This window comes from Phenylobacterium sp. (genome assembly GCF_037189685.1).
GTDB lineage: Bacteria > Pseudomonadota > Alphaproteobacteria > Caulobacterales > Caulobacteraceae > Phenylobacterium.
This window is the reverse complement of the sequence record NZ_JBBCIT010000012.1, coordinates 1-55,002: the sequence shown is the minus strand read 5'-3', so window position 1 is coordinate 55,002 and position 55,002 is coordinate 1. Positions and strand designations below refer to the sequence as shown.

General features: G+C 70.3%; 53 protein-coding genes and 1 tRNA gene. 26 read left to right on the top strand and 28 right to left on the bottom strand.

The window, feature by feature from the left end:
• The first annotated feature begins 246 nt into the window (after window positions 1–246).
• Window positions 247–336 (top strand) — tRNA-Ser (locus WG212_RS08555).
• A gap of 185 nt (window positions 337–521) precedes the next feature.
• On the opposite strand, the gene WG212_RS08550 is transcribed toward WG212_RS08555, so the two are convergent.
• On the bottom strand, window positions 522–2,291 hold the full coding sequence (locus WG212_RS08550) for a hypothetical protein (RefSeq protein WP_337186670.1): 1,770 nt from the start codon (window positions 2,289–2,291) through the stop codon (window positions 522–524).
• Window positions 2,292–2,676: 385 nt separating this feature from the next.
• Here WG212_RS08550 and WG212_RS08545 point away from each other — a divergent pair, with 385 nt between their 5' ends.
• The 3 genes from WG212_RS08545 to WG212_RS08535 all read left to right on the top strand — a co-directional run bounded on the left by WG212_RS08545 (window position 2,677) and on the right by WG212_RS08535 (window position 5,298).
• Complete coding sequence (locus tag WG212_RS08545; protein WP_337186669.1) at window positions 2,677–3,156, top strand: VOC family protein; 480 nt, start codon at window positions 2,677–2,679, stop codon at window positions 3,154–3,156.
• 99 nt (window positions 3,157–3,255) lie between these two features.
• Window positions 3,256–4,746 carry an NAD(P)/FAD-dependent oxidoreductase gene (locus tag WG212_RS08540; RefSeq protein ID WP_337186668.1) on the top strand — a complete coding sequence of 497 codons (1,491 nt, stop codon included), beginning with the start codon at window positions 3,256–3,258 and terminating at the stop codon, window positions 4,744–4,746.
• A gap of 60 nt (window positions 4,747–4,806) precedes the next feature.
• Entirely contained in the window at window positions 4,807–5,298 is a 492-nt protein-coding gene (locus WG212_RS08535) for a hypothetical protein (RefSeq protein ID WP_337186667.1), read from the top strand.
• On the opposite strand, the gene WG212_RS08530 is transcribed toward WG212_RS08535, so the two are convergent.
• Window positions 5,295–5,522, bottom strand: a complete 228-nt coding sequence (locus tag WG212_RS08530; RefSeq protein WP_337186666.1) for a hypothetical protein — start codon at window positions 5,520–5,522, stop codon at window positions 5,295–5,297. The genes WG212_RS08535 and WG212_RS08530 overlap by 4 nt on opposite strands.
• 100 nt (window positions 5,523–5,622) lie before the next feature.
• On the opposite strand from WG212_RS08530, the gene WG212_RS08525 reads away from it, so the two are divergent.
• Entirely contained in the window at window positions 5,623–6,237 is a 615-nt protein-coding gene (locus WG212_RS08525; RefSeq protein ID WP_337186665.1) for a glutathione S-transferase family protein, read from the top strand.
• Complete coding sequence (locus tag WG212_RS08520; protein WP_337186664.1) at window positions 6,234–7,706, top strand: MFS transporter; 1,473 nt, start codon at window positions 6,234–6,236, stop codon at window positions 7,704–7,706. The genes WG212_RS08525 and WG212_RS08520 overlap by 4 nt, the downstream gene beginning before the upstream one ends.
• Here the strand turns inward: WG212_RS08520 and WG212_RS08515 are convergent.
• Together WG212_RS08515 and WG212_RS08510 are read right to left on the bottom strand one after the other, a co-directional pair.
• A complete protein-coding gene (locus WG212_RS08515; protein ID WP_337186663.1) occupies window positions 7,703–9,262 on the bottom strand; it encodes a long-chain-fatty-acid--CoA ligase in 1,560 nt (519 codons plus the stop codon). The two genes, WG212_RS08520 and WG212_RS08515, sit on opposite strands and share 4 nt — an antisense overlap.
• A gap of 155 nt (window positions 9,263–9,417) precedes the next feature.
• A complete protein-coding gene (locus WG212_RS08510) occupies window positions 9,418–9,942 on the bottom strand; it encodes a sigma-70 family RNA polymerase sigma factor (protein WP_337186662.1) in 525 nt (174 codons plus the stop codon).
• A 264-nt stretch (window positions 9,943–10,206) separates the two neighbouring features.
• Between WG212_RS08510 and egtB the strand changes: the two genes are divergently transcribed.
• Window positions 10,207–12,411, top strand: coding sequence for an ergothioneine biosynthesis protein EgtB (gene egtB, locus WG212_RS08505; protein ID WP_337186661.1), 2,205 nt, complete (start codon window positions 10,207–10,209; stop codon window positions 12,409–12,411).
• 129 nt (window positions 12,412–12,540) lie between these two features.
• On the opposite strand, the gene WG212_RS08500 is transcribed toward egtB, so the two are convergent.
• The 8 genes from WG212_RS08500 to WG212_RS08465 all read right to left on the bottom strand — a co-directional run bounded on the left by WG212_RS08500 (window position 12,541) and on the right by WG212_RS08465 (window position 20,976).
• A complete protein-coding gene (locus WG212_RS08500) occupies window positions 12,541–12,753 on the bottom strand; it encodes a general stress protein (protein WP_337186660.1) in 213 nt (70 codons plus the stop codon).
• A gap of 76 nt (window positions 12,754–12,829) precedes the next feature.
• Complete coding sequence (locus WG212_RS08495) at window positions 12,830–14,056, bottom strand: ABC transporter permease (RefSeq protein WP_337186659.1); 1,227 nt, start codon at window positions 14,054–14,056, stop codon at window positions 12,830–12,832.
• Window positions 14,053–14,736, bottom strand: coding sequence for an ABC transporter ATP-binding protein (locus WG212_RS08490; RefSeq protein ID WP_337186658.1), 684 nt, complete (start codon window positions 14,734–14,736; stop codon window positions 14,053–14,055). The genes WG212_RS08495 and WG212_RS08490 overlap by 4 nt, the downstream gene beginning before the upstream one ends.
• A 4-nt stretch (window positions 14,737–14,740) precedes the next feature.
• Window positions 14,741–16,336: an efflux RND transporter periplasmic adaptor subunit gene (locus WG212_RS08485; RefSeq protein WP_337186657.1), complete on the bottom strand. Its 1,596-nt coding sequence runs from the start codon at window positions 16,334–16,336 to the stop codon at window positions 14,741–14,743.
• Between the two features lie 117 nt (window positions 16,337–16,453).
• Window positions 16,454–17,791 (bottom strand): ATP-binding protein, encoded by a 1,338-nt coding sequence (locus tag WG212_RS08480; protein WP_337186656.1) that lies wholly within the window; start codon window positions 17,789–17,791, stop codon window positions 16,454–16,456.
• Window positions 17,788–18,525 (bottom strand): response regulator, encoded by a 738-nt coding sequence (locus tag WG212_RS08475; protein WP_337186655.1) that lies wholly within the window; start codon window positions 18,523–18,525, stop codon window positions 17,788–17,790. The genes WG212_RS08480 and WG212_RS08475 overlap by 4 nt, the downstream gene beginning before the upstream one ends.
• An 84-nt stretch (window positions 18,526–18,609) precedes the next feature.
• Window positions 18,610–19,290: an MBL fold metallo-hydrolase gene (locus WG212_RS08470; protein ID WP_337186654.1), complete on the bottom strand. Its 681-nt coding sequence runs from the start codon at window positions 19,288–19,290 to the stop codon at window positions 18,610–18,612.
• A 108-nt stretch (window positions 19,291–19,398) separates the two neighbouring features.
• Complete coding sequence (locus WG212_RS08465; protein WP_337186653.1) at window positions 19,399–20,976, bottom strand: amino acid permease; 1,578 nt, start codon at window positions 20,974–20,976, stop codon at window positions 19,399–19,401.
• Window positions 20,977–21,111: 135 nt separating this feature from the next.
• Between WG212_RS08465 and hrpB the strand changes: the two genes are divergently transcribed.
• Window positions 21,112–23,541 carry an ATP-dependent helicase HrpB gene (hrpB, locus tag WG212_RS08460; RefSeq protein ID WP_337186652.1) on the top strand — a complete coding sequence of 810 codons (2,430 nt, stop codon included), beginning with the start codon at window positions 21,112–21,114 and terminating at the stop codon, window positions 23,539–23,541.
• Window positions 23,542–23,800: 259 nt separating this feature from the next.
• On the top strand, window positions 23,801–24,481 hold the full coding sequence (locus tag WG212_RS08455; RefSeq protein WP_337186651.1) for a PEPxxWA-CTERM sorting domain-containing protein: 681 nt from the start codon (window positions 23,801–23,803) through the stop codon (window positions 24,479–24,481).
• A gap of 96 nt (window positions 24,482–24,577) precedes the next feature.
• On the opposite strand, the gene WG212_RS08450 is transcribed toward WG212_RS08455, so the two are convergent.
• Both WG212_RS08450 and WG212_RS08445 read right to left on the bottom strand, forming a co-directional pair.
• Entirely contained in the window at window positions 24,578–25,360 is a 783-nt protein-coding gene (locus WG212_RS08450; RefSeq protein ID WP_337186650.1) for a LytTR family DNA-binding domain-containing protein, read from the bottom strand.
• Entirely contained in the window at window positions 25,357–26,490 is a 1,134-nt protein-coding gene (locus WG212_RS08445) for a histidine kinase (RefSeq protein WP_337186649.1), read from the bottom strand. The genes WG212_RS08450 and WG212_RS08445 overlap by 4 nt, the downstream gene beginning before the upstream one ends.
• 255 nt (window positions 26,491–26,745) lie before the next feature.
• Between WG212_RS08445 and WG212_RS08440 the strand changes: the two genes are divergently transcribed.
• Both WG212_RS08440 and WG212_RS08435 read left to right on the top strand, forming a co-directional pair.
• Entirely contained in the window at window positions 26,746–27,231 is a 486-nt protein-coding gene (locus WG212_RS08440; protein ID WP_337186648.1) for a hypothetical protein, read from the top strand.
• A gap of 29 nt (window positions 27,232–27,260) precedes the next feature.
• On the top strand, window positions 27,261–27,863 hold the full coding sequence (locus WG212_RS08435) for a PEPxxWA-CTERM sorting domain-containing protein (RefSeq protein ID WP_337186647.1): 603 nt from the start codon (window positions 27,261–27,263) through the stop codon (window positions 27,861–27,863).
• A 73-nt stretch (window positions 27,864–27,936) separates the two neighbouring features.
• Here the strand turns inward: WG212_RS08435 and WG212_RS08430 are convergent, their stop codons facing one another.
• The 3 genes from WG212_RS08430 to WG212_RS08420 all read right to left on the bottom strand — a co-directional run bounded on the left by WG212_RS08430 (window position 27,937) and on the right by WG212_RS08420 (window position 31,220).
• Window positions 27,937–29,436 carry an MFS transporter gene (locus tag WG212_RS08430; RefSeq protein WP_337186646.1) on the bottom strand — a complete coding sequence of 500 codons (1,500 nt, stop codon included), beginning with the start codon at window positions 29,434–29,436 and terminating at the stop codon, window positions 27,937–27,939.
• Between the two features lie 99 nt (window positions 29,437–29,535).
• On the bottom strand, window positions 29,536–30,327 hold the full coding sequence (locus WG212_RS08425; RefSeq protein ID WP_337186645.1) for an RNA methyltransferase: 792 nt from the start codon (window positions 30,325–30,327) through the stop codon (window positions 29,536–29,538).
• Window positions 30,324–31,220 carry a class I SAM-dependent methyltransferase gene (locus tag WG212_RS08420; protein WP_337186644.1) on the bottom strand — a complete coding sequence of 299 codons (897 nt, stop codon included), beginning with the start codon at window positions 31,218–31,220 and terminating at the stop codon, window positions 30,324–30,326. Before WG212_RS08420 ends, WG212_RS08425 begins: the two co-directional genes overlap by 4 nt.
• Before the next feature lie 109 nt (window positions 31,221–31,329).
• On the opposite strand from WG212_RS08420, the gene WG212_RS08415 reads away from it, so the two are divergent.
• The gene (locus tag WG212_RS08415) at window positions 31,330–31,965 is read left to right on the top strand and encodes a TetR/AcrR family transcriptional regulator (protein WP_337186643.1); all 636 of its coding nucleotides are present in this window, start codon (window positions 31,330–31,332) and stop codon (window positions 31,963–31,965) included.
• A 36-nt stretch (window positions 31,966–32,001) separates the two neighbouring features.
• On the opposite strand, the gene WG212_RS08410 is transcribed toward WG212_RS08415, so the two are convergent.
• On the bottom strand, window positions 32,002–34,107 hold the full coding sequence (locus tag WG212_RS08410) for a lytic transglycosylase domain-containing protein (RefSeq protein ID WP_337186642.1): 2,106 nt from the start codon (window positions 34,105–34,107) through the stop codon (window positions 32,002–32,004).
• A gap of 135 nt (window positions 34,108–34,242) precedes the next feature.
• On the opposite strand from WG212_RS08410, the gene dapA reads away from it, so the two are divergent.
• From dapA to WG212_RS08395, 3 genes are read left to right on the top strand one after another with little or no spacing between them, the layout of a single operon-like run.
• A complete protein-coding gene (gene dapA / locus WG212_RS08405) occupies window positions 34,243–35,130 on the top strand; it encodes a 4-hydroxy-tetrahydrodipicolinate synthase (RefSeq protein WP_337186641.1) in 888 nt (295 codons plus the stop codon).
• An 18-nt stretch (window positions 35,131–35,148) separates the two neighbouring features.
• Window positions 35,149–35,607, top strand: coding sequence for an SsrA-binding protein SmpB (gene smpB, locus WG212_RS08400; RefSeq protein ID WP_337186640.1), 459 nt, complete (start codon window positions 35,149–35,151; stop codon window positions 35,605–35,607).
• A 55-nt stretch (window positions 35,608–35,662) separates the two neighbouring features.
• Window positions 35,663–36,397 carry a GNAT family N-acetyltransferase gene (locus WG212_RS08395; protein ID WP_337186639.1) on the top strand — a complete coding sequence of 245 codons (735 nt, stop codon included), beginning with the start codon at window positions 35,663–35,665 and terminating at the stop codon, window positions 36,395–36,397.
• Between the two features lie 4 nt (window positions 36,398–36,401).
• Here WG212_RS08395 and WG212_RS08390 read toward each other — a convergent pair whose 3' ends face one another.
• From WG212_RS08390 to WG212_RS08375, 4 genes are all read right to left on the bottom strand, one after another.
• Entirely contained in the window at window positions 36,402–38,162 is a 1,761-nt protein-coding gene (locus tag WG212_RS08390; RefSeq protein WP_337186638.1) for an amidohydrolase family protein, read from the bottom strand.
• Between the two features lie 136 nt (window positions 38,163–38,298).
• Window positions 38,299–39,684: a M20/M25/M40 family metallo-hydrolase gene (locus WG212_RS08385; RefSeq protein ID WP_337186637.1), complete on the bottom strand. Its 1,386-nt coding sequence runs from the start codon at window positions 39,682–39,684 to the stop codon at window positions 38,299–38,301.
• 95 nt (window positions 39,685–39,779) lie between these two features.
• Window positions 39,780–40,433: a uracil-DNA glycosylase gene (locus tag WG212_RS08380; protein ID WP_337186636.1), complete on the bottom strand. Its 654-nt coding sequence runs from the start codon at window positions 40,431–40,433 to the stop codon at window positions 39,780–39,782.
• A 261-nt stretch (window positions 40,434–40,694) separates the two neighbouring features.
• On the bottom strand, window positions 40,695–41,288 hold the full coding sequence (locus WG212_RS08375; protein WP_337186635.1) for an NYN domain-containing protein: 594 nt from the start codon (window positions 41,286–41,288) through the stop codon (window positions 40,695–40,697).
• A gap of 49 nt (window positions 41,289–41,337) precedes the next feature.
• Here WG212_RS08375 and folK point away from each other — a divergent pair, with 49 nt between their 5' ends.
• From folK to WG212_RS08355, 4 genes are all read left to right on the top strand, one after another.
• Window positions 41,338–41,817, top strand: coding sequence for a 2-amino-4-hydroxy-6-hydroxymethyldihydropteridine diphosphokinase (gene folK / locus WG212_RS08370; RefSeq protein ID WP_337186634.1), 480 nt, complete (start codon window positions 41,338–41,340; stop codon window positions 41,815–41,817).
• Window positions 41,818–41,919: 102 nt separating this feature from the next.
• Complete coding sequence (locus tag WG212_RS08365) at window positions 41,920–42,336, top strand: YciI family protein (RefSeq protein WP_337186633.1); 417 nt, start codon at window positions 41,920–41,922, stop codon at window positions 42,334–42,336.
• A 104-nt stretch (window positions 42,337–42,440) separates the two neighbouring features.
• The gene (gene rpoZ / locus WG212_RS08360; RefSeq protein WP_293379851.1) at window positions 42,441–42,800 is read left to right on the top strand and encodes a DNA-directed RNA polymerase subunit omega; all 360 of its coding nucleotides are present in this window, start codon (window positions 42,441–42,443) and stop codon (window positions 42,798–42,800) included.
• Window positions 42,801–42,901: 101 nt separating this feature from the next.
• A complete protein-coding gene (locus tag WG212_RS08355; RefSeq protein ID WP_337186632.1) occupies window positions 42,902–45,109 on the top strand; it encodes a bifunctional (p)ppGpp synthetase/guanosine-3',5'-bis(diphosphate) 3'-pyrophosphohydrolase in 2,208 nt (735 codons plus the stop codon).
• Window positions 45,110–45,173: 64 nt separating this feature from the next.
• Here WG212_RS08355 and WG212_RS08350 read toward each other — a convergent pair whose 3' ends face one another.
• Both WG212_RS08350 and WG212_RS08345 read right to left on the bottom strand, forming a co-directional pair.
• Window positions 45,174–45,578, bottom strand: coding sequence for a hypothetical protein (locus WG212_RS08350; RefSeq protein WP_337186631.1), 405 nt, complete (start codon window positions 45,576–45,578; stop codon window positions 45,174–45,176).
• A 57-nt stretch (window positions 45,579–45,635) separates the two neighbouring features.
• Window positions 45,636–46,655 carry a hypothetical protein gene (locus WG212_RS08345; protein ID WP_337186630.1) on the bottom strand — a complete coding sequence of 340 codons (1,020 nt, stop codon included), beginning with the start codon at window positions 46,653–46,655 and terminating at the stop codon, window positions 45,636–45,638.
• Between the two features lie 113 nt (window positions 46,656–46,768).
• Here WG212_RS08345 and pyrE point away from each other — a divergent pair, with 113 nt between their 5' ends.
• From pyrE to acpS, 3 genes are read left to right on the top strand one after another with little or no spacing between them, the layout of a single operon-like run.
• Complete coding sequence (pyrE, locus tag WG212_RS08340; protein ID WP_337186629.1) at window positions 46,769–47,353, top strand: orotate phosphoribosyltransferase; 585 nt, start codon at window positions 46,769–46,771, stop codon at window positions 47,351–47,353.
• Window positions 47,354–47,371: 18 nt separating this feature from the next.
• Window positions 47,372–48,130, top strand: a complete 759-nt coding sequence (locus WG212_RS08335; protein ID WP_337186628.1) for a pyridoxine 5'-phosphate synthase — start codon at window positions 47,372–47,374, stop codon at window positions 48,128–48,130.
• Between the two features lie 10 nt (window positions 48,131–48,140).
• Entirely contained in the window at window positions 48,141–48,569 is a 429-nt protein-coding gene (gene acpS / locus WG212_RS08330) for a holo-ACP synthase (protein ID WP_337186627.1), read from the top strand.
• Window positions 48,570–48,587: 18 nt separating this feature from the next.
• Here the strand turns inward: acpS and WG212_RS08325 are convergent, their stop codons facing one another.
• Window positions 48,588–49,490, bottom strand: a complete 903-nt coding sequence (locus tag WG212_RS08325; protein ID WP_337186626.1) for an EamA family transporter — start codon at window positions 49,488–49,490, stop codon at window positions 48,588–48,590.
• 195 nt (window positions 49,491–49,685) lie between these two features.
• Here WG212_RS08325 and lepB point away from each other — a divergent pair, with 195 nt between their 5' ends.
• The 4 genes from lepB to WG212_RS08305 are packed head-to-tail and all read left to right on the top strand — an operon-like array spanning window position 49,686 to window position 52,976.
• Window positions 49,686–50,468 (top strand): signal peptidase I, encoded by a 783-nt coding sequence (gene lepB / locus WG212_RS08320; protein ID WP_337186625.1) that lies wholly within the window; start codon window positions 49,686–49,688, stop codon window positions 50,466–50,468.
• The gene (gene rnc, locus WG212_RS08315; RefSeq protein ID WP_337186624.1) at window positions 50,465–51,181 is read left to right on the top strand and encodes a ribonuclease III; all 717 of its coding nucleotides are present in this window, start codon (window positions 50,465–50,467) and stop codon (window positions 51,179–51,181) included. The genes lepB and rnc overlap by 4 nt, the downstream gene beginning before the upstream one ends.
• Window positions 51,178–52,116 (top strand): GTPase Era, encoded by a 939-nt coding sequence (gene era / locus WG212_RS08310; RefSeq protein WP_337186623.1) that lies wholly within the window; start codon window positions 51,178–51,180, stop codon window positions 52,114–52,116. Before rnc ends, era begins: the two co-directional genes overlap by 4 nt.
• A 50-nt stretch (window positions 52,117–52,166) precedes the next feature.
• On the top strand, window positions 52,167–52,976 hold the full coding sequence (locus WG212_RS08305; RefSeq protein ID WP_337186622.1) for an arylamine N-acetyltransferase: 810 nt from the start codon (window positions 52,167–52,169) through the stop codon (window positions 52,974–52,976).
• 10 nt (window positions 52,977–52,986) lie between these two features.
• Here the strand turns inward: WG212_RS08305 and WG212_RS08300 are convergent, their stop codons facing one another.
• The 3 genes from WG212_RS08300 to WG212_RS08290 form a co-directional block, all read right to left on the bottom strand.
• Window positions 52,987–54,186, bottom strand: coding sequence for a TonB family protein (locus tag WG212_RS08300; protein WP_337186621.1), 1,200 nt, complete (start codon window positions 54,184–54,186; stop codon window positions 52,987–52,989).
• On the bottom strand, window positions 54,183–54,545 hold the full coding sequence (locus tag WG212_RS08295) for a BlaI/MecI/CopY family transcriptional regulator (RefSeq protein ID WP_337186620.1): 363 nt from the start codon (window positions 54,543–54,545) through the stop codon (window positions 54,183–54,185). Before WG212_RS08295 ends, WG212_RS08300 begins: the two co-directional genes overlap by 4 nt.
• 174 nt (window positions 54,546–54,719) lie before the next feature.
• Window positions 54,720–55,002 (bottom strand): hypothetical protein (locus tag WG212_RS08290; RefSeq protein WP_337186619.1); only part of this gene is annotated, 283 nt, incomplete at its 5' end.

Below are 55,002 nucleotides of genomic sequence, written 5' to 3'. Positions count from 1 at the left end.
CCCGCTTCGCCTAGTGGACACCTTCCAGTCGCACTCGAAGGTCGCTCTGCCTCCGCAGGCGCAACGCCTTACGCGCACTCCACAAGCGAAGCCGCCGCCCAGCAATCGGACGCACGGCATCTACGCGAAGCCCCTTCTCAGACGGCGGCCGCTCGGGTAGATACCGCGCTCCCGGAAGGACGCCGTTTGTAAACCGGCTGTAAACCGGGGGATGGGGCTCCGGAAATTCCGAAGCAACTTCAATGTGGTGACGTGGCCGAGTGGCTGAAGGCAACGGTTTGCTAAATCGTCATACTCGAAAGGGTATCGAGGGTTCGAATCCCTCCGTCACCGCCACTTCCCTTGGGAGAAATCACCCGGCCTTCAACGGGCGCGGGCGATTTCTGGACAGTATCGCATCCTGCTTGCGTCCGCCCGGCTCAGTCGCTCTCCGTCCGTAGACACGGCCTGACACCCGCCCATGGAATTATGGAGTCTCGGCCGCCGCTAGAAAGCGCGCCGCTCAAACCCACCATCCCGCGTCAAAGACGGTCCATGCGGAGCCAGCGGGGATTTCCCAGCCACGCCTTCGCCAGCGCCTGCTTTGCCGCGGCCGCCTCGAGCCTTCGTCCTTGCGCCGCTTCGCTGTGCATCAGGCCAAAGAGCGCCCAGCCGTTGTTTGGCGTCTGGACCAGGGCGGCGCGAAAGGCCTGGGCGGCCTCGGCGTATTGTCCATCCTGGTACAACGCCGCGCCCAGCGACTGGCTGACGGGGTGATACCAGAAGGCCGGTTCCTGGTAGGGGAGGTTGTCCTCGATGGCGATCGCGCGGCGATAGTGGGCGGCGGCCTCGCCGTGCCGCCCCCGCGCCGAGGCCATGCGGCCTTGGGCCATCGCCTCGGCGAGCGTCAGGAGATCTTTCGCGGGCATGCCCTGTTCGATCATGTCCGCGAAGACGTCCGAGTCCTTCAGGCCGGCGATTCCCGCCATCTCGCGGTCGAACCCCTTCTGGTCGCGCAACTGGGCATAGGCGACCGCACGGGCGTAGTGCCGCATCGCCACGGCGTAGGGGAGCCGGGCGTTGGCGGCGGGCATGCCCAGGATCGCCTTGGGGTCGGCGAACTGGGCGAACGCCAGATAGGGCGCGGCGTCGATGACCTGAATCCACGCGATCCTGGACGAGGTCTCCGGATCGAGCACCGTGCGGAGCCGCTGCGCCTCCCGGATGGCGGTCGCCATGTCGCCGGCCATCTGCGCCGAGGTCACGATGAAATGGATGTTGTGGGGATAGTAGCCGTACCGGAGGAGGCCCTGGTCGTCGGTGGCCTGGATGAAGGCTTCGTCGGCCCGGACGGCGGCCACATTCACGCGAATGGAATCCGCATGGCGTCCGCGCCGGGCGTAGATGTGGCCCGGCATGTGCACCAGATGGCCCGCGCTCGGCGTCCGCGGGGACGCGAGGCGGTCGGCCGCCGCCTCGGCCCGCTCGGGATCGCTGGCTTCCATGAGGTGGATGTAGAGATGCGCGGCCTGCACATGGGCGGGATCGCGCCGCAGGACGTCCTCGACGAGGCGGACGGCGTCGCCGCTCCGCCCCACGGGCGTCCGCTTGTCGGCTTCCCAGTAGTTCCAGGGGGTGGTGTCCATCGCCGCCTCGGCCGCCAGTACGGCGATGTCATGGTCGTCGGGGAACTGGCGCGCCACGGCGAGCATCGCATCGGCGTAAGCGGCGTCCAGCGTTCCCCGATCCGCCGCCGGATCGCGGGAATAGCGATGGGAGACAGCCTCGATCAGCGCCCGTTCCCTGGAACTGGCCCGGCCCCGCAACGCCATCGCCCTGTCCATCGCCGCCAGCGCGGCGTCCCGGTTGCGGTCGTCCATCGGGGCGTTGATGTTCGGGCCGAGGGCGACCGCCTCGCCCCACCAGCACATGGCGCAGTCCGGGTCCAGGCGCTGGGCCTCGCGGAACGAGCGCACGGCGCCGGCGTGGTTGAAGCCGTAGGTTAGGAGCAGGCCCTGGCTGAAGTAGCGCTGCGCCTCGGCGTTTGCGGTCGTCACGCCGAACGGCGAGGCGGCCAGATCGGGATACAGCGGAATGGGCCTGAGCTGCGCCGCGGGCGCTGCGACGGCCGCCGCGATGAGCAACTCGCGGGCGAGGGCGTTTCGCGACGTTCCCGGCGCGCACATCGATGCGGCGAGACGGCTGGGATCGAGCAACGCCAACGCGTCTGGCGAAGGGGCGGGCGGGCTGGCGGAGCCGGCAAGCATGACGCCGGTTCCGCTCAGGGCGGCGGCTTTCACGAACCATCTCATGGCGTTCTCCCGAAATGAGGGATTCAAGGAAAGAACAACTCGAAGTCCGGAGCGTGGAATGTATGCGAAAAGATCGTTCCCGACCCGATTGCGGCCTGGGGGGTGGAAGACCTGAAAACCATAGATGCGAGAACTTGTCGGTCCGCCCGGATGAATGCCTTCGCGCGCCGGCCTCGGAGTGGCCCGTCGCGCCGCCACAGTTCAGGCCCATCGCCGGTCACAATCAAGCGCCTCCTGCCCCGGAGGCCGCCGTTCCCGCGTTTCGGTCCAGCCGAAGGCGGCGGCGTGTCGGAACGCCGGATCGGCGGACGTCTTGAAGTCATCGCCGCCGGCTTCGTCTGCGACGACGACACCGGGAGGCGCTTCCGGAGCGAAAGGAAAAGCCATGTCGATCGCCAAGAACACCATCTGCATCTGGTATGACACCGACGCCGAAGCGGCGGCGCGCTTCTATGCCGGGACCTTTCCGGACAGCTTCGTGAGCGCCGTCCATCGTGCGCCTGGGGACTATCCGTCGGGCAAGGCCGGCGACGTCCTGACGGTCGATTTCACCGTGGCCGGCGTCGCGTGCCTCGGCCTGAACGGCGGGCCCGCATTCAAGCACAGCGAGGCCTTCTCGTTCCAGATCGCCACCGAGGACCAGGCGGAGACCGACCGATACTGGAACGCCATCGTCGGCAATGGCGGGGAGGAGAGCGCCTGTGGCTGGTGCAAGGACCGGTGGGGGATCTCCTGGCAGATCACGCCGCGTGTGCTGACCGAGGCGATGGCGGCGGGCGGCGAGGAGGCCAAGCGGGCGTTCGAGGCCATGATGGAGATGCGGAAGATCGACGTGGCCGCCATCGAGGCCGCGCGGCGCGGGTGAAGAGGGCGTAAGGCCGGGGTTGACGGTCCCGCCTCGGCATCCTGACAAGTGAACGTCGATCAGTTATTCAGGCGTTCACTTCGGGGACGGAAACCGGGAATGACCATCGAGCACTTCGACGTCCTGATCGTCGGCGCGGGCCTGTCGGGCGTTGGCGCGGGCTATCATCTCAAGTCGGCCTGTCCCGACCGCAGCTTCGTCATCCTCGAGGGCCGCGCCGCCATCGGCGGCACCTGGGACCTGTTCCGCTATCCCGGCATCCGCTCGGATTCGGACATGTACACCCTGGGATACGCCTTCAAGCCGTGGACCCAGGCCAAGGCCATCGCCGACGGCCCCTCGATCCTGAAGTATGTGCGCGACACCGCCGCCGAGAACGGCCTCGACCGTCATGTACGCTTCGGCCACAAGGTGACGCGCGCCGACTGGTCGAACATCGACGGCCGCTGGACCGTCGAGGCGCAGGTCGGCGGCGAGGTCCGCACCTTCTCGGCCGGCTTCCTGTTCATGTGCGGCGGCTACTACTCGTACGATGGCGGGTACATGCCGGACTATCCGGGCGTGGAGTCGTTCAAGGGCGCGTTGGTCCATCCCCAGCAATGGCCCGAGGGCCTCGACTACGCCGGCAGGAAGGTGGTGGTGATCGGTTCGGGGGCGACCGCGGTCACTCTCGTGCCGGAAATGGCCCGGACGGCCGGCCACGTCACCATGCTGCAGCGCTCGCCCACCTATGTGGTCAGCCGTCCCGCTGAGGACGCCATGGCCAACTGGCTGCGTTCGAAGCTGCCGGGCAAGCTGGCCTACGACATCGTGCGCTGGCGCAACGTGCTGTTCGGCATGTACTTCTTCAACCTCGCGAGGAAGAAGCCCGAAGCCGTAAAGGCCAACATCATCAAGATGGTGCGCGAGCAACTTGGCCCGGAATACGACGTCGAGCGCCACTTCACGCCCAGCTACAACCCCTGGGACCAGCGTCTGTGCCTCGTGCCCGACGCCGACATGTTCAACGAGATCAAGTCCGGCCGCGCCTCGGTGGTCACCGACCATATCGAGACCTTCACCGAGCGTGGCGTCCGCCTGAAGTCGGGCCAGGAGCTGGAGGCCGACGTGGTGGTCTCGGCCACCGGCCTGGTGCTGGAGGTCTGGAACGGCATCGCCGTCAGCGTGGACGGGCAGGCCGTCGACCCCAGCCGGACGCTCGCCTACAAGGGCATGATGTACGAAGGCGTGCCGAACCTCGCCTCGGCCTTCGGCTACACCAACGCCTCGTGGACGCTGAAGTGCGACCTGACGTGCGAATACGTCTGCCGCCTGCTGAACCATATGAAGAAGACGGGTGCGACCACCGTCGTCCCGGTCAACGACGACCCCTCGGTCACGTTCGAGCCGTGGCTGGACTTCTCGTCGGGCTATGTTCAGCGCGCGATGGCGAAGTTCCCGAAGCAGGGGAACAAGGTCCCCTGGAAGCTGAACCAGAACTATGCGCTCGACCTGATGAGCCTGCGCTATTCGAAGCTGGAGGACGGGGTTCTGCGGTTCTCACGCGCGGCGGGCCGTTCGTCGGCGGCGTCCGAGAAGATGGCGGCCTGAGACCGACCCGCTTGCATCGGTAACTTACAGATGTAATCTGTCGATGGGGAGGATCGACAGATGGCGAGTCCACGCACGCGTGCTTGGCGAGGCCGCCGTGGCCGAAACGTCCTGGTCGCCGTGGGCCTCGTCGCCGGCCTCGGCATGTCTGCGTTCCTCTTCGGCGGAAGCTACCTGCGCCAGCGCGACGCCGCCTTGGCGCGTGCGGCGGACGCCACGATCGAGGGACCGCCCTGCGACGCCTTGAGTCGGGCCGAATTCGAAGCTCAGGGCCTGAAGGCGCCGAAGTCCACGCTCTACGGCGACGTCGTCTTCGCCCGGCAGTTCGGCCACATGTCGTGCGACTCCCTGCGCTATGGCGCGGGCTGGGGAACCGAAACCTACCCCGTCTGCCAGTTCACGAGTCCCAACGCCCTGCGCGTGAAGACGGCCCGGGGCGAATGGTTCTTCAGGCCCGGCCCCGGCCGGCCGGCGACGGTCTCGACGGCGCAGGGGCGGGCCACCTGCGTCCTAGCCGCCCGTTTCACGATGGAGTCGCTGGTGAACCGCTAGGTGGCGTGGCAGTCGGGGAGGGGGCGATCCACCGGGATCGGGGCCTCGGCGCCGCCTGAGCCGTTCTGGGGCCGTCGGCTGGTGACGAAGTGGCCGGAGTCCGGCGGAGGATAGCGGTTGGGGCGAGCCCTGGGCCGCGAAAGCTGCGCCTTCAGGCGCGCCAGCAGATCGTTCAGGCTCTCGTCCGAACCCGTCAGATCGGGGTGGAAGCTGCGCTCTGACATAACGGCAGTATACGTCGGCGAGGCGAGGGATTCTACCCCGCGGCGAGACCGGCGTGCTAAGCCGGGGCGCGAAGATCGAGAACGGGGAAGGGAACTCGACGTGAAGCTCTACACCTCCATCGGGCCCAATCCGCGGGTCGTGAAGATGTTCCTGGCCGAGAAGGGCGTCGACGTCGAGCGCGTCGAGGTGGACCTGCGCGCCGGCGAGAACCGGCAGGCGCCCTATCTGGCGGTCAACCCGTCCGGCCAGACGCCGGCGCTGGAACTGGACGACGGCGTCCATCTCGCCGAGATCACCGCCATCTGCGAGTACCTGGAGGAGGTGACGCCCAATCCGCCCCTGATCGGGACCACCGCCGAGGAACGGGCCATCACCCGCATGTGGACGCGCCGCGTCGACCTGAAGATCTGCGAGCCGATGGCCAACGGCTTCCGGTTCGCCGAAGGCCTGCCGATGTTCGAGAGCCGCATGCGCTGTCTGCCCGAGGCGGCTCCGGGCTTGAAGGCGGTGGCGCAGGACGGCGTCGCCTGGCTCGAGGCGGGCTTCCAGGGGCCGTGGATCGCCGGCGGGCGGTTCACCCTCGCCGACATCCTGCTGTTCTGCTTCCTCGACTTCGGCGCCGCCGTCGGCCAGCCGCTCGACGCCAGGTACGCCAGGGTGAGCGACTGGTTCGCCCGCGTGAAGGCCCGTCCCAGCGCCGCCGCCAGCGCGTGAGTCGGCCTGGCCGCCAGGGGGGACCAAGCTCCGAGGTCCCGGCGGCCGACACCGACGCCTGGCCGCTGGCCGGGGGGCAGGACGGGCTGCCGATTCCACGGCGCTACTGGTCGGTGGCGGCCATCTGGCTGGCCATGGCCATGTCGGTGCTGGACGGGGCGATCGCCAACGTCGCCCTGCCCACCATCGCCGCGGACCTCGGCGCCAGCGCCGCGTCGTCCATCTGGGTGGTCAACGCCTACCAGCTTGCGATCACGGTCACCCTGTTGCCGCTGGCGGCGCTGGGCGACCGGCTGGGATACCGGCGGGTCTATATCGCGGGCCTGATGATCTTCACCCTGGGCTCCCTGGGCTGCGCCCTGGCCCATACCCTGCCCCAGCTCACCACCGCACGCGTCTTCCAGGGGCTGGGCGCAGGCGCGATCATGAGCATCAACGCCGCGCTCGTCCGGTTCACCTACCCCAAACGCCTGCTGGGCCGGGGCATCGGGCTGAACGCCCTGGTGATCTCGATGGCGGCGGCGGCGGGGCCGACGGTGGCCGCGGGCATCCTGGCCCATGCCTCATGGCCCTGGCTGTTCGCCGTCAACGTGCCGATCGGCCTCCTGGCCATCGTCCTGGGCGTGCGGGCGCTGCCGCGGACGGTAGGGTCGTCGCGCCCCTTCGACGGTGTGTCGGCGCTGCTCAACGCTCTCGCGTTCGGCTTCCTGATCCTGGGGGCCGAGAGTCTGGCGCGCGAAGGCCTGGCGTCCGGGCTGTGGAAACTGGCGGTGGGCGCGGTCGCCGCGGCGCTCCTGGTCCGGCGGGAGCTGTCGCGGGACACGCCGCTCGTGCCGTTCGACCTGATGCGGATACCGGTCTTCGGCCTGTCGATCGCCACCTCGATCGTCTCGTTCACCGCCCAGATGATGGCTTTCGTCAGCTTGCCCTTCTACTTCCAGACCGTACTGGGTCGCAGCGCCGTGGAGACGGGCCTGCTGATGACGGCCTGGCCGCTGGCCGTGGGCGTCGCCGCACCGCTTGCCGGGCGGCTGGCCGATCGTCATCGCGCGGGGATGCTGGGCGGGATCGGGCTCGGCGTGTTCGCCGCCGGGCTCGCCGCCCTGTCCCTGGTGAAGCCCGGCGCCGCCGATCTCGACATCGTCTGGCGCATGGCGCTCTGCGGCCTGGGTTTCGGCTTCTTCCAGGCGCCCAACAACCGCGCGATGGTGACCTCGGCCCCGCTGCACCGCAGCGGCGCGGCGGGCGGCGCGCTCGCGACGGCGCGGCTGCTGGGCCAGACGGCGGGGGCCGTCACCACGGCCGCCTTCTTCCATCTGGCCGGCACGACGGCGACGACGGTCATCCTCGCCCTGGCCGCGGGGCTCGCCCTTGTGGCGGCGGGGGTGAGCCTGCTGCGCCTCAAGCTCGCGCCGCGCCCGCGTCCCGAGCCGCTCGACCGGAGCCCCGACGTGGCCGCCGGGCCTTAGCCGACGTTGCGGCCCAGGCCCTCCCAATAGGGCTTGCGCAACTCGCGGCGCAGCACCTTGCCGGACGGATTGCGCGGCAGGGCGTCGATGAACTCCACGCTCTTGGGCGCCTTGTAGGCGGCGATCCGCCCGCGCGCCCACGCGATGATCTCGGCGGGGGAGGGGTCGCTCCCGGGCGCCCGCACGACGATGGCCTTCACCGCTTCGCCCCACTTGTCGTCGGGCACCCCGATCACGGCGGCGTCGGCGACACCGGGGCAGCCCAGGATCGCGTTCTCCACCTCGGCGGGATAGACGTTCTCGCCCCCCGACACGATCATGTCCTTGACCCGGTCGTGGACGAAGAAGAAGCCTTCCTCGTCCATGTATCCGGCGTCGCCGGTGCGCAGCCAGCCGTCGGGACGGATGGTCTCGGCCGTGGCCTGGTCGCGGTTCCAGTAGCCCGCCATGACGATCGGGCCGCGGATCTCGATCTCGCCGATCTCGCCAGGGCCCAGAGTCTCGCCATCGTCGCCCGCGATGCGGGTCTCCAGCGTCGTCCACGGCCGTCCGCACGAGCGCAGGAGCTGGCCGCGATGGTCGGCGGGCGCGAGCGTGGTGCCGGCGCCCGTGGTCTCGGTCATGCCATAGAACTGGATGAAGCCGCAGCCGAAGGTCTGGGTCGCCTTGGCCAGCACCGCCTCCGAGATCGGGGAGGCGCCGTACGACACCGTCTTCAGGCTGGAATAGTCGACCTGATCGACCCCCGGGGTCTGGAGCAGGGCGTTGATCATCACCGGGGCCAGGAAGACGTGCGCCACCTTCTCCTCGCCGAAGGCCTTCAGGACCGCGGGCGGGACGAAGTCGGCCTGGAGCACCAGCCGTCCGCCGGCGGCCAGGCCCGAGAAGCTGATGTTGGTCCCGGCCACATGGAACATCGGCATCAGGATGAGGACGGTGTCGTCCGCCTCATAGCTGAACCCTTCCACCTGATGGCGTAGCGCCAGGAACGCCGAGTAGTTGGCGTTGGTCAGTCGTACGCCCTTGGGCAGGCCCGTGGTGCCGGAGGTGTAGAGCTGCAGCACGTCGTCCTCGGGCTGCGGGGGCTCGATCCGGGGCGCCGGGGCCGCATCGCGCAGCGCGTGATAGGCCTGGAAGACGGGATGCTCGCCACCGACGGCGATGGTGCGGATCGGCCGGTCCATCCCCGCCAGAACCTCGCCGGCGAAGTCGAAGAACTCGGGCGTGACGAAAAAGACGTCCGCTCCGGAATCCTTCAGGATGAAGGCGACCTCCGGCACGGCCAGGCGCGAGTTGATGGGGGCGAAGCAGGCCCTGGCCTTGGCCACGCCGAAGAAGATTTCATACCAGGCCTCGGACGGACGCCCCAGCCAGGCCACGCGGTCGCCGGGTTTCACGCCCGCCTGTTGCAGCAGGCCCGCCGCCTGGCCGGATCTCCGGTCCAGTTCGGCGTAGGTCAGGTCGCGTCCTTCGAAATGCACGGCCACGCGCTCGCCGCGCTCGCGGCCGTGGACGGTGGCGATGTCGGTCAGGGTCTTGATCGGATCGTCTTGCATGCGGCGCCGTTTCGCTCCCAGCGGGCCATTCGCCCGTCGTTCCGGCGATAGCTAGCCGATGCAGGGCGTACGGCCAAACCCCACGTAGGGTCACTGTCGCAAAGCCGCGGTCGCCAGATGACGGGGCCAGATGACGGGGGGCGTGTCGGCGCAGGTCAGGCGCTGGCCGCGGTGCGGGTCTCGACGATCAGGACTTCCGCCGGATCGTCCGCGTCCATGATCCGGAGCAGGCGGGCGCGGGCGCGGTTCACCCGGCTCTTGATCGTGCCCAGGGCGCAGCCGCAGATTTCGGCCGCCTCCTCGTAGGACAGGCCCGCCGCGCCGACCAGGATGAGGGCCTCGCGATGTTCGTCCGGCAACTGCTGAAGCGCAGCCTGGAGCGAGCGCAGGGTGATGCTCCAGTCCTGGCTGGGCGGCGCCGTGAGGCTCTCGGCGTACTCCCCGTTCTCGTCGCTCACCTCGCGACGGCGGCGCGTCATGGTCGTGTAGTAGGTGTTCCGGAGGATGGTGAAGAGCCAGGCGCGCAGGTTGGTGCCCGGCTGGAATTTCTCGCGGTTGGACCAGGCCTTGATGAGGGTGTCCTGCACCAGATCGTCGGCGTCGGAACCGTTGCGGCTGAGTGACCACGCAAACGCCCGCAACGCCGGTATGAGGGCCACCACCTCGTCACGCCATTCCATCCATGCCCTCACGACCCGGTTCTGCGACCAGGGGTTAAGCAAACACTAGCAAAGGTTGAACGCAATGAAGCGCAGGGCGTTCCAGCCGGAACCGCGTTCGGGCTCTGGCGTTGTCGCGGGGCGATGAGATCGCCGATGGAGCCTTGCCCGAAATCCGGGCGGCACGGTTCGGGGCGCCGCGCTGGCCCATTGCCGTGTTCTCGTTTTGTATCCATGATGCGCGGAGTCGAAGGCTGCTGACGGCGGCCCGGAGGAGGCCGATCCATGCGCGCCATCGAGGACACCCGCCCGGCCCGGCAGATCGAGGCTCGATCGGCCCTGGGGCGCTATCGGGAGGTGCGTCGTGGCTCCGCGGCCTTGATCCGGTCGCTGACGCCCGAGGACATGGCGGCGCAGTCGATGCCCGACGCCAGCCCCACCAAATGGCACCTGGCGCATACGACGTGGTTCTTCGAGACCTTCCTGCTCGAGCCGCGGTTGCCGGGCTATCGGCCGTTCGACCCGCGCTTCGGCTACCTCTTCAATTCCTATTACGAGCAGGTGGGGCCCAGGCATCCGCGGCCGGCGCGCGGCCTGATCACCCGACCCACCGTGGCCGACGTCCTGGCCTACCGCGCCCATGTCGACGCGGCGATGGAGCGCCTGATCGCCGCGGAGGGAGAGGCGATCGCCGCCCTGCTCGATCTCGGCCTGGCCCATGAGGAGCAGCATCAGGAACTGATCCTGATGGACGTCCTGCACCTCTTCGCCCAGTCGCCGCTGGCGCCGGCCTATGCCCCTCCGCGCGGCGCGGTGGCCGCGCAGCCGGCGGCGCCGATGACCTACACGGCCTTCGCCGGCGGCCTTGTCGAGATCGGGCACGAGGGTGCGGGCTTCGCCTTCGACAACGAGGGGCCGCGGCACCGCATCTGGCTGGAGCCGTTCCGGCTCGCCGACCGCCTGGTGACCAACGGAGAGTGGCTGGCCTTCATGGCTGACGGCGGCTACCGGCGGCCCGAGCTTTGGTTGTCGGACGGTTGGGCGCGCGTGTGCGGGGAGGGCTGGGCGGCCCCGGCCTATTGGCGGCCGGACGACGACGGGCGGTGGCGGGTGATGGGGCTGCACGGCCTGCGCCCCCTGGACCCGGACCGGCCGGTCAGCCACGTCAGCTACTATGAGGCCGACGCCTATGCGACCTGGGCGGGTGGGCGCCTTCCGACCGAGGCGGAATGGGAGCACGCCGCCCGGAGCGCGGCGCCCGAGGCGGACGAGGGCCTCTGGCTCGAGCCCGCGCCGGCGCGGGCGGACGTCGGTCTTCAGCAGATGCGTCGGCGTCTGTGGCAGTGGACCCGGAGCGCCTACCTCGCCTACCCGGGCTTTCGCCCGGCCGCCGGGGCCGTCGGCGAATACAACGGCAAGTTCATGTCGGGCCAGTTCGTGCTGCGCGGCGGCGCCTGTGTGACGCCGCCCGGCCATGTGCGGGCGACCTACCGCAATTTCTTCTATCCGCATCAGCGCTGGATGTTCTCGGGCGTGCGGCTGGCCCTGGACGGCGTAGGGGAGGCGGGCCCGTCGTCGGATTTCGAGGCCGATGTCCTGGCCGGGCTCTCACGGACTCCGAAGGCGATACCGCCGAAGCATTTCTACGACGCCGCCGGCTCGGCGCTGTTCGAGGCGATCACCGAACTGCCCGAATACTATCCCACCCGCACCGAGATCGCGCTGCTGGAGGCCTCCGCCGCCGAGATCGCCGCCGGGATTCCCGAGGGCGCCGCGCTGGTCGAGTTCGGTTCGGGCGCCAGCACCAAGACGCGGATCCTGCTGGACGCCGCGCCCCAGGTGGCGACCTATGCCCCCATCGACATCAGCGCCTCGGCGCTGGAGGCGGCAGCCGCCGCCATCAGGGCCGACTATCCGAGGCTGGTGGTGGCGCCCCTTCGCGACGACTTCACCGACGCGCTCAGGCTGCCGGCCGAGGCCCAAGGGCGCCCCGTCGTGGGGTTCTTTCCAGGCTCCACCATCGGCAATTTCACGACGGACGAGGCGCAGGCCTTCCTTTCGGGCGCACGACGCCTCCTGGGGCCCGGCGCGACCTTCCTGGTGGGGATCGACCTCGTGAAGGATCCCGACGTCCTGGTGGCGGCCTACGACGACGCCCAGGGGGTCACGGCGGCGTTCAACCGCAACCTTCTGGTCCGCATCAACCGCGAACTGGAAGGGAGCTTCGATCTGGACGCCTTCGCGCACCGCGCCGTCTGGAACGCGGAGCGCAGCCGGATCGAGATGCATCTGGTGAGCCTGCGGGACCAGGTGGTGGTCGTCCGTGGCCGCGCGTTCGCCTTCGCCGCCGGAGAGACCCTCCATACCGAGAACTCGCACAAGTTCACGACCGAGGGGTTCGCCACTCTGGCCGCGGCGGCCGGCTGGAGGGTCGAGGCGCAGTGGATCAGCCCCGAACCCGCCTTCGCCCTGGTGCGGCTGCGGGGCTGATCCCGTCGAGGCCATCCCTCACGGCGTTTGGACGGGCCGCCGGCGGCCATGGGTTCGCAGACACACGAACGCGGACGCCTGGGGGAGGGCGTCCGCGCTCAGTTTCCGGTCAGGGGCGGTGCTGGTGAGTCAGCTCTCGCGATTGCGGCTGCGGCCGCCGCCACGGGAAGCTTCGCCGCCCTTGCGGCCAGCTGCGGCGGCGAGGTCGCGGTCCTTGGCGAAGCTTCGCTTCTCACCGGGCACGCTGGCGCCGCCCTTGCGGGCGATCTCGCGGCGGCGTTCGGGATTCATGGCGGCGAAGCCGCGCCGGGCGCGGGGCTTGCCGGGATCGACGGTAGGCATCGAGGGGGTCTCCTCTGGGGGGCTTGCCGTTTGAGAACCCCCGAGGCGCGGTCAAGGTTGCGTCCCGACGTGAGACTTATTCGCGTCGGAGCGCCTCGATGGGATCCAGCCGCGCCGCCCGCCAGGACGGATAGGCCCCGAACACCAGGCCGACGACCATCGAGAAGCCCAGGGCCAGGGGCCCGGCCCAGGCCGGGACGGCGGCTGGCCACTCGCCCAGCCGGGCGATGGCGAACGCGCCCAGGACGCCCAGCGCCAGGCCGATCAGCCCGCCGACCAGCGACAGGGACACGGATTCCAGGGCGAACTGGATCAGGATATGGCTCCGCTTCGCGCCGACCGCCATGCGCAGGCCGATCTCGCGGGTCCGCTCGGTCACCGCGACCAGCATGATGTTCATGATGCCCACGCCGCCGACGACCAGAGACACGCCCGCCACCGCCGCCAGCAGGACGGTGAAGGCGCCGACGGCCGCCTGGCTGGCTTCCAGGATGGACGCCATGTTCTGGGTCTGGAAGTCGTCGTCGTCGCCCGGCCGGATCTTGTGCTGCTCCCGCAGCAGGTTGGTCACGTCGTCCTGGACCTGGTTCAGGCTCCGCTCGTCGGCCGCCTTCACATAGATCGTCTGGACAGCATCGCCCCGGAAGCGCCGCCCCGTGATGCGCGAGCGCACGGCGCTGAGCGGCGCCAGGACGACGTCGTCCTGATCCTGGCCGAAGCCCGCCTGGCCCTTGGATTCCAGCACCCCGATGACCTCGAAGGGGACGCTGCGCACGCGGACCCGCCGGCCCACGGGATCGGCGTCGCCCCAGAGCTCGCGGGCGACGGTCGGTCCCACCACCAGCACCTTGCGGCCCTGCCGGCCTTCCCGCTCGTCGAACATCCGCCCGGCCGCGATCCTGAGGTCGCGGGCCAGCAGGTAGTCGGGCGTCACGCCCTGGATCTGGGTGTTCCAGTTGGCGCCGTCCGAGGCGAGCTGGGCCTGGCCGCGCACCAAGGGCGCCACCGCGGTCACGTTCTCGACCTGGCGGGCGATGGCCTCGGCGTCGCTGTCGCGCAGCGAGAAGCCGCCGCCGGCGCCCTGGCTGACCGGACCGCGCTGGAAATTGGGCGTGACGATGATGAGGTTCGAGCCCAGGCCCGAGATCGCCTCGGTCACCCGTTGCTGGGCGCCCAGGCCGATCGAGGTCATCATCACCACGGCGGCGACCCCGATCACCACGCCCAGCGAGGTCAGGACACTGCGCATGGGGTGGGCGACGATAGCGCCCAGGGCGAAACGGACCAGTTCGAGGAAACTCATGCCGCGCGCCCTCGCTCGTCCGAGACGATGCGCCCGTCGCGGAAGGCCACCCGTCGCCCCGCTTGGGCCGCCACGTCGGGGTCGTGGGTGACGATGGCGAGGGTGAGGCCGCCGGCGTTCAGTTCCTCGAACAGCCGGAGCACCTCCTCGCCGGTCTGGGTGTCGAGCGCGCCGGTGGGTTCGTCGGCCAGAAGCAGGTCGGGCCGGTTGGCGAGCGAACGGGCGATGGCCACCCGCTGTTGCTGGCCGCCGGAGAGCTGGGTGGGCCGATGGCCCATCCGGGAACCCAGGCCGACCCGCTCCAGGAGTTCCGCCGCCCGGGCCCGCCGTTCGTCGCGGGACAGGCCGGCGTAGATCATCGGCAGTTCCACGTTCTGCAGCGCCGTGAGGCGCGGCAGGAGCTGGAAGGACTGGAAGACGAAGCCGATCCGCCGCCGGCGGAAGTCGGCCAGTTCGTCGTCGGTGAAATCCCCCACGTCCTCGCCCTCGAAGGCGTAGCGGCCGCCGGTCGGGCGATCCAGGCCGCCCAGGATGTTCATGAGGGTCGACTTTCCGGATCCCGAAGGGCCGATGACCGCCATGTACTCGCCGCGGTCGATCGACAGGCTGACGCCGGCCAGGGCCGCCACCTCCTCGTCGCCCATCACATAGACCTTGGTCAGGTCGCCGATCTCGATCATCCGCCTACATCCGCACGCGCACGCCGCCGCCGGGCCCACCGGGGCCTGCGGCGCCCCCGCGGAGCTCGGCCTTGGGGCGTGGTCCGCCGCCCACGATCACCTGGTCGCCGGGCTTGAGGCCGTCGGCGACGATCTCGGTGGACGAGCCGTCGGTGGCTCCCGCGCGCACGACCACGGGCGTCGGCCTGCCGTCGCGCAGAACGTACAGCGAGCCAGGCCTGAGGGTTTCGCCGTTGCGCCCCCCGCGACCGCCTTGACCCATGTTGGCGCGCAGCGCCGCCAGCTTCGCCTTCTGGTCGGGCCGGAGCATCGGCTCCAGCTTGGCGAAGGCCTCGCCCAGGGTCTTGGACATGGCTTCCCGCATCGCCTGGGGATTGCCGGCGGCCGACGCCCGGGCCGCCTGCAGCTTTTCGCGCAGGTCGGCGCTGATGGTCTCCCACGCGGCCTTCTGCCGGCTGTCGAGGTCGAGCTGTTCGACGATGCGCGCGCCCATCATCCCGCCCGTCATCCCGCCCTGGCGATTGCCTTGCTGCGCCCCGCCCGGCGGGCCGCCGATGCCGGGCGCGCCCGTCATGACGCCGCCGCCCCGAGCAGCCCGGCCGCCTTCCGACGGGGGCGACCAGCGCAGGGCCGCCGAGGCGATCTTCATCACGTTGCGCCGGGTCTCGATCAGGATGTCGGCGTTGGCGGTCATGCCGGGCAGCAGTTTCCGCCGCGGGTTGTCTGCTTCCGCGATCACCGTGTAGGCGACGACGTTCTGCTCGGTGGTCGGCTGCATCCGCACCTGGGTGACAACGCCCTCGAAGGTGTCGTCCGGGAAGGCGTCGACGGTGAAGCGCACCTGCTGGCCTTCCTGCACCTGGCCGACGTCGGCCTCGTCGACGCTGATCTTGACCTCCACCTTCGAGAGGTCCTGGGCGATGGTGAAGAGCACCGGAGCCTGGAGGCTGGCCGCCACCGTGGCGCCGGGTTCGACCTTGCGGTCGATCACCACGCCGTCGATGGGCGAGACGATGGTGGTGCGGCCCAGGTCCGCCTGCTGGCTGCGCAGCGCGGCGCGGCTCTGGTTCACCCGCGCGCGGGCCGCGGCGACGTTGGCCTGGGCGGTGCGGAGGGCCGCGGTGGCCTGATCCAGGGTGGAAGGCGAGTACCAGCCCTGGTCCACAAGGGTCTTCTTGCGGTCGTAGTCGGCCTGGGCGTTGGCCAGCGTCGCCTGGGCCTGCCGGACCGAGGCTTCGCCCGCGGCGATGTCGGCCTGGCCTTGGGCGACGCGCGACTGGAAGGTCTGGGGGTCGATCACCGCCAGGGTCTGGCCGGCGCGCACCTGGTCGTTGAAGTCGGCCAGCACGCGGATCACCTGGCCCGAGATCTGGGAGCCGATGTCCACCGTGTTCAGGGCCTGTAGCGTGCCCGACGCCGAGACCGAGCGCGTGATGTCGCCCTGCTCGACGGTCGCGAACCGGTAGGGGTCCTTCTCGGGCTTCGGGCGCATCTGCCAGGCCACGAGGGCCGCGATCGCGAGCGCGACGAGGCCCAGTCCGATCCAGGTGTTGCGCGACAGGCGGAAGGAACGCCGACGGGAGGTCTTGTTCAGGCTCATGTCGTCTCAAGTCTACGGGGGTCGAATGAACCCCGCCTGACTAGGCCAGAGGCGCTTTTCCGGCCGATTTCATTTCCGATACCGAATTGCGGCGCCGGGCCTGAAGAGGAAGGCGGTCTAGAGAGGAAGCAGGACCCGCGCGCGCAGCCCGCCGCCCTGGCGATTGATCAGGCTCACGTCTCCGCCATGCCCGCGGGCGATGGAGCGCACGACGGCCAGGCCTAGTCCGATGCCGCCCGTCTGGCGGTTGCGCGACGGCTCGCGGCGGTAGAAGGGCTCGAAGACCTTCTCGGTGTCGGCCGCCGGTATGCCCGGTCCGTCGTCGTCGATCTCGACCACCGCATGGCCGGCCTCGCGGAACACACGGGCCCGCGCCTGTCCACCGAACTTGACGGCGTTCTCCAGCAGGTTGGCGAACAGCCGTCGGAGCGCCATGGGATCGCCCTCCAGCACCACCTTCTCGCCCGGCTCGGCTTCGGCTTTCGCTCCTGTCTCGGCCATCTCGTCGCAAAGGCTCTCGATCAGCGAAGACAGTTCGAGGGGCGTGCGCTCGCCGGGCCTTGTCGCGTCGCGCACGAATGCGAGCGTGGCCGCGATCATCGCCTCCATCTGGTCCAGGTCGGCGGCGTACTTGGCGCGCTGGTCGTCGGGCAGGCCCTCGATACGGAAGCGCAGGCGGGTGAGGGGGGTGCGCAGGTCATGGGCGATGGCGCCGACCATGGCCGTCCGGTCCTCGACATACCTCTGCAGGCGCTCCTGCATCTCGTTGAAGGCGCGCGCCGCCACGCCGATCTCGGCGGGCCCCTTCAACGCCAGCGGCGGAGCCTTGGGGTCCCGGCCCAGCCGTTCGGCCGCCTGGGCGAAGACCTGGATCGGCTTGGAGAGCCGGCGAGCGAAGATCCACGTCACCGGCGTCATCAGCAGCGCCGAAAGCGCGAACCACAGGGCGACCCGCTGTTGCCAGTCGTCCAGCCCGAAGCGTGGCTCGGAGCGGATAACGGCCCAGCGGCCGTCCGCCTGGCGTACGCCGACCTGGAAGGGGTTGATCAGGAAATGCTCGTCCTGGCGGATGCCGGCCTGGACGGCCCGGTCGCGGATGATGCGGCCCACCCGCCGATCCGACAGGGGCCCGCGCTCGCCCGCCAGCACCACATCGGCGACCGGCACGTTCAGGTCGGTGGCGATCTGGGCGCGGATGTCGGGGATCGTGCGACCCTCCAGCGGGGGCCGGGGCGGATGGTCCTGGTGAGTCAGCACGAGCTGACGCCGCTCGGTGAAGGTGGGCGGCGAGCCGCGGTAGGTCTGCTCGATCTCGCTGATCCGGTAGAAGTCGGGCGCCGGGGGCGGCAGCAGGAAGAGCAGGGCGCTGCTCATCACCCAGGCGGCCACCAGCGTCAGGCTCGTCAGCGTCAGGAGCTGGACGAACAGCGACCCGGTGGGCCGGAGTGGCGTCACGTCCGCTTCACCTTGGCGGTGAACATGTAGCCTTCGTTGCGGATCGTGCGGATCAGGTCGTGGCCGCCGCCGCCGTCGTCCAGCTTGCGGCGCAGGCGGCTGATCTGCACGTCGATGGCGCGGTCGAAGGCCTCGCTGTCGGGGCCCCGGGCGAATTCGAGGAGCTGGTCGCGGGTCAGCACCCGTTGGGGGCGCTCCACGAACGCACGCAGCAGGGAGAATTCGCCTGACGACAGGTTCACCACCACCCCGGCCGGAGAGCGCAGCTCGCGCCGCACCAGGTCCAGGCGCCAGCCGGCGAATTCGCAGCCGGCCCCCAGCGGCCCCGAAGTCGTGCGCTGTTCGGAGCGGCGCAGGACGGCCCGGACGCGGGCCAGCAACTCACGCGGGTTGCAGGGCTTGGCGAGATAGTCGTCGGCGCCAAGCTCCAGGCCGACGATCCGGTCGGTCTCCTCGCCCATCGCTGACAGCATGATGATCGGCGGCGCGGCCTCGGCGCCGGTCAGGCGGCGGCAGACGGCCAGGCCGTCCTCGCCCGGCATCATGATGTCGAGCACGATCAGGTCGACGGGCCCGCGCTCCAGGGCGCGGTCCATCTCGGCGGCGTCGGCGGCTGTCTCCACCTTGTAGCCGTGGCGGCCGAGGAAGTCGGACACCACGTCGCGGATGCCCGGATCGTCGTCGACCATCAGGATGCGGGCGCCGGCGCCGGACATGTCAGTCGCAATCTCCATGCGCGCCAGCTTCGTCGCCGGCCGTAACGTGCGAATGTCCCAACTGAAACCCAGACGTCCCCATCTGCAAGACGCCGTCCTGGCCTAATCCTCGGCGAGGACCTCGTCGGCCACGAACGGGTTGGTCTTCCGCTCCTGGCCGAACGTCGACATCGGGCCGTGGCCGGGCACGAAGCGGACGTCGTCGCCGAGGGGCCATAGCTTGCCCGTGATCGCCTGGATCAGGTCCTGGAAATTGCCGCGCGGGAAGTCGGTGCGGCCGATCGAGCCCTGGAACAGGACGTCGCCGACCTGGGCGAACCTCGCCTCGCGATGGAAGAACACGACGTGACCGGGCGTGTGGCCGGGACAGTGGACGACCTCGAACTCGGTTTCGCCCAGGCTCACCCTGTCGCCGTCCTGGAGCCAGCGGTCGGGCGTGAAGCTGCGGGCCTCGGGCATCCCCCACTTGGCGCCGGACGTTCCGATGTCGTCGATCCAGAACTGGTCGTCGGGGTGCGGCCCTTCGATCGGGCAGCCGGTGGCCTCCTTCAGCGCCGCCGTGCCGCCCGCGTGGTCCAGGTGGCCGTGGGTGATCCAGATCTTCTCGAGGGTGAGGTCCTGCTCCTTCAGCGCCGCCAGCAGGCGCGGGACCTCGCCGCCCGGATCGATGATGGCGGCCTTCCTGGTCTTCACGCACCAGACGATGGTGCAGTTCTGCTGGAGCGGCGTGACCGGGGCGATCATCGCGCGGATGGGCAGGGGCGGCGGCGTCTGTGCGTTCATGTCGTCCCTATGATCGTGTCACGGCGCGCAAATGGAAAGGCCCGGGCGTAAACCCGGGCCTTCCGCAGGTCGGTCGTCCTTCTGGACGGCTTCTGGCCGGTGGGCGGCTCAGTCGTCCCGCCCGCCGGGCGTCGGCGCGCCGGGCATGGGCGCCAGCGGCTCGGGTGGCGCGTCGGGATCCAGCTCGTGGGTCTCGATCAGGCCGCGGGCCACATGGCTGTTGCGGTAGCCGTAGAGGAAGTAGACCACCAGGCCGAGGGCGCCCCAGACGGGCAGAACCAGGATCGCCTGGATCGGCAGGCTGAGGTACAGCCCCAGCGTTCCCAGCATCGCCAGCGGCGCCACCACCCACACCAGCGGCGTGCGGAAGGGCCGATGGCGGTCGGGCTGCCTGCGGCGCAGAATCATGACGGCCAGCGCCACCATGAAGAAGGCGAACAGCGTCCCCGAGTTGGAGATGTCCGCCAGCCGGCCGACGGGCAGGAAGGCGGCGAAGATCGCCACGGCCACGCCGGTGATCGCCGTCACCACATGCGGCGTCTTCCACTTCGGATGGATGGCCGATAGGAAGTTGGGCAGCAGGCCGTCGCGGCTCATCACGAAGAAGATCCGGGTCTGGCCGAACAGCATGATCAGGATCACCGACGGAAGCGCCAGGAAGGCCGCCACGCCGATGAGGTCGCCGATCCGTTCGTGGCCGACCGCGCGGAGCACATGCGCCAGGGCCTCGCGTGAGCAGACCAGGGGTTCCTGGCCCATCGCGGTCAGCGACTGGCACTGGGCGGCGAGGGCCGCCGTGCCGGGCTCCAGAACCTCGCCGGAAAGGCCCGTCACGGGCTGCGAACCCAGGGCGCCGATCGCGCCTGCGGCCACCAGGAGGTAGAAGATGGTGCAGATGCCCAGCGAGCCGATCAGCCCGATGGGGACGTTGCGCTGCGGGTTCTTGGTCTCTTCGGCCGCGGTCGAGACCGCGTCGAAGCCGACGTAGGCGAAGAAGATCGAGGCGGCGGCGCCCACGATGCCCAGGCCGGTGCCGTTGCCGTGGCCGAACCAGCCGTTCGGGGCGAACGGCTCGAAGTTGGCGCCGTTTAGGACCGGAAGGGTGAGGGCGATGAACACCGTCAGGGCCGTGACCTTGATGGCCACCAGGATGGCGTTCACCCGGGCGCTTTCGGTGGTGCCGATCATCAGCAGGCCGGTCACGAGGAGGGCGATGGTCAGGGCCGGGAGGTTCACGATGCCGCCCGCATAGGGGCCCACCGAGAGGGCATGGGGCAGGCTGATCCCCCAGCTCTGGAGCAGGCCCACGAAGTATCCGGACCATCCCACCGACACGGCGCTGGCCGCGACCGCATATTCGAGGATGAGCGCCCACCCGACCATCCAGGCGATGAACTCGCCCATGACCGCGTAGGAATAGGTGTAGGCCGAGCCGGCCACAGGCACCATCGAGGCCAGCTCGGAGTAGCAGAGCGCGGCCACGGCGCAGACCGCGCCGGCGATGATGAACGAGATCATCATGCCGGGACCCGCCTTCTGGGCGGCCTCGGCGGTCAGGACGAAGATGCCGGTCCCGATGATGGCGCCCACGCCCAGCAGGGTGAGCTGGACGGGGCCCAGGGAGCGGGTGAGTGATTTCTTCTCAGCCGTCGCGAGGATCGCGTCGAGCGGCTTGACACGCCACATTGTCCCTCCGAACAGCGGCCCCCGAGCCGCCAAGGCAAAATTTGGCGCGACGGTGGCGTGCTTGCGGGGCGCCGGTCAAGCGCCAAGGCCCCGGGGCGTTTCCATATGCCCCCGGCGCGCGGTAGAGGCGGGCGAATGCTTCCCGTCCATGAGGCCCTGCCCGCGTTGAAGGCGGCGTTGCGCGACGGCGCGGCCGCGGTGTTGGTCGCGCCGCCCGGCGCCGGCAAGACCACCGTGGTCCCGCTGGAGCTTCTCGCCGAGCCCTGGGTGGGGGCAGGGCGGATCATCGTGCTGGAGCCTCGCCGGCTCGCCGCGCGCGCCGCCGCCGAGCGCATGGCCGCCACCTTGGGCGAGCGGGTGGGCGAGACGGTGGGCTATCGCGTGCGGATGCAGTCGCGCGTCTCGGCCCGCACCCGGATCGAGGTGGTGACCGAGGGGGTCTTCACCCGGATGATCCTGGGCGATCCCGAGCTTCCGGGCGTGGCCTGCGTGATCTTCGACGAGTTCCACGAGCGCAGCCTGGACGCCGACCTGGGCCTGGCCCTGGCGCGGGATGCGCAAGGGGTGCTGCGCGGGGACCTGCGGCTGCTGGTGATGTCGGCGACGCTGGACGGCGCGGCGGTCGCACGCCTGCTGGACGGCGCGCCGGTGGTGGAGAGCCTGGGCCGGATGTTCCCGGTCGACACCCGCCACGTCGGGCGCGACCCGGCGGCGCGGATCGAGGACCAGGTCGTCCGGGTGGTCGAGCGGGCGTTGGCCGAGGAGGGCGGCAGCCTGCTCGTCTTCCTGCCGGGCCAGGGTGAAATCCGGCGTGTGGCCGAGCGGCTGGCAGAGCGGCGGCGGCCGGGCGTGGAGATCGCGCCCCTCTATGGCGCCCTCGATCCGAAGGAGCAGGATCGCGCCATCCGGCCGGCGGCCGACGGTGTTCGCAAGGTGGTGCTGGCCACCGCCATCGCCGAGACCAGCCTGACCATCCAGGGCGTGCGGGTGGTCGTGGACTGCGGCCTGGCGCGGGTTCCGCGCTACGACCCCGCCAGCGGCCTGAGCCGCCTGGCGACCGTGCGGGTCAGCCGGGCCGCCGCCGACCAGCGCCGGGGCCGGGCAGGGCGGACCGAACCCGGCGTCTGCTACCGCCTGTGGGACGAGGCCGAAACGCGGGCGTTGCCCGCCTTCGCCGACCCCGAGATCCTGGAGGCCGACCTGTCGGGCCTGGCCCTGGACCTCGCCCGCTGGGGCGCCAGGGGGACCGAGGGCCTGGCTTTCCTCGATCCGCCGCCCGCCGCCGCGTTCGCCGAGGCCCGGTCGCTGCTGGGGCGGCTGGAGGCGCTGGACGACGAGGGCGTGCTGACCGCCCACGGCCGCGCCCTGGCTGCGTTTCCCCTCGCGCCGCGCCTCGCGCACATGATCCTGAAGGCCGCAGGCGCGGGGCAGGCCGCCCGGGCGGCGCGCATCGCGGCGCTGCTGACCGAACGTGGCCTGGGCGGACGGGAGGTCGACGTGCGCCATAGGCTGGAGATGCTGGAGCGCGACCGCAGCCCGCGCGCCCGTGACGCCCGCGCCCTGGCCGATCGCTGGGCGGGCCTCGCGCCCGGCGCCGGGCGGGGCCACCCCCTGCCGGATGGCCTGCTGCTGGCCTTCGCCTATCCCGAGCGCGTCGCCCGGGCGCGCGGGGGCCAGGGAGAGTTCCAGCTCGTCAGCGGCCGCGGGGCCTTCGTGGAGCCGACCGACGCCCTGGCGCGCGAGTCCTGGCTGGCGGCGGCCGAACTGGGCGGGGGCGAGCGTCGCGACCGCATCCTCCTGGCCGCGCCCCTCGAACCGGCCGACCTGGAGGCCTTCGCGGACCAGTTCGAGATCGAGGACCGCCTGGAGGAAAGCGGGGCCGGACGCCTGCGCGCCAAGCGCATCACGCGGCTGGGCCGCCTGACCGTGCGCGAGACGGTGGACGACAATCCCGACCCGGCGCTCGTCGCCCGCGCCCTGGCGGCGCGAGTGGCGCGCGAGGGGCTGAAGCGGCTTTCCTGGGGCGCCGCGGCCGGCAGCCTGCGCCAGCGCGCGGCCTTTCTCCACGCCCGCGATCCGGCCTGGCCCGACCTGTCGGACGCCGCCCTGCTGGCCCGCCTGGACGACTGGCTGACGCCGATCCTGGCGGGCGCGCGCCGCCTGGGCGACCTGAAGCCGGACGCGCTGGACGGCGCCCTGCGCGCGCTCATCCCCTGGGACCAGCAACGTCGCCTGGACGCCGAGGCGCCGGCGCGCTGGACGGCGCCCACCGGCAACAGCTTCACCATCGACTACGCCGCCGAAGGCGGACCGCGCGTCGAGGTGCGGGTGCAGGAGGTCTATGGCCTCGCACGGCATCCGACGGTGGCCGGCGTTCCGCTCACGCTCGCGCTGCTCTCGCCCGCGCACCGGCCGATCCAGACGACGAAGGACCTGCCGGGCTTCTGGACAGGCTCCTGGAAGGATGTCCGCACCGACATGCGGGGCCGCTACCCCAGGCATGTATGGCCCGAGGAGCCCGCCACGGCCCAGCCGACGATGCGTGCGAAGCCCCGGGGGACATAGGGGGCGGACGTTCCGTGTTCCCGATTCGGATCGGCGTTCCACGGGCCCGAAGTCTGTCGCGGCTGGACGTCGCGAAGCATCCGCCGTGCATCTCGGCGTTCCCGACAATTCCCGGACGAGGAATCTTCACTCGCCTCGGAGGCGTATTTTGCAACTCTACTGCTAAAGAGCGGCTCCCTGCGCGTTTCTACGCGCCTTGACCACGGGATTTGGGCGGCCTAACGTTTCCTCGACACGCTTTTTCATGGAATTTGAGAAGATGATCTCCCTGCGTGTCCTGGCTTTGGGCGGCGTCGCCGCCGTGGCCTCCTTGTCGCTCGGCGCTCCGGCGATGTCCGCCATCTACCTGAACAAGGACCTTATCACGGTCGCCGTCGGCCCAGGCACCTCACCCGGCACCTTCAACAATACCTTCACCAACAGCCCTGGCCTGACTATCGAAAAGGTCATCGACGCTCCTTCGGCCGACGCCGAAGAGTTTCACGACCAGAATACCCACATCTGGTTCACGGCTGACGAGGTCGGCGGCGGTCTCGAGCTGCTGTTCGACTTCCAGCAGGAGTACGACATTTCGACGCTCCATTTCTGGAACTACACGGCTGAAAGCTACGACGTCGACAATATCGTCTTCACTTTCTACAACGGCGCCAACGATCTGGTCGGGTCGCTGTCGGTGAATCCGGCCCTCGGTAGCCCGGGCGGCATCAAGGCCGAGGACATCCCCTTGGCCGCGCCTCTCAACGTCCGCTACGTCACGGCCTTCCTGACCGGGTCCAACCGAGAGGTCGACTTCCAGAACATCGGCTTCACGGCCGACGTGTCGACGCCGATCACGGGCGGCATTCCCGAACCCTCCACCTGGGGCGTCATGATCCTCGGTTTCGGAATGGCCGGAGCCGTCATCCGCGGTCGCAGGACCGTCACGCGGGTTTCCGCCTGAGGCCCCGTCAGGCGCCGGCGATCCCGCCTGTCAGGACGCCGGTCGCCGCCGGATCAGAATCGAGGGCGCAGGCTTGCCTCGCCCCGGCGCGGTCGTTCAGCCAATCCTGAGGGCCGCGGCGACCGCCTGGGTGTAGTTGGGGCCCACCGGCACCTCGGTCTTGGCCTCCAGCACCAGCGTCAGCGCGCCGCGGCCGGGTCGCTTCACGCTCTCGACCAGCGTCATGTTGACCATCGCCGAGCGGTGCACCCGCCGGATGACGCCAGGGCTGAACACCTTCTCCAGCTCGGTCAGGGTCGCCCGCAGCATGTGGCTGCGGTGGGCGGTGTGGATGATCACATAGTCCCCGGCGGCCTCGATCCAGATGATCGAGGCGGCGCTGACCCGGACGTCGCCCCCCTTCGCCGGCGCCCAGACGGCGTTGGGCAGGCCGTCGCCCGCATCGTCCTGCCGCCGGCGGTTCAGCGCCTCCACCTCGGCGGACAGGGCGGCCACGCTGGCCTCGGCCTCGCGCAGGGACAGCCGCCGCCGCACCCTCTCGATGGCCTGCCGCAACCGGTCGATGCGGACGGGCTTCAGGACGTAGTCGGCGGCCTCCACGTCGAAGGCGTCGGGGGCGTAGTGCTCGAACGCGGTGACGAAGATCACCTCCGGGCGGCTCTCGGCCGGCAGCGCGGCGGCGAGGCTCAGGCCCGTGCGGCCGGGCATCTGGATATCCAGGATCACCACGTCCGGGCTCGTCTCGGCGATCAGGGCCTCGGCCGACAGGCCGTCGCCGGCCGAGCCTACGACCTCGACGCCCGCGACGTCCTGCAACGCCATGGCCAGTCGACGCAGCGCGATCGGTTCGTCGTCGACCAGGACCACCCGCAACGTCATGCCGCCACACCGCTGCGGGCGCCGCTCCGGCGCGGGACCAGTGGCATACGGACCTCCGCCAGATAGCCGCTGTCACCGCGGCCGGCCGACAGCGTTCCACGTTCGCCGAACAGGTTCTTCAGGCGCGCCCGTGTGTTCGCGAGTCCCACACCCGCCCCCGCGAGGATCATGCCCGGATCGACGGGATCGCCGTCGTCGGCCACCCGCAGGATCAACGTTTCACCGTCCGCCTCCGCCGATACCTGGACGGTCACCGGCCGCAGGGAGGGAGCCACGGCGTACTTGATCGCGTTCTCCACGAGGGGTTGCAGCGTGAAGCCGGGGACCTGCGCCGTTCGCAGCGCCTCGGGACAGTCCAGCTCCACCGCCAGGCGGCCCTCGAAACGCACCGCCTCGATCTCGAGATAGGCCTGGGCGATGTCCATCTCTTCGCCCAGTGGAATCGTCGCTGCTGGGTCCATCGACAGCGAAGCGCGCAGGAAGTCGGACAGGCGCTCGATCATCTGGTCCGCGCGGACGACGTCGCGCTCCATCACCAGGGTGGAGATCGCGTTCAGGGTGTTGAACAGGAAGTGCGGGTTCAGTTGCAGGCGCAGCGCCGCGAGCTGAGCCCGCTGCGCCGTGAGTTCCGCCCGCTCGGCGGCCGCTTCGGCCTCGGCGGCCCGGCGGCCCTGTTCGCGGGCCTGTTCGCTCAGGCTGAGCGCCCAGTAGAGCGAGAGGTTCAGGAGGAAGGTCCAGGAGTACAGGATCCAGACGCCGCCGACCCGGCCGGATTCCATCGTCGCCCAGTCCGACCACTCGGGCAGGACCGTCTGGGCGAGCGCATAGTAGATGCTGATGTCGATGGCGGTCTGCAGCGCTGCGGCGGCAAGGCACGCACAGAGCATGACGATCCAGCGCCCCACGGGCGGCCGCACCTCCATCCGCCGCCACAAGGCATAGAGCGTCGCGGCCTGAACGACGGCGACGCACCACAGGCCGGCGCTGATGGCCACATCGACGGTCGCGGTCCGGGCGCCGAAGATGGTGATCACGGCGATCACCAGCGCATAGCCCAGCGTCCACAGCACCATCGAGGCCCGGAGCGCCGTCCGCGTGCGATCCGACAGCGATGTCCAGCCGAGGGTCATGGCGTTCCCGGGAAGCGAGGTCGGCGGGACCATAGACGCAGATCGGCGTCCACGCCTCCGTCTCCACCGCATCCAGGGCGGTGTTCGGCGCAAAACAGGCGTGTCCGTCGCGAGCCGGGCCATGTCGGGCGCATTCGACCTGACAGGCGCCGCGGGCGTCGCCAGAAGCCGCGCCTGTCGAACGGCCGGTTCCGCCCACGGAAGATGTTTTCCGGGGTCGGGGACCGGCCGCTGTCTCTCAGGGAGTTCCACAAGATGTATCCATCCAGCCGCCTCGCGTGCGGTGTCCTGGTGGCGTTGCTCGCCACCCTCTCGACCTCGGCCGGCGCTGTCGAACTGGTCCGCGCCGGCGACGCCGACATGAGCTGTCAGGCGCTCACGGACGAGATGAACGTGCTGTCGTCGGCCAAAGCTAAGGCCGCGAAGCGGGCCGAGTCGGGCCGCAAGCTTCTGGGCTTCGCCAGCACGGCGCTCCAGATCGCCAGCAGCACCGGCGCGCTTGGCAAGGGCGGCGTCGGCGGGGGCCAGAGCGGCTACATCGCCCAGCAGGCGTTCGGCTCGCTTCAGACCCAGCTTCAGACCCAGGCGCTGCAACAGCAGATGATGGCCGGCGCGCCGGGCTTCAGCGCCTTCCCGGCTTACGACGGCGCAGCGGCGCCGACCGGCCAGGCCGTCGACGCCAGCGTCGAGACCCAGCGCCTCACCCGCCTCACCGACCTGCACGCCCAGAAGGGCTGCTGAACCCGAAACCCTCACCGGAGTATCCCAGAATGATTCGTTTCCTGGCGCCCTTCGTGGCCGCCCCGCTCGCCGTCGCCGCGATCCTGGCCACGCCGGCCGCCGCCGCGACGACCGTGACCTACAGCGGCGCCGGCGCGCCGATCCCCGATAACAGCTTCACGCTCTCCACCATCGAGATCGCGGACTCGTTCCTGATCGACGACGTCAACGTCAGCATCGACGACCTGGCGCACAACTTCTCGGGCGACGTTCAGTTCTTCCTGTCGAAGGGCGACGTCGTGGTCCAGCTCTTCCGGAACCACGGCTTCAACAGCTACCTGCGCGACACGCTCACGTTCGACGACGCGGCGGCCACCCCGATCACGAGCTTCCCGCTGGTCGGCCTCTCCGTCTACCGGCCCCTCCAGGCGCTGGAGGCGTTCAACGGCCTGAACTCGGCCGGGACCTGGACCCTGAAGGCCGTCGACACCGTGAGCGGGTTGTCCGGCGTCTATGGCGGGTGGCGGCTTGAACTCACGCCGTCGGTCACGGCCGCCGTTCCCGAACCCGGCGCCTGGGCCCTGATGATCGTGGGCTTCGGCGCCGCGGGCGCTCTGCTGCGCCAGCGGCGGCGGGCGGCGGTCGCCGCCTAATCGGCCCGATCCGTGGCGCGCCCGTCGTCATCGCGCGCCGCCATGCCGGCGCCGGGGTTTCGGAGCCCCGGCGTCAGTCGCTCTTCGCGGCCTCTGTCGACTTCGCCGCGAGCTGGCGCAGATTCTCCTCGTGTCCCTCGCGGCTCAGCTTGTAGGTGGCCATCACCGCCATCATCGCCATCCAGAGGCCGAGAATGGTCGGGACGTAGTAGGTCCCGAGACGCAGGAGCGCCTCCTCCGGCACCTCGGACGGAGACGCCCCGGCCGGGAACTGCGCAGCCGTCAGCACGAAGCCCGCGGTGATCACGCCCAGGCCCTGGACCGTCTTGCGGATGAAGGTGGAGGCGGCGAAGAACACGCCCTCGGACCGCCGCCCGGTCTTGAGCTCGGCCGCCTCCACGAGGTCGGCCAGCATCGAGGCCGACAGGATCTGGAAGCAGATGATCAGGCCGGTGTCGATCATGGTGGTCGTGAGCACCAGCCCGTAGACGAACGGGTGGTCGTTGTCGGGCAGCACGCCCATCAGCCGCAGCACGATCGGCAGCGGCGCGCCCAGGAAGGCGATGACGCCGATGATCATGGCGCCGCGCTTCTTGCCCATCGTCCGCGTCGCGATCGGCGCCAGCACCGAGCCGATGATCGCCGAGACGAAGACGCTCATAGTGATCCAGCCGATCTGCTGCGGCGAGAAGCCCCAGAAATAGGTGGAGAAGTAGAAGGCCAGCGCCGCCGACAGGCCCGTGGCCACCGAGCCCAGCATGGCGGCGATGAACAGCGCCACGAACGAGCGGTTGGCCAGGGTCTCGAAGATCTCGCGGAAGATCGCCCCCAGGGTGATCCGGCGCTTGGGCGGCGCGCCCTTCAGGTGGGCGATGCGCGAATGGGTGCCGCCGGCCGAGACGAGGATGGCCACGAAGATCAGCGCCGAGGCGATGATGCCATAGAGCTCGTAGGCGTCGCGGTTGAACTGGCCGTTGGGGATCGCCGCCGTGGAGAAGGCCGGGAACAGGGCCATGAACATCAGCACCGACATGGCGTTCCCGCCGGTCCAGCCGAAGTAGTAGCGGAAGCTGAGCAGCGAGCTGCGCTGGTCGTAATCCTCCGAGAGCTCGGGCGCGAGGGCCGAGCTGGGCGTCTCGTAGAAGGTGATGAAGGTGCGGATCAGCACCGCCATGCTGAGCAGGTACCAGAACAGGCCCATCTGCGAGAGGCCCTGGGGCGGGTTCCAGAGCAGGAAGAACGTGGCTGCCACCGGGATGGCCGAGGCGTACATGAACGGGTGCCGCCGGCCCCATCGGGACCGGAAGTTGTCGGACCAGTAGCCCACGATGGGGTCGCTGACCGCATCCAGGATGAGCGCCGTGGTGATGGCCAGGCCCACCAGCCGCGCGTCCAGGCCGATCACCTGGCTGTAGAAGAGCAGCAGGAAGTAGTTGAAGCCGTTGTCCTTCACCCCGTAGGCGACCGAACCGAAACCGTAGGCCAGCTTGGTCCACAGCGAGGGTTTCGGAGGCGCCGCCGCCGGCGAGGCGGCTGGGGAAGAGGGGGTGTCAGACGAAGTGGTTTCGGCCATCCGCATTTCCGCCCTGAAATCGTTTTTGAGCTATCGGTCGGTCGATAGCCGTCGGCTTGATCTTCGGGGCGGCGCGCGCGGATGTAAACCGTCGAACGATCAGTTCGTCGCGGCGTAGATCATCACCCCCGTCGCCACCGAGAGGTTGAGGCTGTCGGCGCGGCCGCGCATGGGGATCTTCACGTTCACGTCGCAGAGCGCGGCCATCTCGGGCGGCAGGCCCTGCTGCTCGTTGCCCATCAGGACCAGCGCCGGTTTCGCATAGGTCGCCGTGCGGTGGTCGGCCGTGGCCGAGAGCAGCGTGCCCACGACCGAGCCGGTCCAGCCGGCCCGCCAGGCGGCGAACTCGGACTCGCTCGCCCTGGCCAGCGGCACGGCGAAGATCGAGCCCATCGTCGCCCGAACCGCCTCCACGGCGTGGGGGTCGCAACATTCGCCGACCAGGATCACCGCGCCGCATCCCGCCGCGTCGGCGGTCCGCACGATCGTGCCCAGGTTCCCGGGGTCGCGCACCCGGTGCAGGGCCACCACGCACTGCGCCGCTCCCGCGCTCACGGCGTCCAGCGGGACGAACGCCTGGGGGAAGACGCCCACGACAGCCTGGGGATTCTCGCGCCGCGACACCTTGGCCAGGATGTCGTGCGACACCTCGATCACCTCGCCCCGCGCCGCCAGGGTGGCCTGCACGGCCTTGCGCATCATCGGATGCGACGCCGCGTCGGGCCCGTGCATGAGGATGCGCGGCGGATGGCCGGTGTCGACGCCCTCGATGACGTTCTTCAGGCCCTCGGCGAGGAAAAGGCCCGTCTCCTCGCGTTCCTTGCGCATGTGCAGCGCGCGGACGGCCTTGACGGTCGGGTTCTGCAGGGAGGTGATCGTCCGGGCGCTCATGCCGACCACCGGGCGTAGAAGCTCATGCCGATGGCCCGGTCGCCCCGTTCCTCCTCCAGCGCGAGTTCGCCCCATTCGATGCGCCCGCCGCGCGCCGCCAGCACCTCGGCCAGCAGGCCGGCCAGAGCCGCCCCCGAGATGCGCTCGGCATAGGCGTTCAGCACCAGGAATTTCGCATTTTCCGAGAGAAGTTGGCCACATAGGTGCGCAAGTTCAGGCAGGTCCTCGAACAGCCGCCATACCTGTCCGTCCGGCCCGCGGCCGTACTTGGGCGGGTCGAGGATGATCCCCTCGTAGGTCGATCCCCGACGGACTTCGCGCTGGACGTACTTCTTGGCGTCCTCGACGATCCAGCGGACCGGCCGGTCGGAAAGGCCCGAGAGCTCCGCGTTCTCGCGCGCCCACGCCACGGCCTTCTTCGAGGCGTCCACATGGGTGACCGCGGCGCCCGCCGCGGCCATCGCCAGGCTGGCCACGCCGGTGTAGCCGAACAGGTTCAGCACCCGGGGCTGGCCCCCCGCCGCCCGCACCTTTCCGTCCAGCCAGGCCCAGTTGGCCGCTTGTTCGGGAAAGAACGCCAGATGCCGGAAAGCGGTGAAGCGGCCCTGGAACCGGACATCTCCCCAGGCCAACGGCCAGGCCTCGCGCGGCTTGTCCCGGAATCGCCAACGGCCGGCGTCCTCTTCGTCGCTGGGATCGAAGATCGCGTCCGCCGAGGACCACGCGCTCTCGGGGAGGCGCGGCGTCCAGAGGCACTGGGGTTCGGGTCGCACGACGCGGTGGGGGCCATAACGCTCCAGCTTCCGGCCGCCGCCGGAATCCAGCAACGCATAGTCCGACCAGCCGACCGTACGCATCACGGCGGGCTCGGGCGCGACGAGGGGCGGGCTCATGCCGGCCCCTTACGCGGAGTGAGCGGCATGCGTCCAGTGGGCCGACAAGGACTTGTCACAGTTGCGGAATTGGGGTCCGTTCCCCCGCTGGAGTATGCGGGGAGGTTTCATGGGTACTGTTGCGCCTGCGACGCGGAAAACCACGCGCAAGGCGAAGGGTGATGGCCACCTCCGCCGCGCCGAGATTCTGGCGGCCGCCGAGCGGATCTTCGTCGCCGAGGGCTACGAGGGCGCCACCATCCGCAAGATCGCGGACGAGGTCGGCGTATCTTCGACCGCGCTCTACATGCATTTCGCCGACAAGGCCTGCATCCTCCACGAGATCGTCGAGGGGACGCTGAACGAGCTGCTGCGCAGCAACACCGAGATCGCGGCCAAGCCGCTGGACGCGGTGGTGCGCACGCGGATGATGCTGGACGCCTACATGCGGTGGGGGTTCGAGCATCCCAACGCCTATCACCTCGTCTATTGCGCGACGCCGCCCGTCTCGACCGAGCCGTCGCCCGAACGCACGTCCGATCTCGCCCGCGAGTGCTACGAGGCCTTTTCCGGCGTGGTGAAGGAGGTCGCCGCCGCCGGCCGGCTCCGGATCGGCGACGCCGACACGGCGGCCCAGGCGATCTGGACGGCGTGCCACGGTCTGGTGGCCCTGGTCATCGGCCGGCCGACCTTCGAATGGGCGGACCGCGAGCAACTCATGCGGGTCACGCTGGACGGGATGCTGCACGGGCTGGTCATCGACTGACCCCGCCGTCCGGCGCGATTGCACTGACGACGGCGCCTAGGGCGCCGCCGGCGTCGACTGTTGCGCCACCGCGTAGCCGTAGCCGCCCCGGCGCAGGTCGGCCGAGAGCGTCGCCGGCAAGGTCCCGCCGTTCTGCTTGGCGCGGTACACCACCATGTTCTCCATCACCCGCATGACATAGTTCCGCGTCTCGTAGAACGGGATGCACTCGATGAAGTCGATGGGGTCGTTCGAGCCGGCGCGGGGGTCGCCGCAGAAGCCGGCCCACTGGGGCGGGCGGCCGGGCCCGGCGTTGTAGCCGGCCGCCGCCATGACGTACGACCCCGAGAACTGGTTCACGAGCTGGCCGAGGAAGCTGGTTCCCAGGCGCATGTTGTATTCGGGCTCGTAGAGCATGGCCGCCGAATAGCCGACGCCCATGCGGCGGGCCACGGCGGCCGCGGTCGAAGGCAGGAGCTGCATCATCCCCCGCGCATCCGCGTGCGATCGCACCTTGGGGTCGAAGCCGCTCTCCTGGCGGGTGATGCCCAGGACCAGCGCCGGCTCGGGCGCGCCGGGCACGTCCGGCGTGGCGCGCACGGGATAGCCACGGTCGATCAGCACGAGGTTCCGCGTCGCCAGGGCGCGGACCGCCTTCATCGAGGTGTCCTGGTCGCCGTAGCCGCGGATGGCGTCCACCAGCAACGCGCCCTCGGCCCGGTCGGGCAGGGTGTCGTCGAGGTGCAGGGCGAACACCCGGAACAGATCCATCTGATTCTGTTCGGCCAGCAGGCGCATGGCCCTCACGGCCGGCCGCCCCTCGAATCGCGCCCGCTCTGCGGCGGTCGGTTCCGGGTCCTTCGGCAGGGTGATGGGCAGGCGGAGCTTCTCGGCCGCGAGTTGGCCATAGAAGGCGGTCGGGTGTTCGGCCGCGCGGGCGTAGAAGTTGTCGGCCGCGGTCGCGTCGCCCCGGCCCTCGGCGGCCCGGCCCTGCCAGTAGAGCGCGCGGCTGCGGGTGATGGGCGACGATCCGATCCGTTCGATGGCCGCGAAGTGGCGGGCCGCCGACGCGGGGTCCTTCAGCCGGGTGAGCGCGATCCAGCCGGCGTAGAACTCGGCCTCGGCCGCATCGGCGCCCTGGGTCAGCCCGGTGTTGGCCGAGGCCGCATAGGCGCTGCGCCAGTCGCCCGCGCGGATCGACGACAGGGTCAGCCGGTAGCGGTCGCCCTTCCACGTGCGCGAAGCCTGCTCCGCGGTCACCACCTCGCGCGGGGCATGGGGGAGCTGGGCGATGGCCTCGGCCTCGCGGCCCTTGCGGCGCAGGAAGCCCACGCGCTCGAAGGCCACGCCCGCGCTCCGCTGGTCGGCGGCGGAAAGCGCGCCGTAGCCGGCCTCGGAATCGCCGCGCAACGCGATGCGCACCTGCGCCACGGCCTGGCGGTCGGGCGGCAGGAGGGCGATCATGTCCCGCGCGGCGGGACCTTGCGCGCCATACAGCAGGATGTCGGTCCGCCGGGCGTGGTCATCCGGCCCCAGCATGTCGCCGAACCGCGTCAGCAGGGTGCGCTGGACGTCGGCCTCGAAGCTGCGGTCGCGCCACCAGCCGCGAATCAGCGTCTGGGCCTCGGCGCCCCGGCCCAGCGTGCGCAGCGCCGACGCCAGCGCCATCGCCCCCTGGGGGCTCTCGGGGGGAAGTCCTCCGAACCACGCCACGATCTCGGCGGGCGACTTGCCCGAGGTTTCCAGCACGCGCTCGGCCGCGATCTGGCGCCGTCCGGCCCGGGGGAAGTCCGCCAGGTCGCGCCGGGCGGCGTCCAGCTCGGCGAAGCTCAGCATGTTGGCGCTGGTGTCCACCAGCGCCCAGGTCACGATCTGGCGCGCGACGGGATTGGACAGGCCCGCGATCGCATTGCGGGCGCCGGCCGTGTCGCTGCGCCGGGCGGCCGCCAGCCCCTGGGCCAGGAGCGTCTGGTCGTTGGCGCTGACCGGGCCACCGCTGGGGCGCAGGGCGGTATACGGTTGTGGGGCTGCAGGCAGCGGCGCGCCGCCCAGCAGGTCGCCGATCGGGTCGCCGGCGGGGTTGGGGGACTGGGCCCGCGCCACGGTGGTCGCCACCAGGATGGCGCAGCCGGCGAGCAGGACGTTGCGAATTCTCGTATCCAAACGAACTCCCCCCGACCGGGGATGACAGGAATCAGCGTTGCGGGCGACGCCCACGGCAACATATTGTCCGCGCAAATCTGAACGTCGCCTCACACGGCGGCATTTTCACGGCTTTTTGCTTTTCGAACCCACGACATGTCCGAACCTCTCTTCCGCGGCGTCCTTCCGGCGCTGGTGACTCCGTTCCGCGATGGCGCCGTGGACGAGGACGCTTTCGTCGCCCTCGTCGAACGCCAGATCGCCGGGGGCGTCCACGGCCTCGTGCCCGTCGGCACCACCGGCGAGGCCTCGACCCTCAGCCACGACGAGCATCGCCGGGTGATGGAGCTCTGCGTCGCCACGGCGCGCGGCCGCGTGCCGGTGATTCCCGGCACGGGCTCGAACTCCACCGCCGAGGCCATCGAGCTGACGCGGCACGCCAAGGCCATCGGCGCCGACGCGGCCCTGGTGGTGACGCCCTACTACAACCGGCCCAGCCAGGAAGGGCTGTACGCCCACTACAAGGCGATCAACGACGCCGTGCAGCTTCCCGTGCTGGTCTACAACGTGCCCGGCCGGACCAGCGTCGATATCTCGAACGACGTGGTCTACCGCCTGTCGAAGCTGCCCAACATCGTCGGCATCAAGGACGCCAGCGGCGACCTCGTCCGGGCCAGCTTCCAGCGCCTCCACTGCGGCGACGACTGGGTGATGCTGTCAGGCGACGACCCGCTGGCCCTGGGCTACATGGCCCACGGCGGCCACGGCTGCATCTCGGTGACCTGCAACGTCGCGCCGGACCTGTGCGCCCAGTTCCACAACGACGCGCTGTCGGGCGACTGGGCCGGCGCGCTCCAGCTCCAGGACCGCCTCGTCCGCCTGCACAAGGCCCTGTTCGCCGACGCCTCGCCGTCGCCCACAAAGTTCGCGCTCTCGCACCTGGGCCTCTGCAGCGAGGAGACCCGCCTTCCGGTCCTGCCGTGTTCCGAGGCCGCCCGCACCGAGGTCCTGGCCGCCATGCGCGACGCGGGCCTCGTCGACTGATCCATGTGAAGCGCTGACATGGCAGGGAAACTGATCGCCGAGAATCGCCGGGCCCGGTTCGACTACTTCCTCGAGCAGACGTTCGAGGCGGGCATCGCCCTGACCGGGTCGGAGGTGAAGTCCCTTCGCAACGGCAAGGCCAACATCGCCGAGAGCTATGCGGCGGTGGAGGGCGACGAGATCATGCTCGTCAACGCCGACATCCCGACCTACGCCCAGGCTGGCCCGCACTTCAACCACGAGCCCCGTCGCCATCGGAAGCTGCTGCTCAAGCGGCGCGAGATCGACCGGCTGATCGGCGCGGTCCAGCGCGACGGGCGCACCCTGGTGCCGACGAAGCTCTACTGGTCCGACAAGGGCCTGGCCAAGCTCGAGATCGCCCTCGCGAAGGGCAAGAAGGCGCACGACAAGCGCGAAGTCGTGGCCGAGCGGGACTGGAAGCGCGACAAGGCCCGGCTCCTGCGGGAGAAGGGCTGACGTGTCCCTGCGCGTAACCTGCAGCCTCCTCCTGTGAGGGGGAGGAAGACGTGGAATGACGAACCTTACCCCTGCTGACATCGAAAGCCTGGAACGTGCGACGGTGAGGGCGATCGCCCCGCCCGAGGTTCTCGAGATCGGGCCGTGGCTGGTCCCGCTGGAAGATGGTTCGATCAGCCGCGCCAAGAGCGCCGTGCCGCTGTCCCACGAGATCGACGCCTCGCATCTCGACGCCGTGGAGGCCGCCTATCGCCAGCGGGGCCTTCCCCCCGCGTTCCGCATCGCCGAGGCTCCGGGCCTCAAGGCCGTGACCGCCGAGATCGCGCGACGGGGCTACGCCAGCGAGCAGCCAACCCTGGTCATGACCGCGCCGGCCCGCGGCGTGGCCGAGATCGCCGCGCCCTTCGCCGATCTCCTGGACCACCCCGACGCGACGTGGGGCAAGGTGTTCCTGGGCGAAGGGTTCGATCCGGTCGACGGGGCCAGGCGGGTCGAGCGACTCACGGCGGCGCCCGACGCCCTCTACGGCGCCGTTCGCGAGGGCGGGCGCACCGTGGCCGTGGGCGTCATCAGCTTCAGCTACGGCTGGGCCAGCATCCACGGGATGCGCACGGCGGTGGAGCGTCGCGGCGCCGGCCTGGCCAGCCGGCTCCTGGCCCTGTTCGGCGCCGCCGCCCTGGCCCGCCAGGCCGAGCGTGTCTTCCTGCAGGTGGAGGAGGGCAACCCCGCCCAGAACCTCTACCGCCGCGCGGGTTTCGAGGAGGCCTGGCGGTACCGCTACTGGCGGTGACCTCCTACTCCGCCGCCAGCGGCAGGATCACCGCCTCGCGGCCGCCGCGGACCAGGCCGCCGGGCAGGGCGCCCGTGTGCCGGCCGTCCTCGAACGTCACCTGGCCCGACTTCACCGTGTAGCGGTAGCCCTCGGCCTTCTGCACCAGCCGTCGGCCGCCGGCGGGCAGGTCATGGATGGCCTCGGGCCGGTGCAGGTCCAGCTTGTCGAAGTCGATGACGTTCAGGTCCGCCAGCAGGCCGGGCTTCACCTGGCCGCGGTCGTTCAGGCCATAGGCGCGGGCCGTGTCGCTGGTCAGCTTGCGCACCAGGAACTCGAGAGGGAACCGGTCGCCCTTCACCCGGTCGCGCGCCCAGTAGCTGAGGATGAAGGTCGGCATCCCCGCGTCGGCGATGACGCCGCAGTGCGCGCCGCCGTCCGACAGGCCGAACAGCACGTTCGGGTGCTGCATGTTCTTGCGGAAGAAGTCGAAGTTGTAGGTCTGGTAGCCGCCCAGCGGCTGGTAGAACAGCTCGCGGCCCTCGTCGCGCAGCAACAGGTCGTACATCGTCTCCAGCGGGGAGGTCCCGGCCGCCGCCGCCAGGCCCGCCACGCTCTGCTCGCGGTCGGGCTCGTAGTCGGGCCGCTCGCCCAGCGGGAAGACCCGCCACAGCAGGCTGCCGCCGAACGCCACCGCGAGGTCGCCGGCGACGCCTTCGCCCACCGCCGCGCGGATCAGCGGGCTGTCCTCGGAGAGCAGGGCCGCGCGGATCTCCGGCGTCCTCATCAGCGCCAGCCGTTCGTCCAGCGAAACGTCCGCCAGCTTCGCCTTCCAGGTCGGGCTGGCCATGAAGACGTGGAAGCTGGAGGTCAGGCCGTGCAGGATGCCCGTGGGCCGCCCCGCGATCTGCGGCCGGATGTCCATGCCGTGGCGGCGGCTCTCCTCGGCGATGTTGTACATCTTGTCGCCTTCGTAGGCGCCGGCCGAGGTGGCGACCAGGGTCACCGGCAGCCCGGTCTCCTGGGCGAAGCCCTTCACCCACATCCACTCGTCGTCGTCGCCCAGGTGGTCCGAGACCATCTCGAACACGCCGTGACGCAGGCCCTTCATGCTCAGGCCCAGCGCCAGCATCTCGTCCGAGCCGGCGAAGGTGCCGGGCATGTGGACGCCCTTCAGGTCCTTGTGCAGCAGGGTGCGCGAGGTGGAGAAGCCCAGCGCCCCGGCCTCGACGCCCTCGCGCACCAGCCGCGCCATCTCGGCGATCTCCTCGGCGTCGGGTTCGTAGTCGGTGTTGCACCTGTCGCCCAGGACGTAGGCCCGGACCGAGGCGTGCGGCACATGCGTGCCCACGTCGATCGCCCGCGGCTTGGCCTCCAGCGCGTCCAGGTATTCCGGGAAGCTCTCCCACTTCCAGTCGATCCCCTCGGCCAGCGCCGAGCCGGGTATGTCCTCGACGCCCTCCATCAGTTCGATCAGGAAGTCCTCCTGGCCCGGCCGCACGGGGGCGAAGCCCACGCCGCAGTTGCCCATGATCGCCGTGGTCACCCCGTGCCAGGACGACGGCGCCATCACCGGGTCCCAGGTGGCCTGGCCGTCGTAGTGGGTGTGGATGTCCACCCAGCCGGGCGTGACGATCAGGCCCGTGGCGTCGATCTCGCGCCGCGCCGGGCCCTCGACCTTGCCGACGGCCGTGATCCGGTCGCCGTCGATGGCCACGTCGCCGGCGAACGGCGCCTCGCCCGTCCCGTCCACGAGGGTCCCGCCGCGGATGATCAGGTCGTGCATCGCTATCCTCCCCACGTTCGCATGACGTGTCTGCAGCGAGGATAGGCACGGCGCCGCCACGGAAGCGGAAGGGCTTTTTCGCCGCGCCAGCGCCACGCGGCGCAGCCGCAAGTCTCTTTCCGCGGTTCCCGAAGGCCTACTTCGCGAGGTCCTTCAGCAGCGAGACATAGTGCGCAAGCGCTCCGTCCAGCGTCGCCAGGGGCGCCTTCTCGTTCAGGCCGTGGGCGAACGATTCGCCCGGCTCGGTGAACATGCCCGAGACGCCGTAACTGGGGATGCCCACGGCGCGGAAGTGCATGCTGTCGGTGGCGCCGGCCGACTGGGCGGGCACGATCGAGATGCCCGGATAGCGCGCGTGCACGGCCTTCTTCACCGCGGCCATCACATCGGCCCGCAGCGGCGAGGCGGGGCTGTCCACCGAACCGTCCTCCAGGCGGGTCACGACCGCCGTGGGATCGCCGATCACCTTGACCAGCGTCCGCCGCACGCTCTCGGACGGCGTGCCGGGGAAGATGCGGCAGTTCACCGTCGCCTGGGCCCGCTGGGGCAGGGCGTTGGGGGCGTGCCCGGCCTGGAGCATGGTGGCCACGCAGGTGGTGCGCAGGCTGGGGTTGGTGCTCGGGTCGGCCGACAGGATCTCGACCGCCGCCGCGTCCCTCGGGTTCGCCGCGAAGCGCTTCAGCGCCGCGCCCAGTTCGCCCGGCGTGCTGTCGGCCTGCGCCGCCGCGGATTGCAGCGTGATCTCGTTCCACAAGGTGGGAAAACGGTAGGCCGCGATGCGCTCCAGCGCTTTCGACAGGCGGTAGATCGCATTGGTGTCCGTCGGCCGGCTGGAATGGCCGCCGGGATCGGTGAAGGTGACCGTGAAGTCGGCGTAGGTCTTCTCGGCGCCCTGGATGCCATAGCCGACGGCCCGGCCATCCTTGAGCAACCCGCCGCCGCCGTCGATGTTGAGCACCATCTCCGCGCCCTTCAGCCGGCGCGCGAGTTCGGCGGTCGTCGCCATCGCGGTCTCTTCGTCGCCCGACAGCGCCAGCACGATGTCGCGGCCGGGCCTCCAGCCCTCGGACCGCAGCTTCGCCAGCACCGCGATCATGGCCGAGACGTCGAACTTGTTGTCCGCGGCGCCGCGCCCGTAGACGTATCCGTTCTCCACCACCGCGGTGAACGGGTCGCGCGTCCAGTCCTCGGCCCTGGCCTCGACCACGTCCATGTGGCCCGAGATCACGACGGGCGGTTTCTTCGGGTCCCTGCCGGGATAGCGCGCGATCAGGAACGCCGAGCCGGCGAACGGCTCGATGGTCACCTCGGCGGGCGAGAAGCCGCCGGCCACCAGCTTCGACTTCAGGAACTCGGCGTAGGGGACGAACTGGTCGCTTCCCGCCACGGTGCGATAGCCGATCCCCTTGGTCAGGATCTCCAGCGCCTCGGCGTGCAGGGCCGGGTCGGGTTTCGCCGGCGCGGCGAGCGCGGAAGAGGCGAGGAACGTGGCGGCCAGGCCGGCCAGGAAGGATCGATGCACCGGGGAATCCATGCGGTCCGAAGGGGAGGGCGAACCCTATCGGCGCCACGGCGCCGGTCAATTCTCCGCCGGCCGGGCGTCCGCCGGCATGCGGACTATGCCGCCGCGCCGATCAGCGCCCGCGCCCGCTGGAACACCGCCTCGAACATCCCGGCCGTCAGCCGGCCCGTGTTCGTGTTCAGCCGCGAGCAGTGATAACTGTTCAGGACCGTATAGGGGCCGGCCGTGAACTCGCTCCCATGTCCGGGAATCCCCGCCGACGCCTTGAGGCCCAGAGCGCGGAGCACGTTGCGCCGCGAGACGTCGCCCAGGGTGACGATCACCTTCAGCCGGGGCAGGGCGTCCAGCCGGCTGGCGAGGAACGGACGGCAGTTGGCCTCTTCCTTCGTTTCCGGCTTGTTCCCCGGGGGCGCGCAGCGCACCGCATTGGTGATCATGCAGTCGACCAGTTCCAGGCCGTCGTCGGGCCGCGCCTCATAGGTTCCCCGGGCGAAGCCCGTCTTCAGCAGCGTTTCGTAGAGCATCCAGCCCGCGCCATCGCCCGTGAACGGACGCCCCGTGCGGTTGGCGCCCATCCGGCCGGGGGCCAGCCCCACCACGCACAGCCGCGCCTGGGGATCGCCGAACGAAGCCACCGCCCCGTTGAACCCGCCGGGCACGGAGACCTTGTTCGCGTCGCGATAGGCGACCAGCCGCGGGCAGAGCGGGCAGTCGGCCGGCGCCTCGGGCGGCGCCTCCTGGCCGGTCATGCGCCTCTCTCCTCACCCGCAGGGGGAGGGCCATCGCACATGCGTGCCGGGCTGGCTGGCGAGATGCGGAACGCGCCGAAGGCGCGGTCAGATGACCGCCAAGACGCCAAGACCGCCGAGAGAGGCCAAAGACGTCCTCGGACGTCTTGGCGATCTTGGCGTCTTGGCGGTTCAAAGGGACGCTGACGCGCCCCGGAGGCCAGGATCGCTACACGGCCTGCGCCATATGCAATCGCCCCGCCCTTCATGGGGAGGAGGGCCCTATTCTTCGTCATCGGACGCCCGGGCGTGCGCGGCGCGGCTTTCGGACAGGAACTTGGGCAGGCGCGCCGGGCGGCCGATCAGGTCGGACAGGTCGGTCAGGTCCACGAAGCTGTCCGCCTGGCGCCGCAGGTCGTCGCTGACCATCGGCGGCTGCGACTTCACGGTCGAGACCACCGTCACCCGGCTGCCCCGGCGCTGCACGGCCTCCACCAGCTTGCGGAAGTCGCCGTCGCCCGAGAACAGCACCATGTGGTCGACGTGCTCGGCCATCTCCATCATGTCGACGGCGATCTCGACGTCCATGTCGCCGCGGAAGCGCTTGCGGCCGTTGGCGTCCACGTACTCGCGCGCCGCCTTGGTCACCAGGCGGTAGCCGTTGTAGTCCAGCCAGTCGACCAGCGGGCGGATCGGCGAGTATTCCTCGTTCTCGACGAGGGCGGTGTAGTAGTAGGCCCGGACCAGGACGCTGCGCTTCTTGAACTCCTCCAGCAGCTTCCGATAGTCGATGTCGAAGCCCAGGTTCTTGGCCGTCGAGTAGAGGTTGGCGCCGTCGATGAACAGGGCCAGCCGGTCCGTGGGGTAGAAGGTCATCGCTACGCACATCTCCCGAAAATGTCGGGACCTGGACGAGGTCGTCGTCGTGGCGCTCGGCAGCAATCTCGCGGGAGCCTATGGCTCGTCCGAAGCCCTGCTGGAGGAGGCCCTGGCGCGCTTCCCGTCGGTCGGTCTGAAAATCCTTGAAAGGTCCGGCTGGTGGCGGTCGGCCGCCTGGCCCGATCTGAATGGCCCTGAGTACCGCAACGGCGTCGCGCTTGTCGAGGCGGGCGCCGGGCCGGCCGAAGTGCTTGCGGCGCTCCTGCGGCTGGAAGCCGACATGGGCCGGGAGCGGGCCGGGCGGAACGCCGCCCGCACCCTGGACCTCGACCTGATCGCCCACGGCCGTCGCATCTTGGACGGGCCGGGGCTGTCGCTGCCTCATCCCCGCGCGCACGAGCGCCTGTTCGTCATGGGACCGCTGGCCGGGATCGCGCCGGCGTGGCGTCATCCCGTGCTGGGCCGCACCGCCGCCGACCTGGCCGCAGCCGCGACCGTGGGAACGGACGCCGCGCCCGTCGCTTGAGGGATGCGGAGACTCGCAGGCCGGAAATGTCGGCTCCGCGCGCGCCGTTCCGTCCTGCGCCAAGGCGGCGCCATGCCGGCGGCCGCAATGGAGGACTGACCGATGCGCTTCATGATCATCCGCAAGGGCGACGCCGAGACCGAGGCCGGGACGCCGCCCAGCCGCGAACTCGCCGAGGCGATGATGGCCCACCACGAGGAGATGGGGCGTCACCTCAAGATCCTGGGGGGCGACGGGCTGAAACCCACGGCGGCCGGCGCGAAGGTGAAGTTCCGCAAGGGCAAGCCGTTCGTCACCGACGGGCCGTTCACCGAAACCAAGGAGATCGTCGCCGGCTATACCCTGGTCGAGGCCGAGTCTCTGGAGGCGGTGCTCGTGTGGGCCAGGCGCTGGCCGACCCTCGACGCGAACGGCGAGGTCGAGCTGGAGATCCGTCCGCTCTACGAGATCGAGGACTTCGGCGACGCCTTCTCGCCCGGGTTGAAGGCCGACGCCGAGCGGATCATGGCCAAGGGCTGACGCCGGGACGGGGGAGGGCGGCGCCCTGCGACCGTTGCGGCGTTGCACAAATCGGCCCGAACCTCTATTTTCACGGGTCTGCCTCCCCGCTCCTGAGAGATTTCATGGCTCGCGTCACCGTCGAAGACTGCATCGAGAAGGTCCCGAACCGCTTCAGCCTCGTGCTGCTGTCGGCGCATCGCGCCCGCGCCATCTCGGCCGGCTCGGCGCTCCTGGTCGACCGCGACAACGACAAGAACCCGGTCGTGGCCCTGCGCGAGATCGCCGAGGACGTCGTCGACGCCGAGGAGCTGAAGGAAACCCTCATCGGCACGCTCCAGCGCGTCGACGAGCGTTCGGAAGCCGAGGAAGAGGCTGAGACGCTGGCCCTGCTGGCCGATCCCACCCACATGCAGATGAGCGAACTCGAGCTGGTCCGCGCCCTGCAGAGCGACCGCGACGGCGGCCAGGAGGAGCGGTACTGAGCCCCGAAGGCGCAGAACCGCTGATCCAAGAGGCGGCGATACAGCCCGCCGCCCCGCCGAATGACGCACCCGTAAAAGAGGCGGCGCCCAAGGACGCCTCCATGCCGGCCCCGGTCGTCCCCGGGGTCGTGCGGCCGCGCATGCTTCGCCAGTTCGAGCTGATCGAGAAGGTCCGCTCCTACGACCCGACCGCGGACGAGGCGATCCTCAATCGGGCCTATGTCTACGCCATGCGCCAGCACGGCTCGCAGAAGCGCGCCTCCGGCGACCCCTACTTCGCCCACCCCATCGAGGTGGCGGGCATCCTCACCGACTACCGGCTCGACACCGAGACGATCGTCACCGCGCTCCTGCACGACGTCATCGAGGACACCGACGCCACCCGCGAGCAGGTGGCGGAATTGTTCGGGGCCGAGGTCGCCGAACTGGTCGAAGGCGTCACCAAGCTCTCCAAGCTGGAACTGAGCCAGGAGCACCTGCGCCAGGCCGAGAACCTCCGGAAGTTCATCCTGGCCATCTCCAAGGACGTCCGCGTCCTCCTGGTCAAGCTGGCCGATCGGCTGCACAACATGCGGACCCTGCACTTCATCAAGCAGGCCGCCAAGCGCGAGCGGATCGCCCGCGAGACCCTCGACATCTACGGCCCCCTGGCCCGTTCCATCGGCGTCCATCGCATCTGCGAGGAACTGGAGGAACTGGCGTTCGCGCATCTGAACCCGGTAGCCCGCAACGCCATCCTGCGCCGGCTGGAGACGCTGCGCCATGAACAGGGCGGGGCCGTCTCGCTGGTCAGCCAGGAGATCGCCGCCCGTCTCGACACCGCCGGCATCCCGGCGCGGGTCTTCGGCCGCGAGAAGCACGCCTATTCGATCTGGCGGAAGCTTCAGCGCAAGTCGATCGGCTTCTCCCAGCTCTCCGACATCTACGCCTTCCGGGTCATCGTGGAGAACGAGGACGACTGCTACCGGGCCCTGGGGGTGATCCACCGTGCCTGGCCCTCGGTGCCCGAGCGGTTCAAGGACTTCATCTCCACGCCCAAGCGCAACAACTACCGCTCCCTGCACACCACCGTGGTGGGCTATCGCGGCATGCGCATCGAAATGCAGATCCGGACCGAGGCGATGGACCGGGTGGCGGAAGAGGGCGTTGCCGCCCACTGGCGCTACAAGAACGAGTCCTACGGCTTCGACGCCGAACACCAGAAGGCCGCCGGCGGCCGCGACCCGCTGGTCAACCTGCGCCACCTCGTCCAGGTGCTGGAGCACGGCGGCGACGCCGAGGAGCTGGTCGAGCACGCCAAGCTCGAGATGTTCCTCGATCAGGTGTTCGTCTTCACGCCCAAGGGCCAGCTCGTCAGCCTGCCGCGCGGGGCCATGCCGCTGGACTTCGCCTACGCCGTCCACACCGATATCGGCGACACCACCATCGGGGTGAAGATCAACGGCGAGCTGAAGCCGCTGCGCACGGCCCTGGCCAACGGCGACGTGGTCGAGGTCATCCGCGGCGGCAAGCCCGTGGTTCCGCCCGACTGGCGCTCGCTCACCGTCACCGGCCGCGCGCGCAGCGCCATCCGCCGCCACATCCGCCAGACCGAGCGGGACGAGTTCGTCCGCCTGGGCCGGGCCACGGTGGACCAGACCTTCGAGGCCGCCGGCAAGTCGCGCAAGGACGTCTCGCTGCGCCCCGCCTTCGACCGCTTCGCGGTCGCCAGCGACGACGACCTGTTCGAGGCGGTCGGTCGAGGCCGCGCCACGCCGGGGCAGGTGCTGGAGACGGTGTTCCCCGGCCTGCGGGCCGACGAGCGCGAGGCGGCCACGGCGCGGCGGCGGATCGAGGCAGGCGCCGGTGCGCGGCTCTATGTCCGCGGCGGCGGCCTGACGCCGGGGGTCTCGATCCACTTCGGGGAATGCTGCTCGCCGGTGCCGGGCGACCGCATCGTCGGCATCATCGAGGCCGACGGCCGTGGCCTGACGGTCCACACCATCGATTGCCAGACGCTCGCCCACTACGAGGACCGCGAGGAGCTCTGGCGCGACCTGCAATGGACGCCCGAGGCCGAGCGCAACACCGTGGCCCGCGCGCGCCTGACCGCGACGATCAAGAATGCGCCGGGGGTGTTGGGCCAGGTCTGCACGGTGATCGGCGAAGCGGGCGGCAATATCGTGGGCCTGCGGATGCACCACCGCCAGAGCGACTTCTTCGGCGTGGACTTCGACGTCGAGGTCACCGACGCCCGCCACCTGACCCACATCTCGGCCGCGCTTCGGGCCAATCCCAGCGTGGAAGACGTCGAGCGGGCGAAGGGCTGAGGCCTTCGGAAGGCCCATAGACGATCCGGCCCCGCCGGCGTCCGGTCCATCCGATGTTCTTGGCCTACTTGATGTTCTTGTAGGTGTCCGTGAAGTGCAGGTTGGTGACCGTCCAGTGCGCTTCGGGCCGGTAGAACTGAAACTTGTAGAACAGCGGCAGTGACGCCGTCTTCAGGATGTAGACTCGTTCGCTGAAACTTCCGCCCACCGGCTCGTCGGAAATCAGCTCCCAGCCCGAGATCTTCCCGTACAGCCGTAGCGTGTTGGCGTTCTGGGCGACGAGGTTCTCCACCTCCATCCGTTTGCGCTCCATGATGGAGCTTCCCCAGATACCCTTGTAGGCGCCGTCCACATCGCCGGCCTGTAGCGCGCGAAAGAACCCGTCGGCGATCTCCGTCGGCCCCGCCGCAGGCTGCGCTGCGGCTGTGGATGCGGTCAGCAGGGCGCTGGCGATCAATATGGCGCGCATGAACTCCCCCGGGTCGCTGAAAGGTTGGGCGAATTCGGAGGCGGCTTCAACCGCCGATCAGGCCGCGTCGCTCTCGGAGGGCGACGTCCTGGACGCCCCGCGGACGTGGCGCTGCTCGTCCTCCCACAGCGCCAGGATGCGCTTGAGGATGTACGGCGGCGCCCAGTCGTAGCCGTCCTGCCGGTCGTCCAGGAACAGCGGCGTGATCGACTGGTAGTTCTGCTCGATCACCGCCTCGCAGGCCGAGCGGATCTCGGCCCGGTCGGTCACCACCGGCCCGCCGGCGCTGCGCGCCAGGCCCAGGCCGCCCACGGGAATCCAGAGGGTCGGATACGGCTGGTCGTCTATGACCCCCTTCAGCTTCTGCTTGCCCGACAGGCGCAGCGTGAGCGGCCCGATCCCTTCGGGCTCGCCGCTGGTGAGCAGGAACGCGAGGTCCACCGACAGGATGAGCTGGTGCGGCGTCGCCCAGGAGGTGAGGCGGAATCCCGTGTCGATCGACGGGCCCACGAATTCACGGGTGATCGAGGCGTTCGACGGATTGGCGTACCATTCGTCGCGCAGTTCGGACTGTACGATGATGGCGTCGCGCGACAGGTCGCTGTCCACCACCGCGCCGCCGCGCCGGAAGAACACCTCGGCGTTGGGGGTGGGGAAGAGGCCGATCCAGGCTGTGGACTTGGCTTCCAGGTGCTCCGCGCCCGGCTCGCGCTGGAGCTGGTAGCGATGCAGCGACCAGATCCAGACGTGCATCAGCGCATAGGCGTGGCTGAGGCTGGTCAGCTCGCAGGTGTAGAGCAGCTCGTCGCCGTTGCTCTTCCAGTACTCCGGAGCTTTCAGCGGCCCGGCGTAGTTCGAGGCGAAGGCATGGAATTCGCTCTGAAGGATCAGGTCGAAGTCCCTGTAGAAGCGAAGGATTTCCGGCCGCCAGGTGTTGTGTGACTGCTTGTAGTGGGTCGCCCCCTCCAGGTCGACGCTGAAGAACAGGCGCAGGCGCGGCTTCAGGCCCTCGGGAAACCCTTCGGGCAGGGCGCTCGGCTTCGCGGCCGGCGTGCGTGATGCGGCGTCTTTGGCCAACCTGTTCCCCGTGTCTCGCCCGAAGACTAAACGGCGCTTCCTAAGGCGAGGTTTCGATCCGGCCCGCCGAGCGGCGCGACAAATGCGCGCGAGCCGGTGTAAGGGAGCGCCTCATGAACACAGACGACGTCCTCGAAGAGTTCCGCGGCGCCGGCGCCCTGCGCGAGGGCCACTTCATCCTGGCCTCCGGGCGGCATTCGCCGATGTTCCTGCAGAAGAACCTGGTCTTCCAGTACGCGGACCGCACCGAGCGTCTGTGCCGGGCGCTGGCCGACCGGATCGTGGCGCGGTTCGGCAAGCCCGACGTGATCGTGGCCCCGGCCGTGGGCGCCATCATCCCTGGCTACGAAGTGGCCCGGGCCCTCGGCGTGCCGTCGATCTATGTCGAGCGCGAGGACGGCCGCTTCCGCCTGCGCCGCGCCTTCACCATCGCGCCCGGCGCCAAGGTGGTGGTGGTCGAGGACGTCATCACCACCGGCGGTTCGTTCCGCGAGGCGGTCGAGCCGGTCGAGGCCGCGGGCGGCGTCGTCCTGTGCTGCGCCTGCATCGTCGATCGCTCGGGCGGCAGGGCCGACGTGGGCTGGCCGCTGGTGGCGCTGGCGACCGTGGACGTGCCCTCCTACGCCCCCGACGAGATTCCGCCGGACCTGGCCGCCATCCCGGCCGAGGAGCCGGGCTCGAAGCGGCTGCGGGGATGAGCAACAGGGGGTGAGCGCGTGTCGCGGCTGAGACTGGGCGTCAACATCGACCACGTGGCCACCGTGCGCAACGCGCGTGGCGAGGGCTATCCCGATCCCGTACGGGCGGCCGAGGTCGCCCTGGCGGCCGGCGCCGACGGGATCACCGCCCACCTGCGCGAGGACCGCCGCCACATCTCCGACGCCGACATCGACCAGCTTGCCGTCATCTGCCGCCGGCGCGGCCGCCCGCTCAACTTCGAGTGCGCGGTGACGCCCGAGATGGAGGCCATCGCGCTGGCCCACCGGCCGCACGCCGCCTGCCTCGTGCCCGAGCGTCGCGAAGAGGTGACCACCGAGGGCGGCCTGAATGTGCTGCGCGGCCAGAACGCGATCGCGCCCGCCGTGCGCCGGCTGGCGGATGCGGGCATCCGGGTGTCCCTGTTCATCGACGCGGACGAGGCCCAGGTGGCGGCCGCGAAGGGCGTCGGCGCCCAGGTGGTCGAACTCCATACCGGCGCGTACTGCGAGGCCGTGCGCGAACGCCGGCCCCACGCCGAGGCCCTGCTGGGAAACCTCCGCGCCGCCGCCGCCCGCGCCGCCGAACTCGGCCTGGAGGTCCACGCCGGCCACGGCATCGACTACGAGACCGTCAAGCCCATCGCCGCGATCCCCGAGGTGGCGGAGCTCAACATCGGCCATTTCCTGATCGGCGAGGCGATCTTCATCGGGCTGGGTCCCGCGATCCAGCGCATGCGCGCCCTCATGGACGAGGCGCGGGCCTCGGCGGCCGCGTGACGGGCGTCAGATGATCCTCGGCATCGGCTCCGACCTCTCCGACATCCGCCGCATCCAGGCGTCGCTGGACCGCTTCGGCGACCGCTTCCGCCAGCGGGTGTTCACCGAGATCGAGCGGACGCGCTCCGACCGCAAGGCCGACGCCGCCGCCAGCTACGCCAAGCGTTTCGCCGCCAAGGAGGCCTGCGCCAAGGCGCTCGGCACCGGCATCCGCAGGGGCGTGTTCTGGCGCGACATGGGCGTGGTCAACATGCGCTCGGGCCAGCCGACGATGGCGCTCACCGGCGGCGCCCTGGCGCGCCTCCGGCAGATCACCCCCCCGGGCATGACGGCGGTGATTCACCTGTCGCTCACCGACGATCATCCCTACGCCCAGGCCTTCGTGATCATCGAGGCCGTGCCGGCGGTCCAGGACCCGGCGGGGCTGCGTCAGGTCTGAGCCCGGCGCCTCCGCCGCTCAGGGCGCCGTCCGTGCGCCCCGCAGCGCGGCGAACCGCGGCCACAGCGTGTTCAGCGCCAATCCGCCCAGCACCAGCGCCGCGGCCGTCAGCTTCCAGGACGCCAGGCTCTCGCCCAGCAGCCACGCCGAAGCCCCCATGCCGAACACCGGCACCAGCAGGGCCAGAGGGGCGATCGACGCCGCCGGATGCCGCGCCAGCAGCCACGCCCACGCCGAATAGCCGAAGATCGTGTTTCCCACCGACTGCCAGGCGACGGCGGCCCAGGCGGCCCAGTCGGCATGGGCGATCGACCGGGACACGGCCGGCCAGCCTTCCAGCGCAAGGGCCAAGGCGATGAGCGGAGGGGCCGAGAACAGGCTCGCCCAGACCACATAGGCCAGCACGTTGATCGGCCCCGCGGCCCGTTGCGCCGTGTTGCCGCCGGCCCACGCGAGGGCGGCGAACAGCACCAGGGCCAGGCCGAGCGGCGTCGCGTCGCCATCGGTGTGCGTGAGCAGCCACGCCAGCCCCGCGCCGGCCAGCGTCAGGGCTGCGACCTGGTAGGTCCGCACCCGCTCGCCCGCCAGCAGCATGGCGAAACCGATGGTGAAGAACGCCTGGACCTGCACCACCAGGCTGGCCAGGCCGGGGGAGATCCACTGGGTCATGGCGATGTACAGCACGCCGAACTGACCCACGCCGATCAGCACGCCGTAGGCCGCCATGTTCCGCCAGGGGACGTCGGGCCGCTTCAGGAAGAAGATGGCCGGCAGGAGCGCGAAGGTGAACCGCAGCGCCGCGAAGGTGAGGGGCGGGAAGGCCTCCAGCCCCCACTTGATCACCACGAAGTTCGTCCCCCAGACGGCGACGACCGCCAGGGCCAGCAGGAGGTGCAGCGGGGGAAGCGCGTCGCGGCTCATGCCCGCCTACATAGGCCGCCGCGCGGTCGTGTCATCCGTCCAGTCGCCGCCGCGTGGCTCGGGGTCGGCCTGGGGTGTCGCGACGTCGGCGCCGGCCCGGATGTCGCAATGTTCACGGGCGCCGAACTTGCTCATGCGCTAGGGAGCGGATACGCAGGCGCCGTCCCGGCACGCCGGGGCGATCAGGAACAGTCGATGAGCCAGAACGTGCAGGGTGTCGAGACGCCCGAGAAATCCAGCGCCCTCAAGGAGCTGGTCGAGATCGTGAAGACGATCGTCTACGCGCTGCTGATCGCGCTGGTGCTGCGGGTCATCTTCTTCCAGCCCTTCACGATCCCGTCGGCCTCGATGGAGCCCAACCTGTACGAGGGCGACTACATCATCGTCTCGAAGTACAGCTACGGCTGGTCCAAGCACTCGATCCCGTTCAGCCCGCCGCTGTTCGAGGGCCGCATCCTGGAACGCCCGGTCAACCGCGGCGACATCGCCGTCTTCAAGCTGCCCAGCGACGGACGCACCGACTACGTCAAGCGCATCCTGGGCCTGCCGGGCGACCGCCTCCAGATGCGGGACGGCCTGCTCTACATCAACGACAAGCTGATCGAGCGCGAGCCGCTGTCGCCCGTCCGGACGGACGTCGGCTATGGCCAGATCCGCGAGGTCGCCCGCTATCAGGAGCGCCTGCCGGGCGGCCGCACCTATGTGACCCAGGACTTCGGGACGGACGGCGACCTCGACAAGACCGACGTCTACATCGTGCCCGAGGGCCACTACTTCGCCATCGGCGACAACCGCGACAACTCGCTGGACAGCCGCGTGCCTCCCGCCCTCAACGGCGTGGGCTACGTGCCTGCCGACCACCTGGTGGGCAAGGCCGAGATCATCCTGCTCTCGTGGAAGCCCGAGGCGACCATCTTCAAGCCCTGGACCTGGGTTCTGGACGCGCGGCCCAGCCGGTTCTTCAAAGTCCTGAAATGAACGCGAGAACCGCGGCGGTCGAGGAGCTCGAACACCGCATCGGCCATACCTTCGCCGACCGCGACCTCCTGGAGCGGGCGCTCACCCACGCCAGCGTCGGCGACGGCGCGCGCGAGGTGCGCCACAACGAGCGCCTGGAGTTCCTGGGCGACCGGGTCCTCAACCTCTGCGCGGCCGAGCGGCTGATGGCCCTCGATCCCGACGCGCGGGAAGGGGAGATGTCGCGCCGCCTCGCCAGCCTGGTGAACTATCACGCCTGCGCCCGCGCCGCGGAGCGCGTCGGCCTGCCCGCGGCGCTCCGCCTGTCGGCCAGCGCCACCAAGGTGGGCGCGCGCAAGTCGGACGCCGTCCTGGGCGACGCCTGCGAGGCGCTGATCGCGGCCCTCTACATCGACGGCGGACTCGACACCGCCCGCGCCTTCTTCGAGCGCTTCTGGGCCGAGGAGTTCCCCCACGTGGACGCCCCGCGCGCCAAGGACCCCAAGACCCAGCTCCAGGAGTGGGTGCAGGGCCGCGGCCTGCCGCTGCCGGCCTATGACGTGGTGTCCCGCGAAGGCCCCGCCCATGCGCCCGTCTTCACCATCGAGGTGCGCGTCCAGGGACTGGAACCCGAGCGCGGGGAGGGCGGTTCGCGCCAGGCGGCCGAGAAGGCCGCCGCCCTCGCTTTGCTGACCAAGCAGGCCATGCTGATCAGGCGGGAGGGCCACGAATGAGCACGACCCGCGCCGGCTTCGCCGCCATCATCGGCGCGCCCAACGCCGGCAAGTCCACGCTCACCAACCGGCTGGTGGGCGCCAAGGTCTCGATCGTCACCCAGAAGGTCCAGACCACCCGCTTTCCCGTGCGCGGCGTGGCGCTGGCGGGCGAGGCCCAGATCGTGCTGGTGGACACCCCCGGCATCTTCCAGCCGCGCCGCCGCCTGGACCGGGCGATGGTGCGGGCCGCCTGGGGCGGAGCCGAGGACGCCGACGCCGTGGTCCACCTGGTGGACGCTCCGGCCGAGATCGCCGCGGCCGGCCCCGAGGGCCGCCCCGCCGACCGCCGCTCGGCCGCCGACGTCGAGGCCATCGTGACCGGGCTGAAGGCCGCCGGACGCCCGGCGATCCTGGCCCTCAACAAGGTCGACCAGGTGAAGCGCGAGGACCTGCTGGCGCTCTCGCAGCGCCTGTTCGACACCGGCGCCTACGCCGAGGTCTTCATGATCTCGGCCGTCACCGGCTCGGGCGTCGAGGACCTGCGCGCCCGCCTGGCCGCCCTGATGCCCGAGGGGCCGTGGCTTTACCCCGAGGATCAGACCGCCGACCTGCCGGCCCGCCTGCTGGCCGCCGAGATCACGCGGGAGAAGCTGTACCTGCGCGTCCACGACGAGCTGCCCTACTCGGCCGCGGTCGAGACCACGGCGTTCCAGGAACGCAAGGACGGCGGCGTGCGCATCGAGCAGACCATCTATGTCGAGCGCGAGAGCCAGCGGCCGATCATCCTGGGCAAGGGCGGCCAGACCCTGAAGTGGATCGGCCAGAAGGCGCGCGAGGAACTGGGCGTGATCCTCGACCGTCCGGTCCATCTCTTCCTGCATGTCGCGGTCGACGAGCGCTGGGCCGACAAGCGCGCCTTCTACGGCGACATGGGCCTCGACTTCGACGCCTGACCGGCGGCCTCCGCCCTGGCAATCGCGCCGCCGGGTCCTAGGTAAGGGGCATGACCGACCTCGACGCCTATTTCGCCCGCATCGGCTATGACGGCCCGCGCGACGCCAGCCTGGCCACGCTCCGCGCCCTGCATCGCCTCCACCCGGCCGCCATTCCGTTCGAGGCGATCGACGTCCTGCTGGACCGTGGGATCGACATCTCGCCCCAGGCGGTCGACGCCAAGCTGATCCACGGCCGGCGGGGCGGCTACTGCTTCGAGCACAACAGCCTGTTCGCCCGGGTGCTCACGGCGCTGGGCTTCGCGGTCGAGGGCCTGGCCGCCCGCGTGCGGTGGAACGCGCCGCCGGACGCGCCGGTCCAGCCGCGGACCCACCAGGTGCTGAAGGTCACGGCCGAGGGCGAGGACTGGCTCGTGGACGTGGGCTTCGGGAGCTGCGTCCTCACCGCGCCGCTACGGCTGGTCGCCGACGCCGAGCAGCCGACCGGCCACGACACCTATCGCCTGGTCGCCATCCCGGGCGGCTTCGCCCAGGAGGTCCGGCGCGAGGCGGGCTGGGTCCCGGCCTACGACCTCTCGATGGTCCCCTGCGTGCCGCGCGACTACGAGATGGCCAACTGGTTCACCGCCACCCATCCCACGTCGCACTTCCGCTCGACCCTGATGGTGGCGACGACGCGGGACGAAGCGCGCTACGGCCTCCTGTTCAACCGCCTCACCGTCCGCCCCCGCGCGGGCGCGCCGGTCCAGACCCGGCTGGACGCCGAGGGGATGGAGCGGACGCTGCGCGACGTCTTCGGCCTCCCGGTCGAACCGGCCTGGCGGGGCTTCATCGAGCGGGCGGTCGCGACCGGGGCCTGAGAGGCGCCGGTCAGGCCGCCGGGGCGCGGAACAGGATGGGGATGCGGATCTCGCCGCCCGCGGTCGGCTGGCCCTTGCGGTCCACGGGGGCCATCCGGAAGCGTCCGGTCAGCGTCAGCGCGGCCTGGCCGAAGCCCGCGCCCAGCGGCGCCTCGGCCGTCAGGTTGCAGCGCTCGAGCCGGCCGTCCCCGGCCACCCGGCACGTGACGATCGCCCGGCCGTCCAGGCCCTGTGCACGGGCCTGCGTCGGATAGACCCTCGACACGTCCTCGCCGTCGGGCCGCGAGGTCCAGACGGGGGCTGCCACCATGACGGGCTGGGTGGCCGGCTGCGCGGCCCAGGCGGCGGCGCCGGCGGCCAGGGCCGCGAGCGAGACGACGGCGAGCCCGGCGGCGCGGGCCCGTGGGCCGGGTTGGGCGAGGGTCAGCATGGTGATGCGCTCCTTCAGGGGATGTTCGGCCGCCGGCGGCCAGTGGCAGCCGAGGGGCAGGGGCTGTGTCGAGAGCTGGGTCTTGAGAAGGGCGGCGGCGTAGGCGCGCCGGGCGGACGGAAAGCGCGCGACCACTTCGGCGTCGCAGGCCAGTTCCTGGTCCATGCGCAGGCGTCGCGCCGCAAGGTGCGCCAGCGGGTTGAACCAGCACAGGCACAGCAGGACAGTCGCGGCGAGATTGACCACCGCATCGCCGCGCGCCAGGTGCGCTTCTTCGTGGGCCAGCACGACCTCGCGCTCGCCGGCGTCGAACCGGTCCTCGAAGTCGGCCGGCATGACGATCCGTGGGCGCAGCGCCCCCACCACCGCAGGGCCGGCGCCGATCCGGTCGGACCGAAGCCGCCTGGGACCGTCGGGGATCAGGCGGCCCAGACCGGCGGCGTATCGCGCCTGCTGGGCCGTGAACACGGCGGCGAGACCGCCGGCGCCGACAAGCCAGGCGGCGAAAAGGAGATCGGCCGCCCGCTCCCTGGCGTCGGCCGGAACGGCGCGGGACGTGGCGTCCGACGCGGCCAGGATGACGGGGTCGAGGATCGTCGTGCTCTCGGGTCGGGGCAGGAGCGCGGCCAGGGCGACGGCCGGGACCAGGACCCACAGGAGGTAGGCGGCCTGAGACCCGAAGGCGCGGCGGACAGGTGCGCGCAGGCCCAGCACCAGCAGGACCGCGACGGCGCCCACGATGTTCACGCGCGCCAGGAGAGCCAGGGCGTCGGCGCTCATTCGTCCATCTCCTGAATCAGGCGCTTCAGATCGGCCACGTCCTCGGGCGAGAGGGCGCGGGACTGGGACAGATGGCTGACCAGCGGGGCCAGCCGGCCGTCGAACAACCGGTCCAGGAGGCTCTGGCTCTCGCCGCGCAGGTAGGCGGCGCGCTCGAGGACGGGCCGGTAGAGATAGCGTCGGCCGTCGCGCTCGGCGGCCACGGCCTTTTTCTTGAGAAGCCGGTTGATGAGGGTCTTCACCGTGGCCTCGGTCCAGCGCTGGGGGCCGCCCACCTCGGCGAAGACCGCCTCGGCCGTGCGCGGGCTGGCCCGCCACAGCACCTCCATCACCACCGCTTCGGCCGGACTGATCTTCATGAGGTTTACATCCGTAATCGTTTCGTACTGATTACATGAGTAAACGATGGCGTCAACGGGTCTTGTGGAAGGGAGTTCGGGCTGTGTGTGGAGCGGGGCCTCCCTCCACCATGCTGCGCATGGTTCCCCTTCCCCGGTGGGGGAGGTGGCGGCCTGGGCGAGGCGGCTGGGGCTTCAGCTCGAGTTGAAGGGGTGGTCCGGGACGATGCGCCTGGGCCAGTGGGCGAAGGGGTCGGGGCTGGGGGGTGAGACCGGCTCGTGCTCCGCACGGTCCACGGATGCACACGGAGACACACGGATAGGGGCGTCGGCGCCGTCCGTGGGGATCGGTGTGCATCCGTGGACCGACTGAGGGGGATGTTCGGGCGCCTGCGGCGGCTGGGGTTCGGACGGCGAAACCTCGCGGGCCTCGCCTTCGATGAGGTCGCCGTTGCCTTCGGGGCCGCCTTTCGGGTCG

What these genes read in the sequence shown, in the direction of transcription:
- WG212_RS08510 (WP_337186662.1), bottom strand. Translation starts at nt 9,942, where the DNA reads ATGGAATGGCGTGACGAGGTGGTGGCCCTCATACCGGCGTTGCGGGCG.
- WG212_RS08425 (WP_337186645.1), bottom strand. Translation starts at nt 30,327, where the DNA reads ATGAGCGCCCGGACGATCACCTCCCTGCAGAACCCGACCGTCAAGGCC.
- egtB (WP_337186661.1), top strand. Translation starts at nt 10,207, where the DNA reads ATGCGCGCCATCGAGGACACCCGCCCGGCCCGGCAGATCGAGGCTCGA.
- pyrE (WP_337186629.1), top strand. Translation starts at nt 46,769, where the DNA reads ATGAACACAGACGACGTCCTCGAAGAGTTCCGCGGCGCCGGCGCCCTG.
- rnc (WP_337186624.1), top strand. Translation starts at nt 50,465, where the DNA reads ATGAACGCGAGAACCGCGGCGGTCGAGGAGCTCGAACACCGCATCGGC.
- WG212_RS08465 (WP_337186653.1), bottom strand. Translation starts at nt 20,976, where the DNA reads ATGTGGCGTGTCAAGCCGCTCGACGCGATCCTCGCGACGGCTGAGAAG.
- WG212_RS08380 (WP_337186636.1), bottom strand. Translation starts at nt 40,433, where the DNA reads ATGACCGGCCAGGAGGCGCCGCCCGAGGCGCCGGCCGACTGCCCGCTC.
- WG212_RS08470 (WP_337186654.1), bottom strand. Translation starts at nt 19,290, where the DNA reads ATGAACGCACAGACGCCGCCGCCCCTGCCCATCCGCGCGATGATCGCC.
- WG212_RS08490 (WP_337186658.1), bottom strand. Translation starts at nt 14,736, where the DNA reads ATGATCGAGATCGGCGACCTGACCAAGGTCTATGTGATGGGCGACGAG.
- era (WP_337186623.1), top strand. Translation starts at nt 51,178, where the DNA reads ATGAGCACGACCCGCGCCGGCTTCGCCGCCATCATCGGCGCGCCCAAC.
- WG212_RS08535 (WP_337186667.1), top strand. Translation starts at nt 4,807, where the DNA reads ATGGCGAGTCCACGCACGCGTGCTTGGCGAGGCCGCCGTGGCCGAAAC.
- WG212_RS08540 (WP_337186668.1), top strand. Translation starts at nt 3,256, where the DNA reads ATGACCATCGAGCACTTCGACGTCCTGATCGTCGGCGCGGGCCTGTCG.
- WG212_RS08550 (WP_337186670.1), bottom strand. Translation starts at nt 2,291, where the DNA reads ATGAGATGGTTCGTGAAAGCCGCCGCCCTGAGCGGAACCGGCGTCATG.
- WG212_RS08300 (WP_337186621.1), bottom strand. Translation starts at nt 54,186, where the DNA reads ATGAGCGCCGACGCCCTGGCTCTCCTGGCGCGCGTGAACATCGTGGGC.
- WG212_RS08440 (WP_337186648.1), top strand. Translation starts at nt 26,746, where the DNA reads ATGTATCCATCCAGCCGCCTCGCGTGCGGTGTCCTGGTGGCGTTGCTC.
- WG212_RS08375 (WP_337186635.1), bottom strand. Translation starts at nt 41,288, where the DNA reads ATGACCTTCTACCCCACGGACCGGCTGGCCCTGTTCATCGACGGCGCC.
- WG212_RS08455 (WP_337186651.1), top strand. Translation starts at nt 23,801, where the DNA reads ATGATCTCCCTGCGTGTCCTGGCTTTGGGCGGCGTCGCCGCCGTGGCC.
- WG212_RS08365 (WP_337186633.1), top strand. Translation starts at nt 41,920, where the DNA reads ATGCGCTTCATGATCATCCGCAAGGGCGACGCCGAGACCGAGGCCGGG.
- WG212_RS08500 (WP_337186660.1), bottom strand. Translation starts at nt 12,753, where the DNA reads ATGCCTACCGTCGATCCCGGCAAGCCCCGCGCCCGGCGCGGCTTCGCC.
- WG212_RS08485 (WP_337186657.1), bottom strand. Translation starts at nt 16,336, where the DNA reads ATGAGCCTGAACAAGACCTCCCGTCGGCGTTCCTTCCGCCTGTCGCGC.
- WG212_RS08355 (WP_337186632.1), top strand. Translation starts at nt 42,902, where the DNA reads ATGCCGGCCCCGGTCGTCCCCGGGGTCGTGCGGCCGCGCATGCTTCGC.
- WG212_RS08435 (WP_337186647.1), top strand. Translation starts at nt 27,261, where the DNA reads ATGATTCGTTTCCTGGCGCCCTTCGTGGCCGCCCCGCTCGCCGTCGCC.
- WG212_RS08420 (WP_337186644.1), bottom strand. Translation starts at nt 31,220, where the DNA reads ATGAGCCCGCCCCTCGTCGCGCCCGAGCCCGCCGTGATGCGTACGGTC.
- WG212_RS08395 (WP_337186639.1), top strand. Translation starts at nt 35,663, where the DNA reads ATGACGAACCTTACCCCTGCTGACATCGAAAGCCTGGAACGTGCGACG.
- WG212_RS08450 (WP_337186650.1), bottom strand. Translation starts at nt 25,360, where the DNA reads ATGACGTTGCGGGTGGTCCTGGTCGACGACGAACCGATCGCGCTGCGT.
- WG212_RS08430 (WP_337186646.1), bottom strand. Translation starts at nt 29,436, where the DNA reads ATGGCCGAAACCACTTCGTCTGACACCCCCTCTTCCCCAGCCGCCTCG.
- WG212_RS08415 (WP_337186643.1), top strand. Translation starts at nt 31,330, where the DNA reads ATGGGTACTGTTGCGCCTGCGACGCGGAAAACCACGCGCAAGGCGAAG.
- WG212_RS08295 (WP_337186620.1), bottom strand. Translation starts at nt 54,545, where the DNA reads ATGAAGATCAGTCCGGCCGAAGCGGTGGTGATGGAGGTGCTGTGGCGG.
- WG212_RS08495 (WP_337186659.1), bottom strand. Translation starts at nt 14,056, where the DNA reads ATGAGTTTCCTCGAACTGGTCCGTTTCGCCCTGGGCGCTATCGTCGCC.
- WG212_RS08350 (WP_337186631.1), bottom strand. Translation starts at nt 45,578, where the DNA reads ATGCGCGCCATATTGATCGCCAGCGCCCTGCTGACCGCATCCACAGCC.
- dapA (WP_337186641.1), top strand. Translation starts at nt 34,243, where the DNA reads ATGTCCGAACCTCTCTTCCGCGGCGTCCTTCCGGCGCTGGTGACTCCG.
- WG212_RS08445 (WP_337186649.1), bottom strand. Translation starts at nt 26,490, where the DNA reads ATGACCCTCGGCTGGACATCGCTGTCGGATCGCACGCGGACGGCGCTC.
- hrpB (WP_337186652.1), top strand. Translation starts at nt 21,112, where the DNA reads ATGCTTCCCGTCCATGAGGCCCTGCCCGCGTTGAAGGCGGCGTTGCGC.
- WG212_RS08530 (WP_337186666.1), bottom strand. Translation starts at nt 5,522, where the DNA reads ATGTCAGAGCGCAGCTTCCACCCCGATCTGACGGGTTCGGACGAGAGC.
- rpoZ (WP_293379851.1), top strand. Translation starts at nt 42,441, where the DNA reads ATGGCTCGCGTCACCGTCGAAGACTGCATCGAGAAGGTCCCGAACCGC.
- WG212_RS08545 (WP_337186669.1), top strand. Translation starts at nt 2,677, where the DNA reads ATGTCGATCGCCAAGAACACCATCTGCATCTGGTATGACACCGACGCC.
- lepB (WP_337186625.1), top strand. Translation starts at nt 49,686, where the DNA reads ATGAGCCAGAACGTGCAGGGTGTCGAGACGCCCGAGAAATCCAGCGCC.
- WG212_RS08390 (WP_337186638.1), bottom strand. Translation starts at nt 38,162, where the DNA reads ATGCACGACCTGATCATCCGCGGCGGGACCCTCGTGGACGGGACGGGC.
- smpB (WP_337186640.1), top strand. Translation starts at nt 35,149, where the DNA reads ATGGCAGGGAAACTGATCGCCGAGAATCGCCGGGCCCGGTTCGACTAC.
- WG212_RS08475 (WP_337186655.1), bottom strand. Translation starts at nt 18,525, where the DNA reads ATGGAGATTGCGACTGACATGTCCGGCGCCGGCGCCCGCATCCTGATG.
- WG212_RS08515 (WP_337186663.1), bottom strand. Translation starts at nt 9,262, where the DNA reads ATGCAAGACGATCCGATCAAGACCCTGACCGACATCGCCACCGTCCAC.
- WG212_RS08325 (WP_337186626.1), bottom strand. Translation starts at nt 49,490, where the DNA reads ATGAGCCGCGACGCGCTTCCCCCGCTGCACCTCCTGCTGGCCCTGGCG.
- WG212_RS08305 (WP_337186622.1), top strand. Translation starts at nt 52,167, where the DNA reads ATGACCGACCTCGACGCCTATTTCGCCCGCATCGGCTATGACGGCCCG.
- acpS (WP_337186627.1), top strand. Translation starts at nt 48,141, where the DNA reads ATGATCCTCGGCATCGGCTCCGACCTCTCCGACATCCGCCGCATCCAG.